Here is a 55,377-nt window from a genome sequence, read left to right as displayed (position 1 = left end):
CGCTCGCGGCCGCGACGCTGCTGGCCGCCGGCCGCAGCGCGCCCGTCGTGATCGGCGCGAGCATCCCCGTCACGCTCGTCGCGGCCTTCGCCGCATTCGTGCTGATTCGCCGCCCGCAAGCCGGCGACTGACGGTTCGCTTTTTTCGATGCGCGCCGTCAGAGCGCGCGATTCAACACGGTCTGGAGACGCAACGAAATGAAAACGAAGACAAGGAACGGCCTGCTGGCCGCGGGCGCGTGCTGCGCGCTCGCCGCGCCGGGCGCACACGCACAGTCGAGCGTGACGCTGTACGGGATCATCGATACGGGCGTCGAATTCGTGTCGCACGCGAACGCGGCCGGCGACCATGTGGTGCGGATGCCGGCCGTGACGGGCGAGTTGCCGTCGCGCTGGGGGCTGCGCGGCACCGAGGATCTCGGCGGCGGCTACCAGGCGGTGTTCACGCTCGAAAGCGGCTTCAACGTGCGCGGCGGCGATCTCGGGCAAGGCGGACGGCTGTTCGGGCGGCAGGCGTTCGTCGGTCTGAAGAGCGGCTTCGGCACGCTCGCGTTCGGCCGTCAGTACACGATGACCTATCTCGCGCTGCAGGGCGCGGACATCATCGGCCCCGACATCTACGGGCTCGGCTCGTTCGACGCGTACGTGCCGAACGGCCGCGCCGACAACGCGGTGACTTACCTCGGCACGTACCGCGGCGTGACGCTCGGCGCCGCGTATTCGTTCGGCCGCGACGGCGCGGGCACCGGCAACTCGCCGGGGCAAGGCACGTGCGCGGGGCAGGTGCCGGGCGACGCGGTGCAGTGCCGCAACTGGTCGGTGATGCTCAAGTACGACAGCGCGTATTTCGGCGCGGCGGCGTCGTACGAGGAGCAGCGCGGCGGCACCGGCGCGGCCGCGAATTTCTTCGACGGCGTCGCGCCCGTCCCCTTCACGAGCAGCGGCGGCAAGGACACGCGCACGCACGTGAGCGCGTATGCGCAGGCGGGCGGCGCGAAGATCGGCGCGGGCTGGATCGGCCGGCGCGTGTCGACCGGTTCGCCGGCCGCGGCCGGCGCGCATTCGGACCTGTTCTTCGTCGGTGCGTCGTATGCGGTGAAGCCCGCTTTCATCGTCGACGGCGAAGGCTACCGGATCGTCAACAGCGCACACGACACGCGCGCGACGATGGCGACGCTGCGTGCGACCTATCTGCTGAGCAAGCGCACGGCCGTCTACGCACAGTCGTCGTATCTGTGGAACAGCGCGCATGCCCGCTACTCGGTCAGCGGCGGTGGGCCGGGCACGACGCCCGGCGCCGGGATGGGGCAGCTCGGCGCGATGGTCGGCGTGCGGCACATGTTCTGATTCACCGGCGTGACGAACCGAACGGGAGTTATCTTGAACAGAAAATCTGCAATCCTCTGTATTGCGTCGCTGTCCGCCGCCGCCATGCTCGCCGGTTGCGGCGGCGACGATTCGATCGGTGCCGCGCCCACGCACCTGAGCGCCGCGACGCCGGCCGCGATGGCGCAGACCTGCGACGCGCTCGCCGCGAAGCTCGCGTATGCGAACACGTCGTTCACGTCGGTGACGACCGCGGCGGCCGGCGCGCTGACGGTGGCCGGCAAGCCGGTCGCCGAGCACTGCGTGATCGCAGGGAAGATGAACGAGCGCGTGAGCGCGGTGGACGGCAAGACCTATGCGATCGGCTTCGAGATGCGCTTGCCGAAAGCGTGGAACGGCCGCTTCTTCTACCAGGCGAACGGCGGGCTCGACGGTAACGTCGTGACCGCGACCGGCGAGATCGGCGGCGGCGGGCCGCTGACCAACGCGCTGGACCAGGGTTTCGCGGTGATCAGCTCGGATTCCGGGCACAGCGCCGCGCAGAATCCGCTGTTCGGCCTCGATCCGCAGGCGCGGATCGACTACGGCTACGGCGCCGTCGATGCGCTGACGCCGATGGCGAAGCAGGTGATCCGGCTCGCGTACGGCAAGGCGCCCGATCGCAGCTATTTCGGCGGCTGCTCGAACGGCGGCCGTCACGCGATGGTCACGGCGGTGCGCAACCCGGCCGACTACGACGGCATCATCGCGGGCGATCCGGGCTTCCATCTGCCGAAGGCGGCGATCGGCGAGATGTACGGCGCGCAGCAGTTCGCGAGGATCGCGTCGGCCACCGGATCGAACGGGTTGCCGGATATCCGCAGCGGTTTCAACGATGCGGAACGCCAGTTCGTCGGCGCGAGGATCCTCGACAAATGCGATGCGCTCGACGGCGCGGCCGACGGGATGGTGCAGGACGTCGCCGCGTGCCAGGCGCACTTCAGCATCGATACCGATATCCCGACCTGCGCGAACGGCACGCGCACCGGCGCCTGCCTGACGCCTGCGCAGAAAACCGCGCTGGAGAACGTGTTCGCCGGTGCGCGCAACGGCGCGGGCACGGCGCTGTACGCGAGCTTTCCGTACGATCCGGGCGTGGCTGCCGGCGGCTGGGCGTCGTGGAAGCAATCGGCGTCGATCACGCTCGATCCGGCCGCGATGGCGTTCACGTTCATGACGCCGCCGAAAACCGCCGCGGCGCTCGCGAACCTGCCCGGTTTCGCGCTCGGCTTCGACATGGACAACGACGCGCCGGCGATCTTCGCGACGAGCGGCGTGTACACGCAATCGGCGTGGTCGTTCATGACGCCGCCCGACGAGACGAACCTGTCCGCGCTGAAGACACGCGGCGCGAAGCTGCTCGTCTATCACGGCACGGGCGACCCGGTGTTTTCGTTCAACGACACGCGCGACTGGTACGCGCAGGTCGCGCAGGCGAACGGCGGCGACGCGTCGAGCTTTGCACGCTTCTATCCGGTGCCGGGGATGAACCACTGCTCGGGCGGGCCGGCCGCCGACCAGTTCGACATGCTGACGCCGCTCGTCGAGTGGGTCGAACAGGGGCAGGCGCCGACGGCGATCGTTGCTGCCGCGCGCGACACGACGAACGCGGTGCCGAACGCGGACGTGCCCGCATCGTGGGGCGCGGGGCGCACGCGGCCGCTGTGCCCGTATCCGCAGATCGCGCGCTACAACGGCTCGGGCGACCTGAATTCGGCGGCGAGCTTCAGTTGTCGCTGACGTAGCCGTCGATGGGAAGCGGCCGGCGCAGGCAGTCGTGCGCCGGCCGTTTCACCGCAGCGTTCACTCGCCGGCATCGACCGGCACGTCGAGGCCGACCTTCACGCGGCTCATGCTCACCAGCGTCTTGAACCGCTTCACGTTGTTGTTCGCGAAGAACAGCTCGCGCGTGAGCGCGTTGTACTGATCCATGTTGCGCACCGCGAGGATCAGCACGAAATCCCATTCCCCCGTCACGTAATAGCACTGCTGAATCTGCGGGCAGCGCTCGAACGCGCGCTTCATCGCGTCGAGCTGGTCGATCTGCTCGCTTTCGACCTCGACGTTCACGACGATCGTCAGCGGATGATCGACCTTGTCCGGCGCGACGACGGCCGTATAGCGCTCGATTACGCCGTCTTCCGCGAGGCGGCGCAGCCGCCGGTTCACGGCGGCGGTCGACAGATTGACGCGCGCGCCGAGCTCGGCCTGCGGCGTCTGCGCGTCGCGCTGGACTTCCATCAACAGCTTGCGATCGAACGCATCGAGAGGGGGCGTCATGATGGTGTGTCGAGCCTCGAAAGAATGAGAAATTTTTGCGTGTGAGACGTCGATTTGGCGATTTCATTCGCCAGTGTACGCAATATTATTTTTCCAACCGATGGCGAGCGCAGCCTGCGTCTGCCTGATCCGACTCACCCGACGGACCGTCAGCGGTCCCGCTCCGGAGCCCTTTGCCATGCTGATCGCCAACCCGCGCGCATCGCGCACACCCTATCCCAACGCGCTGCGCCGCGTGATGAACATCGCGTCGGCCGACGAAAGCGGCGCGTGGCTGTCGCACTGGCCGCTCGTCGGCCACACGCGCACGCCGCTGCGCGCGCTGCCCGATCTCGCCGCGCGGCTCGGCGTCGCGAGCGTCAGCGTGAAGGACGAGTCGTGCCGCTCGTCGCTCGGCAGCTTCAAGGCGCTTGGCGCGCCGATCGCGCTGGTGCGGCTCATGAAGCGGCTGCGGCGCACGCAAGAATTCGATCCGCGGGGGCTCGTCACCGGCCGCTATGCGTCGACGCTGGCCGATCTGACGGTGATCAGCGCGACCGACGGCAATCACGGCCGTGCGCTGGCCGCCGCCGCGCGCGCGATCGGCTGCGGGTGCGTGATCGTGCTGCACGCGAACGTCGACGCCGAGCGCGAACGCGCGATCGCGGCGTACGGCGCGCGGATCGTGCGCATCGCGGGGAACTACGACGAATCGGTCGTCTGCGCGGCGCAGCTCGCGCAGGCGAACGGTTGGTACGTCGTGTCGGATACGTCGTACGACGGCTACGAAGCGATTCCGCGCGACGTGATGCAGGGCTACGGCGTGATCGCCGCCGAAGCGGCCGCGCAGGCGGCCGCGGACGACGGGCGACCGTTCACGCACGTGTTCCTGCAGGGCGGCGTGGGCGGCCTCGCCGCGGGCGTCGCGAGCTACCTGTGGGAGCGCGACGGCGTGCAGCGGCCGCGCTTCGTCGTCGTCGAGCCGCGCCAGGCCGATTGTCTGTACCAGAGCGCGCTGGCCGGGCGCGCGACGAAGGCCACCGGCAGCGTCGATTCGGTGATGGCAGGGCTTGCGTGTGGCGAGGCGTCGCCGCTCGCGTGGGATTTCCTCGAGATGTGCATCGATCACTTCATGCTGATCGACGACGAAGACGCGGTGCAGGCGATGCGCAGCCTCGCGGCCGGCAGCGAACGCGACGTGCCGCTCGTCGCCGGCGAATCGGGCGCGGCCGGCGTGGCCGGGCTGGACGTGCTGATGCGCGACCCGGCGCTCGCGCGGCAGGTCGGACTCGATGCGCATGCGCGGGTGCTGGCGATCAACACGGAAGGGGCGACCGCGCCGTCCGTGTACCGGAAGTTCGTCGGCGAGACGGCCGACGCGGTGCTCGCGCGTCAGCGCGAGTGGCTCAGCCGCGCGGCGGTGGCAGCCTGAACGACATGACGACCGACGAGGCGAACGCGATGGACGAAACCGACGCAATCGAAGCAAGCACGCTGCAAGCGCAACTGAAGACCTGGCGCCGCCATCTGCACCGGTATCCGGAGACGGGTTTCGAAGAGGTGAACACATCGGACTACGTCGCGCGCATCCTGACCACGCTCGGGCTCGACGTGCATCGCGGCATCGGCGGCACCGGGCTCGTCGCGAATCTGACGGCCGGCACGGGCACGCGCGCGATCGGCATTCGCGCGGACATGGACGCGCTGAACATCGCCGAGCACGCGCCAGGCCGCGAACACGCGTCGCGCACGCCGGGCAAGATGCATGCGTGCGGGCACGACGGCCACATGTCGATGGTGCTCGGCGCCGCGCAGCTGCTGGCCGAACGCAAGGATTTCGACGGCACGGTGCGCTTCATTTTCCAGCCGGCGGAAGAGCACGGCCGCGGCGCGAAGGCGATGATGGCCGACGGGCTGTTCGAGCGCTTTCCGGTCGACGCGATCTTCGGCGCGCACAACATGCCGGGCATGCGCGCGGGCACGTTCTCGACGCGTGCGGGCGGCATCATGGCGAGCGAAGACAATTTCGTGATCCGGATCGACGGGCGCGGTACGCACGCGGCGCGGCCGCACATGGGCATCGATCCGATCGTGATCGGCGCGCAGATCGTGCTCGCGCTGCAGACGATCGTGTCGCGCAATCTCGACCCGGGCCGGCAGGCGGTGGTTTCGTGCACGGAATTCATCACCGACGGGCTGCGCAACGTGCTGCCATCGACCGTGACGATCAAGGGCGACACGCGCAGCTATTCGCGCGACGTGCAGACGTTGCTGGCCACGCGGATGCGCGAGATCAGCGAAGGGATCTGCCGCACGCACGGCGCGACCTGCACGTTCGAGTACACGCACGAGTTCGCGCCGACGGTGAATTCACCGGAATGGGTCGAGACGGCCGTGCAGGCCGCCGCGCAGGTCGCGGGTGCCGACGCGGTGAACGCCGACGTGCAGCCGATGATGATCTCGGAGGATTTCGGCGCGTTCCTGCAGGCGGTGCCGGGCAATTTCATGTTCATCGGCAACGGCGAAGCGGCCGGGCTGGGCGGCGTGCCGCTGCACAACGCGACGTACGATTTCAACGACGACATTCTGCCGGTCGGCGCGCGGTATTTCGCGGAAGTGGCGCGGCGCGCGTTGCGGGCCGCGTAGCGGGCGGGAGGGCCCGGTACGCGCTCGCGCGAGTACCGGGCCTTGCGTCAGCGCGTCACACCAGTTCGCCCAGACACGCATCGAACTGCGCGACGAGCCGGTCGACGTCGTCGTCGGTCGTTTGCGGGCACACGAGCATCATGTTGTGGAACGGCGTGATCAGCACGCCGCGATTCAGCAGGTACAGGTGCACGATGTGCTCGAGTTCGCTGTCGAGCTGCGCGCCGGCCAGCGTGCCGTTGCGCGGCGGCACGGGCGCGAACTGAAACTCGGTGCGCGCGCCGATGCGCGTCACGCACCACGGCAGCCCGTGTTTCGCGATCGCATGTTCGAGGCCCGTCGCGAGCCGCGCGGCGAGCGCGAACATGTGCGCATAGGCGGCGTCGGTCGCGACTTCGGCGAGCGTCGCGCGCATCGCATGCATCGCGAGCATGTTCGCGGTGAGCGTCGTGCCGATTCCCGAATGGCCGGGCGGCGCGTTCAGCTTCGCCTGCTTCGCGCGTTCCGCGAATTCGGCGCTGAACCCGTACACCGCGCACGGCACGCCGCCCGCGATCGGCTTGCCGACCACCAGCATGTCCGGTTCGAGACCGTGCGCGACCGCGTAGCCGCCGGGGCCGCTGCTGATCGTGTGCGTCTCGTCGATCACCAGCAGCGTGCCGTGGCGGCGCGTCAGGGCGCGTGCGGCCTCCCAGAAGCCCGGGTCGGGCAGCACCATGCCGATGTTCGTCATCGCGGGCTCGGCGAGCACGCATGCGACATCGCCGTCCTTCAGCGCCGCTTCGAGCGCGTCGAGATCGTTGAATTCGACGACGCGCGTGTGCGCGAGCAGGTCGTACGACTGTCCGAGCAGGCTGTCGCGCTGCACCGGGCGGCCGTCGACGAGATCGACGAACACGTCGTCGACCGTGCCGTGATAGCAGCCGTTGAACACGACGATCGTGTTGCGGCCGGTGGCCGCGCGCGCCCAGCGCAGCACGAAGCGGTTCGCGTCGCTCGCGCTCAAAGCGAATTGCCAGACCGGCAGATGGAAGCGGCGCGCGAGTTCGCGCGACACCCAGGCGGCGTCCTCGCTCGGCAGCATCGTCGTGTAGCCGCGCGTGGCCTGCTCGGCGAGCGCGCGGGCGACGGGTTCGGGCGCATGGCCGAACATCGCGCCCGTATCGCCGAGGCAGAAATCGACGTAGCGATGACCGTCGACGTCGGTGAAGGTCGCGCCGCGGGCCTCCTTCACGTAGAGCGAGAACGGGGTCGACCAGTCCTGCATCCAGTGCAACGGCACGCCGAACAGCAAGTGCTCGGACGCTTCCGCGGACAGCGCGCGGGAAACCGGCATGGCTTCGGCGAACGCGTGGCGCTCGCGATCGAACAGCGCGCGGGCGCGGATGAGGTCGACTCCGTGGCGGGTAGGCAAAGGCGGCTCCTCGACTGTGGGAATGGACAAACGATAGCGCGGGTGGCGCGGGGCTGACCAGAGGCGGAATTACCGAGGCGGGTCGGCGGCGCGCGGGCAGGAACCGTACCGTTGGAGAGTGGTGGCCGGAGAGGATTGAGTGGAAGTTTTTGCGCATAAACATACGACAACATATCTCTGGAGCCTCATCTGTCGATGTGAGTGTGCGCACACATTCGATATATAACCCCATAAATAACAGGGTAAACGACAAATACATACGTCGTCCCAATCGCGTCTAGACTCCATCACGTAGTACGACGACGTATAAATCGCGATCCGCCGACCGGCGCATCGATGCTCTCTACCCCGAAGGAGTGCCCATGGCCGCCCATCGCCGCCGTCCGTCTTCGTCCGCCCGATCGCCCGCATCGAAACGGGTATCGCGCCGCGCTTTCATCGGCTGGACCGGCGCGCTCGCCGGCGGCGCGATGCTCGGCGGTCCGTTCGCGGCCGGCCGGGTGCTGGCGAAGGGCGCGACGCCCGATGCGTCGGCGGTCGATCTCGTGTGGGGCGAGCACGGCGCGGCGGAGTGCATCGCCGCATCGCTCGCGCACGTGTCGCGGCTCGCGCGGCGCGGGCGCGACTTCGACGTGACGCAGTACGGCGCGCGACGGTGCGCGACGGTCGCGCAGACGTCGCCGTACCCGGCAGCGAAATCGCCGGTCAGCCCCGGCTCCGAGCTGACGGTCGCGCCCGGCGCATTCGATGCGCGCCCGGCGTTTCTCGCGGCGATCGACGCATGCCGGCGGGAAGGTGGCGGCCGGGTCGTCGTGCCGTCCGGCACCTGGTACTGCGCGGGGCCGATCGTGCTGCAGAGCAACGTCACGTTCCATCTGAGCGCGAACTGCACGATCTACTTCAGCCCGAACCCGGCCGATTACGCGAAGGACGGACCGGTCGATTGCGGCGCGAACGGCCGGCTGTACTACAGCCGCTGGCAGGCGAACGATTGCCTGAACTTCGGTGCGCCCGTCTACGCGCGCCACGCGACGAACATCGCGCTGACCGGAGAAGGCCCGACGTCGGTGCTCAACGGGCAGGCGATGACGCCGTTCTCCGGCAGCGGCGCGAACAGCGTGTGCTGGTGGACCTACAAGGGCTCGTCGGGCGCGTACGGCGCAGGCGCGACGGTGCCGGCCCAGAACTACGCGAACCCGAACAACGTCGACCTGCGGATCGTCGCGCCCGCGATTCCCGACGCGCTCTATGCGCTGCTGACGTCGCCCGTCACGCCGTGGCAGCAGGACCAGAACTACCTGCCCGCGCTGTCCGAGGCCGGCGTGCCGGTGGAGAAACGCATCTTCGGCCTCGGTCATTACCTGCGGCCATGCATGGTCGAATTCATCGGCTGCACGAACGTGCTGATGGCGAACTACCAGACCCAGAACACGCCGTTCTGGCAGCACCATCCGACCGCGAGCCGCAACGTCGTGATCCGCGGCGTGACGACCAACAGCATCGGCCCGAACAACGACGGCTTCGATCCGGACGCGTGCACCGACGTGCTGTGCGAGGACTGCACGTTCAACACCGGCGACGACTGCATCGCGATCAAGTCGGGCAAGGACCGCGACACCGAATACGGGCCCGCGAAGCGGCACCTGATCCGCAACTGCACGATGAACAGCGGGCACGGCGGGATCACGCTCGGCAGCGAGATGGGCGGCGGCGTCGAGCAGATCTATGCGACGAACCTGTCGATGCTGAACGCGAACTGGCAGACCAACCCGCTGAACATCGCGATTCGCGTGAAGACCAACATGAATCGCGGCGGTTACGTGAAGGATTTCCACGTGAAGGGCGTCACGCTGCCGAACGGCGTGACGCTGAAGGGCGGCGGCTACGGCAGTGCGCTGCTCGCGGGCAGCCCGGTCAACGCGAGCGTCCCGCTCGGCGTCGTCACGCCGTCGGCCGGCAATCCGTCCGCGGCGCAGGGCGGCATCGTCACGTTCGACTGCGACTATCAGCCGGCGAACGATGCGGTACGCACGCGCGCGCCGGTCGTGCAGAACGTGACGATCGCCGACGTGAAGGCGAACAACGTGACGCTGAACGGCGTGAGCGCGTCGTGCTTCCAGGCGATCGTCGCGCAGGGGCCGGTCGCGTTCGACTACAACGGCACGCCGCCCACGCCTGCGGTGCAGCCGATCTCCGGCGTGACGATCGCCAATTGCGACTTCGGCACGCCGGTGGCGTCGGGCACGCCGACGGTTACGTCGCCGGGGCCGATCTATGCGTTCAACGTGAGCGCGATGACGCTGACGAACGTGACGATCGCCGGGCAGATCGTCAACGCGACGATCACCGACACGCGGTGAGATGACGTCACGTCGCCGCGTTCGCGTGCAACCGGTCGGCACCTGCACGCGAACGCCGATGTGTCATGCCAGCGTCTTGATCATGTAGTGCTCGTCGTAGAAGCGGCCGTCGACGCACATCGAGCGCGGCTCCGTGCCGAACCGCACGAACCCCTGCGATGCATACAGCCGCTCCGCGGTGTGGTTGACCTCGTTTACGCACAGCATCAGTTGGCTGCATCCCCACGCGTTCGCCGCATGCGCGGTCGCGCTGTCGAGCAGCGCCTGCGCGATGCGTTGCCCGCGATATGCGGCGTCGACGTAGACACCCCAGATCGTCGCCTTGTGCGCGATCTTCGTGCGCGCATCGCGGCGCACGCCGGTGATGCCGACGAGTGTCTCGCCGTCGAACGCGCCGAACACGGCCTGTACCTGCGTCGGCGTGAGGCGCTTCGCGAATTCGTCGACCGGCACCTGCGATTCTTCGTCGAGCGTCGGCAGGAAGGATGTGGGCGCGGTGTCGACCGCACGCAGGCGGACGGCACGGAAACAGGCGGCGTCGGCCGCGTCGAGCAGGCGGATCGTGATCGTCATCGGGGGCGTTCCGGTTGAGGGGCGTGCTTGCCCGCGCGCGCCGCTGCGGCGGTCGCGGGATGCATCGTCCTTATCCTAATGGGAATCCCGATGTCGCGGGGCGATGCCCGCTGCGGGCACGAACGTGAACCGGGAAGACGGTGATGACGGCGGGTCGTGCCGCCGTCGACGAGGGACGCCGGGCGCGTGTGCCGTTGCGCCGAACCTGCACCCGGCGTCGAATGCTCGGCATGCGCGAGATCGGCTCACGCGCACGCCGCTGGCATCAATAGCGCGACAGCTGATTGCCGTTGATCTGCACGCGGTCGCCCGGACGCAGGTTGCCCGGCGACTGCACGTCGAACGAGCGCATCGAGCCGTCGCTGACCTGCACGTCGATCCGGTAGCTGCTCGGGCCTTGCGCGGCGCCCATCTGCTGGCCGATCTGGTTGCCCGCCACCGCACCGCCGAGCGCGCCGATCACCGTTGCCGCATCGCGGCCATGACCGCGGCCGAACTGGTTGCCCACCAGGCCGCCGACGAGCGCACCGACGACGGTGCCGGCGACACCCGACGGGCCGACCGAGCCGTTGACCGGCTGGATGTTCGCGACGGTGCCGTATTGCGTGCCGTACGGGTTCGCGTATTGCTGTTGCCGATTGCCATACGAGTCATACGGCTGCGAGCCGTATTGCGACGGGTTGCCGTATTGATCGTACGGTTGCGGCGCCTGGTTCGGATACGCCGGCTGCTGCTGCACGTAGCCTGGTTGCGAATACGCGGGCTGCGCATAGCCGGGCGTCGCGTATTGCTGTTGCGGATAGCCCGGCTGCGCGCCGTAGTAGCCCGGCGCGACGCACGCGGTGAGCGGAAGCGCCGCCACGGCGACGAGCGAGGCGAACAGAACGGTCTTCGTGGAAGGCATGCGCATCATGTGTTTCCTGCATCGGCAACGTGTCCGCCGATGGATTCCCGACACGGGTGGCGAACTCGGCGTGAGTATAAGGAATGGGCGAATGCGCGTCCGGTGCGGCCGGGTAACAACGTGTAAAGTCTGTTGCCGCGTAAATCGCCGATCGGGCGGGGCGTCGAAGCCCCGCCCGGCAACGCGGCGACGCGGCTTCCTCCCGGCGCTCGCGTGCGGATGATCCGGGTGATCCGGGTGATCCGGGTGATTCGGATGATTCGGGCGATTCGGGCGATTCGGGCGATTCGGGCGATTCGGGCGATTCGGGCGATGCGCGGCCGCCGACCGGGTCGGCCCTTTCCACGTCGATCGTGCCCGCCGTCGCGTCCGGTCCGGCGCGCCTGCGCGCCGCACATCGCGAAATCGAATGCGCGGCATCGCGACATTTAATTGGCCTCGGGCAGCGGCGTCCGATATCGTGGCCGGATTCCTGCCAAAGGTCGCGCCGCGCCGGCCGCGGTTCCTTCCCCTGTCCGCGCCGGCGTCGCGCCGCGACCCCCCATATTCCAGGCCATGACCGAACGATTCTTCATCAACGCCGTCGACGCCGGCGGCCAACCCGTCAACCTCGTCGTCCGCGACGGCCGCTTCGCCGCGATCGGCGCCGATTGCGCAGCCGCGCCCGGCGCGCAGACGATCGACCTCGACGGCCGCGTCGTGCTGCCCGGTTTCGTCGACGGCCATATCCATCTCGACAAGAGCTTCGTCGGCGATCGCTGGGTGTCGCACGAACCGGCCGGCTCGCTGCGCGAGCGGCTTGCGGCCGAGAAGCGCCAGCTCGCGGCCGCGCCGCCGATCGTCGAGCGTGCGAACGCGCTGATTGCGCAGGCCGCCGCGTTCGGCACGATCGCGATGCGCAGCCACGTCGACGTCGATGCGACGACGGGCCTGTCGAACCTGCACGCGGTGATGGCCGCGCGCGAACGATGGCGCGGGATCGTCGACATCGAACTGGTCGCGTTTCCGCAGGCCGGCGTGATCGCGTGCCCGGGCACCGCCGAGCTACTCGATGCCGCCGTGCGCGACGGCGCGGACGTGGTCGGCGGGATCGACCCGACGACGCTCGACGGCGATGCGGATGGTCAGCTCGACATCGTGTTCGGCATCGCCGAGAAGCGCGGCGCGAAAATCGACATCCACCTGCACGAGCCGGGGGAAACCGGCATTGCGCAACTGCTGCGGATCGCGGCGCGCACGCGCGCGGCCGGGCTCGGCGGGCGCGTGAACGTGAGCCATGCGTATGCGCTCGGCCAGGTGAGCGATGACGACGTGCGGCGTACGGCTGTGGTGTTGGCCGAAGCCGGCGTATCGATCCTGACGAATGCGCCGGGCGACTGCGCGTTCCCACCGGTGCAACGGCTGCGCGACGCGGGCGTGCACGTGTTCGCGGGCAACGACAACATCCGCGACGCGTGGTGGCCGTACGGCAACGGCGACATGTTGCAGCGCGCGATGATGGTCGGCTACCGGTCGGGCTTCTACACCGACGAGGCGCTCGGCGTCGCGCTCGACATGGCGACGCACGCCGGCGCGCGCGCCATCGGCAAGGACAACTACGGAATTGCGGTCGGCTGCGACGCGAGCTTCGTCGCGGTGCGCGCGCCGAATGCGGCGGCGGCCGTCGCGGGCGTGCCGGCCGAACGCTGGGTATTCCGCCGCGGCGAAAGCGATACGGGCGCCCCGTTCGCCCCGTCGTTGCGCTTTACGCGCTGACCCACCCGAGCGGCGGCACGGCGCGCGCCGTGCCCGGCTTGCACCGACCGACCCGACCGGACCCGACCCGACATGACGAACCTGCTGATCCGCAATGTCCGCACGAACGCCGACGCCGCGCTCGATATCCTGATCGAAGGCGATCGCATCGCGCGCGTCGGCCCGTCGCTCGATGCGTCCGCCGGCTGCGCGATCGAGGACGGCGCGGGCGCGTTGGCGCTGCCCGGCCTCGTCGAAGGCCATACGCACCTCGACAAGACCCACTGGGGGATGCCGTGGTATCGCAACCAGGTCGGGCCGCGCCTCGTCGACCGCATCGAGAACGAGCGCCACTATCGCGCGACGAGCGGCCATGACGCGGGCGCCGCATCGCTCGCGCTGGCGCGCGCATTCCTCGCGGCCGGCACGACGCGCATCCGTACCCACGTCGACGTCGATACCCAGGCCGGGCTGCGCCACCTGAACGGCGTGCTGGCCACGCGCGAGACGCTGCGCGGGCAGGTCGAGATCCAGATCGTCGCGTTTCCGCAATCGGGTGTCCTCAAGCGGCCGGGCACCGATGCGCTGTTGTCCGACGCGCTCGACGCCGGCGCCGACCTGCTCGGCGGGCTCGATCCGTGTGCGATCGAAGGCGATCCGGTCGAGGCGGTGGACATGCTGTTCGCGATCGCCGCGCGCCACGGCCGCGGGCTCGACATCCATCTGCACGAGCGCGGGTCGATGGGCGCGTACTCGCTCGACCTGATCCTGCAGCGCACGGCGGCTCACGGCATGCAGGGAAAGGTCACGATCAGCCATGGTTTCTGCCTGGGCGATATCGCCGAACGCGAGCGCGATGCGCTGCTCGCGCGGATGGCCGAGCTCGGCGTCGCGATCGTCACGACCGCGCCGGCCTCGGTGCCGGTGCCGCCGGTGGCCGCGTGCCGTGCGGCGGGCGTGACCGTGATCGGCGGCAACGACGGCGTGCGCGATACGTGGACGCCGTACGGCTCGCCCGACATGCTCGAGCGCGCGATGCTGATCGGCATGCGCAACGATTTCCGCCGCGACGATGCGCTCGAAGTCGCGCTCGACTGCGTGACGCACGGCGCGGCGCGCGGCTGCGGCTTCGCGGATTACGGGCTGCAGCCGGGCTGCCGCGCGGACGTCGTGCTCGTCGATGCGCTGACCTTCGCCGAGGCCGTCGTCGCGCGGCCGGTGCGGCGTCTCGTCGTGTCGTCCGGGAAGATCGTCGCGCGCAACGGCGCGCTGGTCTGAGAGCAGGTGGCGCGCTCGGGTGCGTCAACGCGTCCGGGCGTGCGTGGTCGGTGTCCTCGGTATGATCGGGCCTTCAACGATTCGACCGGGAGATCGAGATGCGACGCATGGCAGCAGTACGGGCGACACGATGGATCGCGGCGGCGATGTTCGCGGTGACGGCCGCGCATGCCGTGGCAGCCGGCGCGAGCGACGCGCAGCAGGAGGCCAATCGCCGCACGGTGCTGGCGTTCTACGAGAAAGGCTTGAACGAGAAGGATGCGGACGCCGCGCTCGCGTATGTCGGCGATCGCTACGTGCAGCACAACCCGAACGCGGCCGACGGGCGCGACGGTTTTCGCCAGTTCGTCGCGTTTCTGCGCGACAAATATCCGCAGTCGCACAGCGAGATCAAACGCGCGTTCGTCGACGGCGACTACGTGATCCTGCACGTGCACGCGGTGCGCGAACCCGGCACGCGCGGCAGCGCGATCATGGACATCTTCCGGCTCGAGCACGGCAAGATCGTCGAACACTGGGACGTCAACCAGCCGGTGCCCGAGCAGGCGGCGAACGGCAACACGATGTTCTGACGCGGGGCCGTGCGGCCGAATCGGGCGCATTTCGCTTACCGCCCTTCGAGTTCCAGCATCGCCGCGAGCGTCTTCGTCAGCGCGCCGACCATCGGGTCGGCCGTCGGCCGGTGCAGGATCGCGATGTCCATGTGCTCGATCGGCGCGAAGCCCTGCTTCGCGGTCAGCACCACATGCTCGTCCGTCACCACGCGCGCGGGCAGCACGCTGATGCCGAGGCCGTCCGCGACGGCCGCCTGGATCCCGCTCAGGCTCGACGTCGTGAAGCTGATCCGCCAGCGGCGGCCGCGCTCCTCGATCGCCTTGATCATGTCGTCGCGGTACAGCCCGCGCGGCGGGAACACGACGATCGGCACCGGATCGAGATCGATCGACGGATGCTTCGCGCTGTCGATCCAGCGCAGCTTCTCGGGCCAGCGCACGACCGCCTCGCGGCTGTCGCGCCGCTGCTTGATCAATACGAGATCGAGTTCGCCGCGATCGTACGCGGCGCTGATGTCGCGGCTCAGCCCGCACGTCACTTCGAGCTTCACCTGCGGATGCTCGCGCTTGAACGCCGCGAGCGCATGGGTCGTGCGGCCCGCCGCGAAATCGTCGGGTACGCCGAGCCGGATCGTCAGCGCGACCGTCGCGCCCGACAGCGCCTCCAGCATCTCGTCGTTCAGCGCGAGCATGCGCCGCGCATAGCTGAGCACCGTCACGCCCGCGTCGGTCGGCCGCACGTCGCGCGTGCCGCGGTCGAGCAGGCGGTGGCCGGCGATTTCCTCGAGCCGGCGCACCTTCTGGCTGACCGTCGACTGCGTCGAATGCAGGCGCGCGGAAGCCGTCGTGAAACTGCCGCAGTCGGCGACCATCACCAGCGCGCGCAGCAGGTCGATGTCGAACAGGGGTCTATTCATTTTTGTACTTCTGTGGATTCGAGCATTTCGTTTTCAAATGCGTGCGACGACTTTTAACATGGCCGCACATCGCAGGCAATCGCGGTTTCGCCGGACCCGGCGCGGGGCTTCGCGACGCCACGGGCGGCGCAGATCGGGTGGGGGCGGGGGGGTGAGTTGGTTACGACTGCCTCTGAGGTCGTTTTCGATGCGGTATAGGCTGCCTCGTCGATTCCGCTGAGGTCTCCTCGTTGAGGCTCCGCTCTGATCGCATGTCCAGACATCGGGTGCGCGGTGGATATTCGGACAAGCGCCCGCTATGGGGGACGTGCGACACACAGGGTAAACACCCACCAATCCCGTAAATCAGCCATAAATAAAGCGTCGCCCGGTCTTTCCGCGTCCGCTTGACCTCGGTCCATCCCGTCTCCGCTTCCTTCCGCTTGCGCTCGGAAATCTAGCGGTCTAGACTGCATCGCAGTTTCATCGAAGTCCCCGTCTTTCGCGCCTCGTACCGGCATGCCGTCGCGGCGCCTTCACCGGACGCCGGCTCCGCCCGCCGCGTCGAGACTTTCAAGGACACGCCATGAACCGTACCGCCAAGTTCCTCGTTACCGCGCTGGCGTTCGCGCCGCTCGCATCGTTCGCGCAGGGCACGTCGACGATCCGCTGGGGTATCGATCCCACGTATCCGCCGTTCGAGGCGAAGCAGCCCGACGGCTCGCTCGCCGGCTTCGACATCGACTTGCGCAATGCGATCTGCGAGCAACTGCATGCGAAGTGCGTGTGGGTCGAGCAGGGCTTCGACGGGATGATCCCGGCGCTGCGCGCGCGCAAGTTCGACGTGATCATGTCCGCGATGACGGCCACCGACGAGCGGCTCAAGCAGATCGACTTCTCGAACAAGCTGTATGCGTCGCCGGGCGCGCTCGTCGCGCCGGTCGGCTCGAAGCTGCTGCCGACCGCCGCGTCGCTCGCCGGCAAGCGCGTCGGGATCGACCAGGGCACGACGCAGGAGGCGTACGCGAAGGCCGAATGGGCGACCAAGGGCGTGACGATCGTCTCGTACCAGAATCAGGACCAGGTGTATCAGGATCTCGTCAACGGCCGCCTCGACGCGACCTTCCAGGACAAGACGCAGGCCGGCTACTCGTTCCTGAAGACGCCGCGCGGCAAGGGCTACGCGTTCGCGGGCCCGGACGTGACCGACGTGCGGATCACCGGCTACGGCGTCGCGATGGGCATACGCAAGGGCGACGCCGACATGAAGAAGCGGCTGAACGACGCGATCGCCGCGATTCGCGCGAACGGCACGTACCAGAAGATCGCCGCGAAATACTTCGACTTCGACATCTACGGCGCGAAGCAGCAACTGACTTCGGCGCCGTGACCCCCGTGACCCATTCGATCGACAGGTACACCATGACGAATATCCAGGAGCGCGTCGCGCAAGCCGTGACGCCCGAACTGATCGCCGCGTTCCGCGACGAAGGCGCGGTTTGCATCAAGGGCATTTTTTCGCCCGACGAAGTGGCCGCGTTGCGGGCCGGCATCGACGTGAACCTCGCGCAGCCGAGCGAACGCGCGAAAGTCGCGAGCCGGCCCGACGATCCGGGCTGGTTCTTCGAGGATTTCTGCAACTGGCAGCACAACGACGCGTATCGCGACTTCATCGTGCGCTCGCCGGCGCCGTCGGTCGCCGCCGCGCTGATGGGCACGGACAACGTGCGGCTGCATCACGACCATCTGCTCGTGAAGGAGCCCGGCACGCGGCAGCGCACGCCGTGGCACCAGGACCAGCCGTACTACAACATCGAAGGCGACGACAACGTCAGCATGTGGATTCCGGTCGATCCGGTGCCGCTCGAATCGACGCTGGAATTCGTCGCCGGCTCGCATCGCGGGCCGTGGCTGATGCCGCGCACGTTCATGGACAAGGAGGCGAAGTGGTTCCCGGAAGGCAGCCTCGCCGATCTGCCCGACATCGAAGCCGACCGTGCGGCCTTCCCGATCCGCCGCTGGGCGCTCGAACCCGGCGACATGGTGTGCTTCCGGATGCTGACGCTGCATGCGTCGGGCGGCACGCGGAACCGCCGGCGCGCGTTCTCGATCCGCTTCGTCGGCGACGATGTCCGTCACGCGCCGCGCCGCTGGAAAACGTCGCCCGATTTTCCCGGGCTCGCGGAACAGCTGGCCGACGGCGCGCCGCTCGATCACCCGCTGTTTCCGGTCGTGTGGTCGCGCGAGGCGGGGCAGGTTGGCGCGATCTGATCCGACGTCACGAATGAACACGGCGGCCGTTTCATCATGAAACGGCCGCCGTGCGTGTCGGGGGCGTGCGACGAAGGATCAGGTCGGGTGGCGCCCCGCGCCCGGCTTGAAGCGCGAGCCGAGCCGGTAGCGGTTGCCCGGATGCAGAAAGTGCACGAACGTGACGGGCAGCCCGTCCGTCCACGTGCGGCGCGTGAGCGTGAGGCACGGCTCGTCGGCGCGCATGTCGAGCAGCCGCGCCTGTTCGCCGGTGGGCAGCGACGCGTCGACGACGTGCTCGATTTCCAGTTCGTAGTGCGACACGTTGTTGTACAGGTACTCGGATGGCGGCTCGATCCGGAAATCCTGATCGATGAAGCCGGGCGCGGCAGCCGGGTTGACGTAGCGATCCTCGAGCTGGATCGGGCGGCCGTTTTCCTCGTGCACGCACACCACGTGAAAGACCGGCGTATTGACCGGCAGGCCGAACGCGGCCGCGACGTCGAACGACGCGGGCTCGCGCGCCTGGCTGAGCACGCGGCAACGGTATTCGTGCCCGCGCGCACGGATCTCGTCGCGGATATGCGCGATCATCAGCAGGTTCGACTGCGGCTTCGCCTCGGCGACGAACGTGCCAACCCCCGCGATGCGCTTCAGCACGCCTTCCTCGGTCAGCTCGCGCAGTGCGCGGTTGACCGTCATGCGCGCGACGCCGAACTGCGCGGCGAGATCGAGTTCGGACGGAATGCGGTCGCCGGGGCGCCAGTCGCCGGACTCGACGTTCTGGCGAACGAGCGTCTTGATCTGCTGGAACGGTGCGGTGGCCCTGGTGACCATCGGAAGATCCTTGCGCGAAGAAGTGACGAGGCTAGTCGTCGTGGCTGACGATGACCAGAATCTCCGCCTGCGCGGTGCCGAGGCTGCGCGTGCGGTGGGGAATGAGTGCGTTGAAATAGACTGAATCGCCGGTCCTGAGTTGCACCGTCTCGTTCGGGAATTCGATTTCGACCCGCCCCTTGTGCACGAACAGGAATTCCTCGCCTTCGTGCTCGCGGAACGTCGACGCGACGAATTCGTGCGGCGGATGCACGACGAACGGCAGCATCTTCTTCGGCGCGACGCCGGCCGCGATGCTCTCGAAACGGTGCGCGTGGCTGTCGGTCGCCCCGCCCATCGCGGTGCGCTCGCCGGCGCGCGTGACCGTGATCAGCTCGCGGTTGCCGCTTTCCGAGAATAGTTGCTCGACGTCGACGTTCAGCGCCTTCGACAGCTTCAGCGCGACCGCGATCGACGGCACGCTCAGGCCGCGCTCGACCTTCGACAGGTAGCTCTTGGTGAGGCCGGTCTCGTCGGCCAGCACGTCGAGCGTCCAGCCTTTCTGTTTTCTGAGCAGCTTCAGGCGAATCGTCATGGGGCGGCAGGTGTCCTTCGAAAAACCGATTGTAACACATGACACAAAGTGTCATTCGGTGTATTGTGTGTCATGCGCTCGGGGAAACGGCCGCGGACGGCGCGGCAGACCCGGTGCATTCAGGAGGCGAACATGGCGGAAACGCTGAATTTGACGAAGGAAGCGCTGGTCGCGCTGGCGGAGCGGCGTCTTGAAAACGAAGCGGGCGACAGCGGCTGGTCCGCGCGGCAAAAGCTCGCGCTGACGTGCCGGATCCTGTTCGACGCCGGCCACGACTCGGGCCTGGCCGGGCAGATCACCTGCCGCGCGGATGCGGCCGGCACCTACTACACGCAGCGGCTCGGGCTCGGCTTCGACGAGATCTCGGCCGCGAACCTGCTGCGCGTCAACGAGGATCTCGACGTCGTCGATGGCGAAGGCATTCCGAACCCGGCCAACCGGTTCCATACGTGGATCTATCGCGAGCGCCCGGACGTGAACTGCATCATCCACACGCATCCGGCGCATGTCGCGGCGCTGTCGATGCTCGAGCAGCCGCTCGTGGTGTCGCACATGGACACCTGCCCGCTGTACGACGATTGCGCGTTCCTGAAGGACTGGCCGGGCGTGCCGGTCGGCAACGAGGAAGGCGAGATCATCTCGAAGGCGCTCGGCAGCAAGCGCGCGATCCTGCTGTCGCATCACGGCCAGCTCGTGGTCGGCAAGACGATCGAGGAGGCGTGCATTCTCGCGCTGCTGATCGAGCGCGCCGCGAAGCTGCAACTGCTCGCGATGTCGGCCGGCGAGATCAAGCCGGTGCCGCCGGCGCTCGCGCGCGAAGCGCACGACTGGATCTCGAAGCCGAAACGCGATGCGGTGACGTTCGACTACTACGCGCGCCGCGCGTTGCGTACGCATCGGGACTGCGTCGCGTAAGCGGGCATACCGTTCCGATTCTGTCAGACAATCATTGAGGAATACCAATCGTGTCAATTCTGCTGAAGGGCATCATTGCCTACCCGGTTACGCCGTTCTCCGCCGATGGCGGCGTCGACCTGAGCGCGCTCGATGCGCTGATCGAGTGCCTGATCGCCGACGGCGTTCACGCGATTGCGCCGCTGGGTAGTACCGGCGAAAGCGCCTACCTGTCCGACGCCGAATGGGAGGCCGTCGCCGCCGCGTCGATCCGCGCGGTGCGCCGGCGCGTGCCGACTGTCGTCGGAATTTCCGATCTCACCACGGCTGGCGCGGTGCGCCGCGCCCGCTTCGCCGAGCAGGCCGGCGCCGATGCGGTGATGGTGCTGCCGGTGTCGTACTGGAAGCTCGGCAACGACGAGATCGTCGCGCACTACCGCGCGATCGGCGAAGCGATCGGCATCCCGATCATGCTGTACAACAACCCGGCGACGAGTGGCGTCGACATGTCGCCGGACCTGATCACGACGATCTGCCGCACCGTCGACAACGTGACGATGGTCAAGGAGAGCACCGGCGACATCGGCCGGATGCACCGGCTCGCGCAATTGAGCGACGGGACGATCCCGTTCTACAACGGCAGCAATCCGATGGCGCTCGCCGCGCTGGCCGCGGGCGCGGCCGGATGGTGCACGGCCGCGCCGAACCTGAATGCCGCGTTGCCGCTCGCGTTGTTCGACGCGATGCGCGCCGGCGATCTCGAGCGCGCCCGATCGGTTTTTCACGCGCAGTTGCCGTTGCTGCAGTTCATCGTCAACGGCGGGTTGCCGGTGACCGTGAAGGCCGGGTTGAGGCTGCGCGGCTTCGACGCCGGCGAACCGAGACGGCCGCTGCTGCCGCTCGGCGAAGCACGCACGCGCGAACTCGAACGACTGCTCGCGGCGCTGCCGGACGGTGTGGCCGCATGAGCGACGACGCCCGGCCGGCGATCGCGGCCGCCATCGGCGCGGTGCGGATCGGCGCGAGCCGTCCGCTCGCCGGCACGCCGCACGCAAGCGCGATCGACAAGCAGCCGGTGGATGCGCGCCTGTGGCTGGGCGCGCTCGGCTTCGCCGGCGACGCGCAGGCCGATGCGCGGCATCACGGCGGCCCCGACAAGGCCGTTCATCACTATGCGCACGATCACTATGCGTGGTGGGCCGGGCAGATCGGCGCGCGCGACGTGCTCGCCCGTCCGGGCGCGTTCGGCGAGAACCTGTCGACGCGCGGCATCACCGAGCACGACGTGTGTCTCGGCGACGTGTTCACGCTCGGCGGCGCGGTACTCCAGGTCTCGCAGTCGCGGCAGCCGTGCTGGAAGCTCAACGTGCGTTTCGACCATCCGCGGATGGCGGCGCTCGTGCAGCAAAGCGGCCGGACGGGCTGGTACTACCGCGTGTTGCAGGAGGGCTGGGTGGCGGCGGGCGATGTGCTCGCGCTGCACGAGCGCCGCTACCCGCAATGGCCGCTGTCGACGGTGCTCGACGTGCTGTATCGACGCACGCTCGACATGGCCGCGCTCGATGCGCTGTGCGATGTGCCGTTGCTGCCGCCCGGCTGGCGCAGCATGCTGGAAAAGCGCCGGACGGAGCGGCAGGTCGAAGACTGGACGAAGCGGCTCGAAGGATGACGCGCCGCGTCCGATGCTACTTCGTCGGCAGGTTGCGCACGTCGGCCGTCGGCTCGTTGCCGAATGCGTCGCTCAGCGTATAGCCGATCAGTTGTCGGGCGGTTGCCTCGGGCGTGGCGAGCGCGCCGCTCGACTTCAGCTCGTCGAATTTGTCGCGCATCGGGAAATTGTCTTTGCCGGTCGCGCGGATCGTGGCCTGCATGCCCGTGTCGACGACGCCCGGCGCGACGCTGCAGATGCGCAGCGCGCCGTTCGCGTCGAGCGCGACGGCGCGCGCATGGTGATCGAGCGCGGCCTTGGTCGCGCAGTAGACGCTCCAGCCCGCATACGCGTTGCGGGCCGCACCGCTCGACAGGTGCACGATCCGGCATTCGGTCGCGGCAGACGCGGCCTGTGCGAGCGCGGCCGACAGCATCAGCGGCGCGGCGACGTTCAGGCCGACCGCGCGGGCGACGATCGCCGGGTCCTGCGCGGCGAGCGGGCCGATCGGATCGACGATACCCGCGTTGTTGAACAGCAGCACGAGCGACGCGCCGTCGACGAAGCGGCGCAGGGTGTCGCCGGCCAGCCAGGTCGCGATGGTCTTCGAGTCCGACAGGTCGAGTTCGACCTCGGCGAAGCGCTCGCCGGCCTGCGACGCGAGCGACGGATGACGGTTGCGCGACACGCCGAGCACGGCGATGCCTTCCTGCAGCAGTTGTTCGGCGAGCGCCGCGCCGACGCCGCGCGTGTGTCCGGTGACGATGGCGCGCACGGGTGCGGAAGAAGATGCAGTCATGGTGGTGAACCGGTGAGGGAGTGAACGGGTTTGGCGAGCGGCGCGCGGCACGGCGGCAGCGCATTCAACGCGGGTAATGCGTGGTATCGACGCGTGAAGGCGATCGCGCGCGGCGCCGCCGATATCGGGATGAACATCTATCGTAGCGCCGGCATGCGCGTCGCGCAAACGCCCGGGCGTGCGCGAAGGATGAATCTGCGGTGCTGTGCACATGCATCGCCGCGTTGCGTCGCCCGCTATCGGGCGCGCCGCTACGTCCGACGAAAGCCCGCTGCGGCACGTGCGCGCGCCGGTGCGGCGAGTGGCGCCGGGCCGTGCGTCGCGAGCTATCATATGGCTCGCCCGTGCGCGATGCCGGACGGGCAGCGACTGTTTCCCTTCACCTGCTGCACGCTGCGACGCCACTCATGAACACCACGCCGGATACGCCCACGCCCCGCGCTCTTCGCGAACTCACGCCTCTCGAGGCCCGCATTCTCGGCGTGCTCGTCGAGAAACAGCACACCGTGCCGGATACCTATCCGCTGTCGCTGAACGCGCTGACCGCGGGCTGCAACCAGAAAACCGCGCGCTCGCCGGTGATGAACGTCAGCGAGGACGAAGTCACGACCGCGCTCGACGGGCTGAAGCACTTGAGCCTCGTGATGGAGGGCAGCAGCAGCCGCGTGCCGCGTTTCGAGCACAACATGAACCGCGTGCTCGGCATCCCGAGCCAGGCGATCGCGCTGTTGACGATCCTGTTGCTGCGCGGCCCGCAGACGGCCGCCGAGTTGCGCCTGAACAGCGCGCGCCTGCACGGCTTCGCGGATATCTCGTCGGTCGAGGCGTTCCTCGACGAGCTCGCGGCGCGCGCGCAACCCCTCGTCGTCCGGCTGCCGCGTGCACCGGGCGCACGCGAGAACCGCTGGATGCATCTGATGTGCGGCGCGGTGAACGTGGCCGATTTCGCGAGCGCGGATGCCGGCGGCGCGGATGCGGTGCCGCCTTCCGAATTCGAAGCGCTGAAGGCCGAACAGAAACGCCTCGCGGACGAAGTGGCGCGGCTGAATGCGCTGGTGCAGCGGATGGCTGGCGAACTGGGCATCGACGTCAGCGCGCAGGGCGACGCGGGCTGATCGCGTTCCGATGCAGTGATGGCGGGGCTCGCGCACCGCCGCGTTACTTCAGCTTGATGCCGTCGGCGGCCATCTCGGGCGCGGAGCCGAGGTCCGCGTTGACGCGCCGCCCCTGTTCCGTGCGAACTGCTCCGACAGGTCGTGGACGATGCCATGCGGCCCGTCTTCGGCCGGCGTGTCGGCTGCCGCCTCTCCCGGGTGCCATAATCGAGCCTGCCCATCATTCCAGATAGACGTCCCCGGAGAATCGCCATGCAGAACCTCGACAATCCTTCCCACGATCGCGAGGTAGGCAGCGCCGACGCGACGCAGGACACCACGCGCATCGACGACGTCCGCATCGGTGCCGTGCGTCCGCTGATTTCCCCGGCGCTGTTGCTCGACGAACTGCCGGTGCCGGCCGCCACGCAGACGCTCGTCGAGGATACGCGCCGCGCGATCGGCGATATCCTGCACGGTCGCGACGACCGGCTGCTGCTCGTCGTCGGCCCGTGCTCGATCCACGATCACGACCAGGCGCTTGATTACGCGCGCCGCCTGAAGGCTGCCGCCGACGCGCTGAAGGACGACCTGCTGATCACGATGCGTGTCTACTTCGAGAAGCCGCGCACGACGGTCGGCTGGAAGGGATACATCAACGATCCGCGTCTCGACGGCAGCTTCCGCATCAACGAAGGGCTGCGCGCCGCGCGGCAACTGCTGCTCGACATCAACGCGCTCGGCCTGCCTGCGTCGACCGAATTCCTCGATCTGCTGAGCCCGCAGTACATCGCCGACCTGATCGCGTGGGGCGCGATCGGCGCGCGCACGACCGAGAGCCAGAGCCATCGCCAGCTCGCGTCGGGGCTGAGCTGCCCGATCGGCTTCAAGAACGGCACCGACGGCGGCGTGCAGGTCGCGTCGGACGCGATCGTCGCCGCAGCCGCGAGCCATGCGTTCATGGGGATGACGAAGATGGGGATGGCCGCGATCTTCGAGACGCGCGGCAACGACGATGCGCACGTGATCCTGCGCGGCGGCAAGAACGGGCCGAACTACGATGCGGCGCACGTCGAAGCGAGCTGCGCGGTGCTGCGCAAGGCCGGCTTGCGCGAGCAGGTGATGGTCGACTGCTCGCATGCGAACTCGAACAAGTCGCACGAGCGGCAGATCGAGGTGGCGCAGGATCTCGCGCGGCAACTGTCGCAGGGCGAGCACCGGATCGTCGGCGTGATGGTGGAGAGCCATCTCGAGGCCGGCCGCCAGGATCTGAAGCCGGGCGTGCCGTTGCAGTACGGCGTGTCGATCACCGATGCGTGCCTGAGCTGGACGCAGACGGAACCGGTGCTCGACGTGCTGGCGGAGGCGGTGCGGCATCGCAGGGTGTATTCGCGCAATGCGTGACGCAGCGGGGCGGCGCGGCGGCGTGCCGGCCACCGCGTCGTTCGGCGCGCCGCGAAGATCGGGTGGCCATCTGCGAGGTTGTCCTGATCGACGGGCCGCGGCGTCATTTTTTCGCGCCGCGCGCCCATCCATTCTGCGTGGTCATTGATCCTGATCCGGGTCGCCCCACCTGCCGCATCGCACTCCGAACGCACGATCCGTCGATTGCCGCTACCATGAACGACGTGTTGCACGCTGCGGCCCGGCCATGCCGGTCCGCCACGCACACACGCCGTGGCGGCGAGGCCGGCCGCCACGCGACCGACGAAGCGCGGGGCGGCCATCCGCGGGGCGGCCATCCGCAGGGTGCTCACCGGTCAGCCGTTGCACCCGTGTCGCTTCGTTCCCGGAATCCACAACAACCGAACCGGAGTGCAACGCATATGAAGTTCTACAAGACCCTCCTCGCAGCAACCGTCCTCGCCTCGAGCGTCGGCGCGCACGCGCAGATCGCGGGCGCGCAGCCGATCAGCGTGACCGTCGAGCAATCGCAGGCGCTGCTCGAAGGCTGGAGCGTGAAGAAGAGCGTGCTCGGCAAGACCGTGTACAACGACGAGAACCAGAAGGTCGGCAAGGTCCGCGACCTGATCGTCGCGCCGGACGGCTCGGTGTCGGCCGCGATCGTGTCGGCCGGCGGCTTCCTCGGCGTGGCCGCGCACGACGTCGCGGTGCCGATCGCGTCGCTCGACGTGCGCAACGGCAACATCTATCTGCCCGGTGCGACCAAGGATGCGCTGAAGGCCACGCCGGCGTTCCAGTACGCGAAGGTGCCGTCGCCGCCGAAGCCGAAGAAGCTCGACGAAAAGCACTGATTGGCCATCTCGCGCGGCACGCGTCGTACGTCGCGTGCCGCGCGTCCTCGCGACGGTCAGGTTGCGTCGAGTCCGCCGTCGACCGTGATCACCTGCCCCGTCATCCATGCCGCCTGTGGCGACGCAAGCGACACGATCCAGTTTGCGACGTCCGCGGGCTCGCCGCGCCGGCCAAGCGGAATGCGCGTGCGCTCCTGCGCCTTGATCGCTTCGATCTCGGGTGCCGACAGCTTCATCCGTTCCGACAGGAAGTCCGTTTCCGTCGGGCCTGCCGCGACGGCGTTCACGCGTACACCCGCCGATGCGAGCTCGAGCGCCCAGCAGCGCGTCAGATGCTCGAGCGCGGCCTTGCTCGCTGCATAGTGCGACAACAGCGCCGCGGCCTTGTGTCCGAACGTGCTCGACACGTTGACGATGCTGCCGCGGGCTGCTTTCAGGTGCGGCAACGCGGCGGTCGCGAGCATCGACGGTCCGAGCGTATTGACCGAAAAAATCGCGCTGATCGTTTCGAAGGTAGCCTGCTCGAGCGGCAGGATTGCACCCGCGCCCGCATTGTTGACCAGCACATCGAGCCGCCCCGCCAGTGCGACCGCTTCGTCGATCGTGCGCGCGGCGTCGGCCGGATCACCGGCATCCGCGACCACGTAGTCGATGCCTGGCGCGCTGCGCGCGGCTGCGGACAGCGCATCTTCGCGGCGGCCCGTGATGACGACGCGCGCGCCTTCGCGTGCGAACGCGACGGCCGCTGCCAGCCCGATGCCGGCACCGCCGCCGGTAATGAGGACCACCTTGTTGTCGAATGACTGCATGACTTTCCCGTGAAGACGATGGGTTGAATGTGCGTGCCGTTTAGCGTTCGGGCGCATCGTCCGCTGGCGCGAGCGCCACGACGTGGCTGATTCCCTCGTGCGCCATCTTCGTGTACGGACAGAAACGCTCCGTATTGCGGACGAGTTCTTCTGCCACCGCGCGTTCGACGCCCGGCAACTGCACGCGAATGGTCGCGTTCAGCATGAACAGCCCGTCCATCGGATCGCGACAGAAGTCGATCGATGCGGATACCGATGCGCCGGCGATCGACACGCCCGCCCGTGCAGCCAGCAGGCTCAGCGCGCCGTGAAAGCACGCCGCATAGCTGGCGGCGAACAACTGCTCCGGGTTCGGGCCGTCGCCGGGCCCGCCCAGCGCGGACGGCAGGCGCAGCTCGATGTCCAGGCGTCCGTCGTCGGAACGGGCGACGCCCGATGCGCGGCCGTGCTCGGCCGCCCCGCCCGTGACGGTCACCGTCGTCGAGTACAGCGTCTGCGGTTCCCGTCCGCGATACCGGTCGAGCAGCGACAGCGGCGGCGGGCGCAGCGGCGTCATGGCGTGCGTGATCCGGCTGCGGCGTTCAGCGCACGAACGCGTTCTGCCGGAACCATGCGTCGAAGGTCGTCGCGCCGAGGCGTGCACCGGGCGCCGGCACGAGGGTGTCGTCCTGCAGCAGCGCGCCGAAGTAGTCGGCCTCCGCATCGCGCGTCACCGTCCGCGCATCGTGCGTGGCCGCCAGGAAACGCTCGACCAGATCCGCGATCCGCACGCGCTCGGGGCCGCCGATCTCGGCGATGCCGTTGCGCGGCGCGTCGAGCGCGAAGTCGGTCACGGCGGCCGCGACGTCGTCCGATGCGATCGGCTGGAAGTGCGCGGTGGTCAACCGAACCGTGTCGCCTTGCGTGCCAGCCTGCGCGATCGCCCCGACGAATTCGAAGAACTGCGTCGAGCGCACGATCGTGTACGGCACGCCTGCGTCGCGGATCAGGTTTTCCTGAATGATCTTGCCGCGGAAATACGCGCTCTGCTGCAGCCGGTCGGTGCCGACCACCGACAGCGCGACGTGATGGCGTACGCCGGCCGCGCGCTCCGCGGCGAACAGGTTGCGCCCCGACGCCTCGAAGAAGGCCTTCACGGCCGCTTCCTCGAACGACGGCGAATTCGCGAGATCGACGACGACTTCCGCGCCGGCGAGCGCGTCGTCCAGCCCCGTACCCGTGATCGTATCGACGCCGGTCGACGGCGCGGCCGCCACCGCGTCGTGGCCACGTGCGATGAGGTTCCTGACGACCTTGCTGCCGATGAGGCCGGTACCGCCAATCACGACGATTTTCACGATTGCTCTCCTTGAACGGGCGCGCGACATGCGCGCCGCTTGAACCTGCCGAAACCGGCGTCCGTCGCGCTCGCGCGATCGGGCCGGTGTCTTGCCGAACGGCGCAGCGCCGTACTCGCGTGCGTGTCGAACAGCCCGCATCGTAGGCATGCGCCGCGTGATCCGGTAGAGGCCTGCAAGCCCTCACCGTGTTGCTGCGAATGCATCAATCGACCGTCTCCAGCGGCACCATCGTCGTCATCGTGGTCGGGCACTGCAGGTCGCGCGCACGCGTCTGTTCGATCATGTAGTCGATGAATACGCGGATGCGCGTGGGCAGGTGCTTGCGGCTCAGGTAGCAGAGGTAGTGGCCGCCGTCGTCCGGCGCATGCTGGCCGAGACAGCTCACCAGCCGGCCGTCGGCGAGCAGGTCGCACACCTGGTACGCAGGCAGTTGCGCGATGCCGAGCCCGTCGAGCGCCGCGCGCACGACGAGATCGATGTCGTTGAACGTGTGATGCGCGGCGATCTGGCGCTGTTGCGTCAGTCCGTCGATCCTGAATTCCCATTCCGTCACGCGGCCCGACGCGGTGCACAGGTTGATGCAGCGATGCCGAGCGAGGTCGTCGACGTGGCGCGGCAAGCCGTGCCGGTGCGCATACGACGGCGACGCACAGACGATCATCTGCATCGGAATCAGCCGGCGCGCGACGATCGCGCTGTCCTCCATGCGGCCGTCGCGAAACGCGACGTCGATGCGGTCGGCCGAGAAATCGGCCGGCCGGTCGTTCAACAGCAGGTCGAGCGTGATGTCCGGATACCGCGCATGGAAATCGCGCAGCAGCGGCGCGACGACTTTGCGGCCGAAACCCGGCGTCGAGCCGATGCGCAGGTGCCCGCTCGGCGGCCCGCTGCGCAGCTCGCGCATGTCCTCGAGCGCCTGCGCCAGATGCTCGATGCCGGGCCGGCAGTTTTCGTAGAAGAGCTCGCCTTCGCGCGTCAGCGACACGCTGCGGGTCGTGCGCTGGAACAGGCGTGCGTCGAGCCGGTCCTCGAGCCGTTGCACGTGGCGGCTGACGGACGAGCGGCCGACGCCGAGGCGATCGGCGGCGCGCGCGAAGCTGCCTTCGGTGACGACGGCCAGAAAGGTGACCACGCCGGCATAGCAGGTCGAGAAACTGCGCGCGAACGGATCGTCGGCATCGGGGCGGCGAATGGAGGTGTCGGGCATGGAGGCGCTGGAATCGTGGTGTCCGTATGCGACTAGACGTTTCAGCGTTGCCGCCTGTGACACCGCCCGCCGCATTTTTTCGAAAAGGGTGCGGGCGACGTGCGAGCCGGCTATTTTTCCGGCACGAGCACGGGTGCGCCCTTGTCCTTCAACAGCAGCACGATGAACTTCGCGGGCCGGGTCCGGCTCGCGTTGCGTCCGACCGTGTGCAAGTCGTTCCGGCCCTCGTAGAAGGTCTCGCCCGGCTTCAGCGTGACGGGCTCGCCGCCCTTCACCTGCATCACGATCGAACCCTCGACCACATAGACGAACGCGTCGGCGTGGTGGCGGTGGACGGGATCGACCGCGCCGGGCGGGTACTCGACCGAGATCATCAGCGCTTCCTTGCCCGGGTACGCGTCGAGCGGCTTCGTCATCAGCGGCGTGACGATGGCCGAGGGCGCCGCGCGAACGGCGCCGGTCGCGGCGCCCGCGACGACGAGCGCGGACGCGATCACGTGTTTCATGCGAATCATGGTGGTGGCTTCCGGTGGGCCGCCGGCCGACGGCCGGCAGCGAAGGAGGGCGGCGGGAGGCCGTTAAGCGAGATTCGCCTTGTCGAGGCCGAACGCCTTGTCGGACGACCCCGGCACGGTCCGGAACGCGACGTTCGCGCGGTTCCAGCCGTTGATCGCCATCACTTCGAACGTCAGGTCCGACAATTCCTTTTCGGAGAGCTGGCCGCGCACACGATCGTAGAGATCGTCCGGCACGCCGTGCTCGGGCAGTTTCGTCAGCACTTCGGTCCATGCGAGCGCGGCCCGCTCGCGCGGCGAGAAGAGCGTCGATTCGCGCCACGTCGCCAGATGGTGCAGGCGCAGTTCGCGCTCGCCGTGGATGCGCGCTTCCTTCACGTGCATGTCGACGCAGAACGCGCAGCCGTTGATCTGGGATGCGCGGAGCGACACGAGATCCCGGATCGATTCCTCGATCGCGCTGTTGCGCAGCTGGTTGCTGAGTTCGAGGAATGTCCTGAACAGCTCGGGCGACTGTTGAATGTAGTTGATACGCTGCGTCATGATTTCTCCTGGCGACGAAGAGGCTGGCCCGCGCTGCGCGGGTGTCGTGGGCGGCAGGGCGCCGCGCGAAATCATCTTAGGAGTGTGCGCCGGTGCGCGGTAGCCACGCACGGGGACGCATCGTGTTGCGCGCGCTGCACCAATCCGCGCTCGACCGTGGCCGCGGCCGGCGCGCGATGCACGCGTCAGCCGGCGGCGGAGGCAGCCGCGATTCGGGCGAGCTTGTCGGGGTTGCGTTGCACGAGAATCCGGCCGATGCGCGTACCGTCGGTCTCGAACGACATCGCCGCTTCGAGTCGTCCGTCGATGAAGCGCAGCAGCGCCCACTGGCTGTTGAGCACGACCGGCCGCATCTCGACACCGCTGCCGCAGCGCAACCACGTCGCATAGAACAGTTGAGCGATCCGCCGGCCGCCGACCATCGGCTTCGGGAAGCTCTGGACGTGACCGCCGCCGTCGCCGATCAGCATCGCATCTTCGGCGAGCAGCGCCTGGATCGACGGGAAGTCGCCTTGCGCGAGCGCCTGCGTGAACGTCTGCAGCAGCCGGCGATGCGTTTCGTGCGGCACCGCATGCCGCGGCAGGGTATCGTCGCGCAGCCGCGCCCGGGCCCGGCTGACGAGCTGCCGGCACGCGGCTTCGGTCTTGCCGACCGCCTCGGCGATCCGGTCGTAGTCGAACTCGAAGATTTCATGCAGCAGGAACGCCGCGCGCGCTTCCGGCGTCAGCCGTTCGAGCAACAGCAGGTACGCCACCGACACGTCGTTCGCGCGCTCCGCCATTTCCTCGGGCGTCGCGGGCGATTCGCCGAGTTCCGGTTCGGGCAGCCAGATACCCGTGTAGTGCTCGCGCCGGAGCTTCGCCGCGCGCAGGCGATCGATCGACGTCCGCGTCGTGACCGCGACGAGCCATGCCTCGGCGTTCTCGATGCTGTCGCGCGCCGCGTCGTGCCAGCGCAGCCATACGTCCTGCACGATGTCCTCGGCGTCCGCGACGGAGCCGAGCATCCGGTACGCGATCTTCTGCAGGCGTGGGCGCAGCGCGTGGAAAGTTCGTGCGTCGTCGGGCGTCACAGCCACACTCCGTCGAACCCGAACGTCACGGGCCCGCTCAGGAACGCGCTGCCTGCGCCGTCCCATCGAACCGTGACGTCGCCGCCGTCGCACGTCACTCGCACGGTGTCGTCGAGCAGCCCGCGCCGGATCCCGTTGACCACCGCGCCGCACGAACACGAGCCGGAGCCGAGCGGCACGCCGCCGCCGCGTTCCCAGATGCGTAGACGGATATGCGTGCGGCTGACGATCTGCACGAAATGGACGTTGGTCTTCAGCGGAAACAGCGGATGGGCTTCGATCGGCGGGCCGAGCGCTTCGATGTCGAGCGCGGCGACGTCGTCGACGAAGAACGTGCAGTGCGGATTGCCCATGCTGCATGCGGCCGGCGCACCGGGCAGCGGCAGCGCGAGCGTGTCGACGGCTTCCGAGAGCGGCACGTCCTGCCAGCCGAGCCGGGGCGCGCCCATTTCGACCGCGATCAGCCCGTCCGCCTCCTGCGCACAGTGCAGGCGCCCGCGATTCGTGCGCAGCACGACCGATGCCGCGCCGGTTTCCCGCATCAGCTTCCATGCGACGCCGCGCGTCGCGCTGCCGCAGGTATCGAGCGCCGAGCCGTCGGGATTCCAGAATGCGACGCGCGCGGCTGCGTCGTCGCCGTCCGAGATCACCGCGAGCTGGTTGAAACCGATGCCGCGACGCCGATCGCCCATGCGCCGCACGAGGTCGCGATCAATGCGCTGCGCGGGATCGTGTTCCCGGCCGCGCAGGTCGACGATGACGAAGTCATCGCCATTCGCGTTCATCTTCTGAAATCCGATCGGCATGGCGGTTCCGGAATGGAGGCAGGTGAACACTGTACGGGGTGCGCGGGCCGCGATCAATGCCGTTCGGGCACGGCGCGGCGCCGGAAGATTCGATGCGCCCGACGTCCGGCGGGCTGCCCGATTGGCGGTCACGTCGTTGCATCGACGACCCGGTTTGACACGCGCTCGGTTCCGCGACGCGGGATACATTCGATTCGCGCTGGCGGCCGGCATATCCGATGCCCGCCGTTTTGCCTCATGCCGCGTGCGGAAGCCTTGGCGTGACGATGAATTGGCTACTTGTCGTCGCCTTCGAGAATATCGAGCCGATCTTCAGTCGCCAGCCAGCGGCAACGTTCGGGCTCGCCATCATCGCGACACTCCTCCTCCTTGTGGTCTACCCAGACCCGCTCCGAGAGGCGCAAACCGCGAGCCTGAGCCTCATCGCTGTTTTTTGCATAGCGGGAAAGAATGCGGCGGTAGGTATCGTTGAGCGCCCGATCGGCCCGTTGATAGAGCCAGTCGTGGGGACGTGCGGGATCGAATGACGGGAAATTGCCGAACGGGAAAGCTTCTTCCGGATTGTTGGAATACCAGCCGTTGGCTACGCCGACGATCATTTTGACCGACCGCTGCGAACGTGGAACCGCAAATTCGGAATTCCACGTCAAGACCATCCAGTTATGGTCGCCGTGTGTATCCAGAACGCGCACGTTGACCGTCTTGACAGGGTTCCCGTTTTCCCGGATGTGCACTGCGGCACACGGCCCCACCCGGTGCTGTTCGTCACCGTCGAACCGCGCAATGCAAGTACCCGGCGGGGGAAGCGACGTTCCGGTAACCTGACCGAAGTTGTCCTTGCTGGCGTCAGTATCCGTGACCTTCACAAGCAGCGACACGCGCGGTGAATTTTCGTCCACATGGGCTGCTTCGACATCAAGATGCAGCGTGCCCTCCGCCAGCGCGTTCGTAGAGAAAAGAGCACAGAAACCGGCGAGCGTCGTAACGGCAAGTCGAGTGAAGTGCATGACCGATGATCGAAGGTTGAAAAAAGTGCGGCACCAAGCGCCACGATCTTAAGTCGCGTGAGCGGGACTTTCAAAGTATCGTGCGCCCGGCACCGGTCCTTGCGCGTGCGCCGCCCTCGCGGGATTCGCCGAGACGGACTGATCGTTTCGACGAAAACATGAACGTTTGTGAACGTCGCTGGCAAGGCACGCGTCCATGCAAACCGACGCTTCCCGAATGCTTCGCGCGCATCTACGTAATTCTACGTAGATCCTCATACGTAGTTATCCGCTTGTAAGGGGCCCCCGTCGCGCGGAATACTACGGCCCATCGCCGCGGTCTCTGCGAGGCCGCGGCACGACGCATCGACGTCACGCGGGTTCGGCCCCTCGCCGCATCCACTCAAAAACACATTGGAGACCAGGAGACGCCATGAATCGGGCTTCCAGTACCCTGCTCTGGATCGCGGTCGCGCTGCTCGGCGCGTTCGCATTCGGCACGATCGCGCTTGCACACGGCGAGCGCGTCAGTGCCCTCTGGATCGTGATCGCCGCAGTCTGCGTGTATCTGATCGCGTATCGCTTCTACAGCCGTTTCATCGCCAGCAAGGTCATGCAGCTCGACGGGCTGCGGATGACGCCGGCGGTCAAGTACAACGACGGCCTCGACTACGTGCCGACCAACAAGTACGTGCTGTTCGGCCATCACTTCGCCGCGATCGCCGGCGCCGGGCCGCTGGTCGGCCCCGTGCTCGCCGCGCAGATGGGCTACACGCCCGGCATGCTGTGGATCCTGGCCGGCGTCGTGTTCGCCGGCGCGGTGCAGGACTTCATCGTGCTGTTCATCTCGACGCGCCGCGACGGCCGTTCGCTCGGCGACCTCGTCAAGATGGAGCTCGGCACGGTGCCCGGCGTGATCGCGCTGTTCGGCGCGTTCCTGATCATGGTGATCATCCTCGCGGTGCTCGCGCTGATCGTCGTGAAGGCGCTGACCAATTCGCCGTGGGGCACGTTCACCGTCGCCGCGACGATTCCAATCGCGCTGTTCATGGGCGTCTATACGCGCTACATCCGCCCGGGCCGCATCGGCGAAGTATCGATCATCGGCTTCGTGCTGCTGATGGCGTCGATCGCGTTCGGCCAGACCGTGCACGACTCGCCGGCGCTTGCCGCGTGGTTCACGTTCAGCGGCACGCAGCTCACGTGGATCCTGATCGGCTACGGCTTCGTCGCGTCGGTGCTGCCGGTGTGGCTGCTGCTCGCGCCGCGCGACTATCTGTCGACGTTCCTGAAGATCGGCACGATCCTCGGCCTCGCGATCGGCATCCTCGTCGTCGCACCGGAACTGAAGATGCCCGCGCTGACGAAGTTCGTCGACGGCACGGGCCCGGTGTGGTCGGGCAATCTGTTCCCGTTCCTGTTCATCACGATCGCGTGTGGCGCGGTATCGGGCTTCCACGCGCTGATCTCGTCGGGCACGACGCCGAAGCTGATCGACAACGAAACCAACGCGCGCTTCATCGGCTACGGCGCGATGCTGATGGAATCGTTCGTCGCGATCATGGCGCTGGTGGCCGCGTGCGTGATCGAGCCGGGCATCTACTTCGCGATGAACGCACCGGCCGCCGTGCTCGGCTCGACGCCGGAAGCCGTCGCGAACACCGTCACGCAATGGGGCTTCGTGCTGACGCCCGACATGCTCACGCAGACCGCGAAGGCCGTCGGCGAAACGACGATCATCGCGCGCGCGGGCGGCGCGCCGACGCTGGCCGTCGGCATGGCGCACATCCTGCACCAGGTGATCGGCGGCGAGGCGATGATGGCGTTCTGGTATCACTTCGCGATCCTGTTCGAGGCGCTGTTCATCCTGACGGCCGTCGATGCGGGCACGCGCGCGGGCCGCTTCATGCTGCAGGATCTGCTCGGCACGTTCCACCCGGCGCTCAAGCGCACCGAGTCGTTGCCCGCGAACCTCGTCGCCACCGCGCTGTGCGTGGCCGCGTGGGGCTACTTCCTGTACCAGGGCGTGGTCGATCCGCTCGGCGGCATCAACACGCTGTGGCCGCTGTTCGGCATCTCGAACCAGATGCTCGCCGCGATCGCGCTGGTGCTCGGCACCGTCGTGCTGTTCAAGATGAAGCGCGAGCGCTATGCGTGGGTGACGATCGTGCCGACCGTGTGGCTGCTGATCTGCACGCTGACGGCCGGCTGGCAGAAGATTTTCGACGCGAACCCGAAGGTCAGCTTCCTCGCGCACGCCGCGAAGCTGCAGGCCGCGGTGGACGAAGGCAAGGTGCTCGCGCCGGCGAAGTCGATCGCGCAGATGAAGCGCATCATCTTCAACGACTACATCGATGCGGCGCTGGCCGGGCTGTTCATCTTCGTCGTGCTCAGCATCGCGGTGTACGGGCTGATCGCCGTGCTGCGCGCGCGCCGCGAGTCGAAGCCGACCGTGCGCGAGACGCCGTACGAAGCGATGCCGGCCGCGCAGGCGCTCGGCAGCGGACGTTGATGGGAGGCCGCGATGTTCACCGATCTCGGCAGCGACCTGCGCAGTGCGGGGCGTTACCTCGGGCAGGCGTTGCGGCTGATGGTCGGCCTGCCCGACTACGATACCTACGTCGCGCACATGCGCGACACCCACCCGGACCGCGAGCCGATGACGTACGAGGAATTCTTCCGCGAGCGTCAGAATGCGCGGTACGGGTCGGGAGCAGGGAAGTGTTGCTGAACCGGGCCGTTGCAATGCACTGACGAATCGGTTCGGTATCGAAACGGAAAGCGCCGCGATGGCTATCGCGGCGCTTTTTCTTTGGCGGGCCGGCGGCGCGCATCGCACGGCGCCCGCGCGCCGTTTGCCCGGCCGCAGCGCGGCGGCATCCAGCCGCCAGTATCATGAGGGCTCCTTCTTTTCCCGATGGACCGCAGGAGAACACGTCGTGCATGTCGGTGAGCGTTTCAACAGCATTTCCCATCTCGTCGGCGCGGTGCTGTCGGTGGCAGGTCTCGTCGCGCTCGTGACGATGGGCGCGCTCGAAGGCGATCCGTACAAGGTGGTGAGTTTCAGCGTGTACGGCGCGATGCTGATCCTGCTCTACGCGATCTCGACGGCGTATCACAGCGTGCGCAACCCGCGCCTGAAGGCGATCTTGCAGAAATGCGATCATTCGGCGATCTACCTGCTGATCGCCGGCAGCTACACGCCGTTTACGCTGGTCACGCTGCGCGGCCCGTGGGGCTGGTCGCTGTTCGGCGTGAGCTGGGGGCTCGCCGTGTTCGGCATCGTGCAGGAACTCACGCTCGGGCGCCGCACGCGCCTGCTGTCGATGATCCTGTACGTGCTGATGGGCTGGCTCGCGCTCGTCGCCGTGCGGCCGCTGATCCATGCGCTGCCCCCGATCGGCACCGCATGGCTCGTGGCTGGCGGCGTGATCTACAGCGCGGGGATCTACTTCTTCATCAACGACGAACGCATTCGCCACGGGCACGGCATCTGGCATCTGTTCGTGCTGGCCGGCAGCCTGTGCCAGTTCGTCAGTGTCGCAATGTATGTCGCGTGAGCGGCGCGCCGTGCCGCATGGACGAGCGCTTCGGCGCGATGGCGGTCATGCGCGCTCGGCCGTCGATGCTGCGCCGCGCAGCACGTTGAACCCGACCCATCCCCAGTAGACGCGATGATGAGCGATCAGCCCGTCGCGCAGATCCATCACCTCGACGAGATCGACCTGATCGCCTTCCGGCGTTTCGCGCGGATATTCCCACGTCAGTTGCCGTCCGTTCGAAAAGAACACGCCGGTGCGGTACCAGCGTCCGAGCCGGTTTCCCAGATTACGCAGGCCGGCCGCGAAGAATTCGCCGATCGCCGGCTTGCCGTGCAGCATGCCGGAGCCGTGGCCGGGCAGCGCGACGACGATCAGCGGTGTTTCGAGTATCGCGTCGTCCGCGTAGAGCGACATCAACGCGTCGAGATCGTGTGCGACGACGGCGGCGTGCCAGTTCTGATGAATGCGGTGCGCATCGGTATGGTCTGCGAGGGTCATGGCGATGGCGGCAAGCGTGGATAACGGAACCACTGTATCGACGCCCTGCCGCCGGACGTTTCAGCGTGGGCCGAAACGTGGATGCTGCATGTGCCGGACACGATCGTGCGGCCTGCGAGCCCCTCGCTCCGCAGACCTCTCGGTCCGGAGGCCCTCAGCCGCCCAGCGCGCCGAGGTTCAGCTCATGCGACTTGCCGATCCACACCGCGCAATCGCGATGGTCGCGCAGATCGTCGCCGGTATTCGGATGCAGGAAGATGTCGAGCGCGCCGTGATTCAGCACGAGCCACGGCACGATGTCGTCGAATCGCGCGGCGCCGAACGCGATCTGGTACGACCAGGCCGGATGCGGGCCGACGAGGCGTTCGTGAAAGCGCCCGAGTTCGATGGTCGTGCCGAACCGCGCGTCGACGACCTGGCGAAATGCCCAAGCCGCGTCGCGGCTCGCCGCATCGAAATAGACGTGCGCGTGCCAGCTGTCGATGGCGGTAGTGTCGAAGGCGGCCATGGAGAGACTCGATTAAAAAGGGGAATGCCAGAGATGCCGTGCGAAACGGCCGATGCGTGATTATCGCGCGTCCTCGCCGATTGCGTCGTGTCTCAATCCGGCAAGCCGATGCAGATGATTTGTCCTATATCGAAGAATCGGCTGATCCGATGAGGTCGTCTCGGCAGTATCCGCATGCGCGATATCACGCCGACGCCTTGTGGGCGGGCACAGCGACCGGAATCGCACAGGCAACACGTCATTTCCGAAATCGAAAGAGCGGAATGAGCACCCGTCGAATCGCCGATAAAAATCCGATCAGATCGTTGAATGAAATAAAGAAATTCCATTTCGACGGGATTCGCGAGCGGCGCCGTTCGTACGCCGAATGCGTGGCTGAAAATAACAATTTCGGATTCGGCTATTCAAGCGACATGCGCCCCGACATACGATGATTTCAACGCATCGATGATGGATCGATGCGGGGACAACCATCTGGAGGCCACTATGCGATCCCTCGTTCCCGTTGCCGTTCTTTCCTGCGCACTCGCTGCGCTGCCGGCCGTCGGCTTCGCGCAGTCGATCGGTGCCGGCGACACGCCGCATGCCGCGCCGTTGACTTGGTCGGCGGCGCGTGCCGAAACCGATGTGCAACTGATGCAGATGACGCGTGCCGGCTATCGCGCGACGGCGGCCGGCAACCAGAACTACCCGCTCGCGATGCAGCGGGCGCTCGAGCGCGTGAACAACCCGATGCCCGACCGGTGGCGCGACGAAAAGGCCGCGATGGAAGCGCGGGCGGCCCGCGACGCGCAGAGCGGCCATCCGGTGAAGGCGTTCTTCGTGAAAACCGCGTACTACCTGAAGGGCGAGAACACGTTTTGACGCAGGAGACGAATATGGCATGCTCCGACCGATGGTGCGGCGTGTTGCGTGTGTCGGCGATACGCAGGCTGCCGCAAGCGTGCGCGACGCGACGGCGCGCCGATGTGCACGGCATGCGACATCGGGCGAACACCCTGCGCGACGCGGGCCGCAGCGCTGTCGTGTGCCGCAGTGTGTGGCCCGGGTCGGCGGAGGGCGGCGCATCCGCGAGCGAGGGCGAATCATGAAGGCTGCCCGGAAAGGCCGTCGCCATTCGCCGTTGACGCGCGAATGGCTGCTGCCGCTGCCGCCCGCGCATGCACGCGACATCTCGCTGAAATGCCATATGGCGCTGGTCGCGCTGCGCGGCGAGCACGGTAGCGAAGCGTTGCTGATGCGGCTGCGCACGAGCGTGTATCTGGTGTTCCTCGCGCTCGACGATGCGGTCTCGCCCGACGCGACCATCGACCTGTGCGTCGACGCGGAGCGCGTGCTGGACGCGAGCGTGGCGCGCGCTGCGCAAAGCGGTGCCTGGACGTTGCACGACGACGAATGCGCGGTGCTCGAACGTGTGCTCGCGGCGAACGACGCATGCGTCGCGACGCTCACGCGCCATCGGCTGGCGGAGCTGTGGCGTCATGTCTGCACTTTCGCTTCAGCCGAACAGCCGGGGCTGGTCGCGCAGGCCGCGGCGAAGATGCGGGCGCCGGCCGTTCTGCATTGAGTGGCGGCCCGCGGGCCGTGTTTCATACGCGTCTCATTTCATCGCGCGGCCGCGTGCCGTCTAATGACATGACTGGAACCCCGGCGAGCCGGGCGACGACGATTCATCCTCGCGTTGACGACGAACGTGCGTGTCGACGCGAACGTATTCGTTTCAGTCAGGGAGGAGCGATGGCGCTATACAGGAGCGGCGGCTACTTCACGTGCGGAAGTGGCCGCGCATTCAGCGAGAACCTGCCGCCGGGCAGCAAGGTGACGGTGGCGGGCATCTATCGATGCACCGTGTGCGGCGACGAAATCGGTATTGCGAAAGCGCAGACGTTGCCGTCCGAGGAAGCGCATCCGCACGATCTCGATCCGCCGTCCGACCCGCTGCTCGATCCGGGGCCGACCGCCTGGCAACTGATCGCCGCGGCGGAGTCGCGAAGCTAGGCAATCGACGGCGCGCTTCTGCGCGCAGGCGCGCAAGCGCAATGCGTGACTCGGCGCCCGCCAAAACAAAAAGCGCCACGGAGCGAACTCCGTGGCGCTTTTCGATGCGTGGCCGCTGCGAAGGCGCGAACCTTCGCACGGCGCAACGCGCTTAAGCGGCCGTCGCCGACTTCGCCGGCTTCTGCAGCTTGCCCTTGCCGGCGCGCTGGATTTCCTCGAGCTTGATCTCGACATGGCGCGAGAACACGTACTCGGCCGGACGCTGCTTCGCGATCGAGATGTCCGGTGCGAACGGGCCGTCGGTCTTGATGCCCTTGCGGCTCACGCGCAGCGCCTTCAGCGGGTTGGAGATCGTGTCCATCACGGCCGTGGCCTCGAAGCCGCAGTGGACCATGCAGTCCGCGCACTTCTCGTAGTTGCCGACGCCGTAGTTGTCCCACTCGGTCGTTTCCATCAGTTCCTTGAAGGTCTTCACGTAACCTTCGCCGACCAGATAGCACGGCTTCTGCCAGCCGAACACCGTACGCGCCGGGTTGCCCCACGGCGTGCACTTGTACGTCTGGTTGCCGGCCAGGAAGTCGAGGAACAGCGACGACTGGCTGAACGACCAGCGCTTGCCGCCTTCGCCGCGCTTCAGGATTTCGCGGAACAGGTTCTTCGTCTTGTCGCGGTTCAGGAAGTGCTGCTGATCCGGCGCGCGCTCGTATGCATAGCCCGGCGACACGGTGATGCCGTCGACGCCGATCGGGCCCAGCGTGTCGAAGAACTTCGCGACGCGCTCGGGGATCGCATCGTTGAACAGCGTGCAGTTGATGTTCACGCGGAAGCCGCGGCGCTTCGCTTCCTTGATCGCCGCGACCGCCTTGTCGTACACGCCTTCCTGCGACACGGAATGGTCGTGCATGTCCTTGTCGCCGTCGAGGTGGACCGACCAGACGAAATACGGGCTCGGCTGGTAGTCGTCCATCTTCTTTTCCATCAGGAGCGCGTTCGTGCACAGGTACACGAACTTCTTGCGCTTCATGATGCCCTTGACGATTTCCGGCATCTCCTTGTGGAGCAGCGGCTCGCCGCCGGCGATCGACACGACGGGCGCGCCGCACTCGTCGACGGCCTGCAGGCATTCCTCGACCGAAAGACGCTGGTTCAGGATCGGATCCGGATAGTCGATCTTGCCGCAGCCGTTGCACGCGAGGTTGCAGCGGAACAGCGGCTCGAGCATCAGCGCGAGCGGATAGCGTTTGTTGCCGGACAGGTGCTGGCGCACGATGTAGGCGCCGACACGGACTTGCTGGAGCAGCGGAATAGACAAGGGATGTCCTCCTTAAACTTCGCGGGCGACAGCTTGCGTGAGCTTCGCCGGCAACTTGAATTCGACTTTTTCTTCACGGCCCGCCATCGTCGCGACATCGACGGGCCCCAGCGCGCGCAGCGCGCCGATTACATCCTCGACCATTTCCTCGGGCGCCGACGCACCGGCGGTCAGGCCGACCGTCTGCACGCCCGCGAACCATTCGGGCTTCACTTCCGAGCCGTCGGCGACGAGATAGCTCGGCACGCCGCTTTCGGTGCCGATCTCGCGCAGGCGGTTCGAGTTCGAGCTGTTCGTCGCACCGACGACGAGCAGCACGTCGACCTGTTCGCTCAGCTCGCGCACGGCGGCCTGGCGATTCTGCGTGGCATAGCAGATGTCGCGCGTGTCCGGGCCGACGAGGTCGGTGAACCGGCGCTGCAGCGCTTCGATGATGCCGCGCGTGTCGTCGACCGACAGCGTGGTCTGCGTGATGTACGCGACCGGCGTATCGACGGGCAGCGTCAGCGTATCGACTTCGGCTTCGCTCTGCACGAGGATCACCTCGGCCGGAATCTGGCCGATCGTACCCTCGACTTCCGGGTGGCCCGCGTGGCCGATCAGGATCAGCCGGCGGCCCGCCGCGACGTACTGGCGGCCCTGCACGTGCACTTTCGTGACAAGCGGGCAGGTCGCGTCGAGCACGTCGAGCCCGCGCGCTTGCGCGTCGTGCTCGACCGTCTGGGCGACACCGTGCGCGCTGAAGATCGCGACGGCGCCGTGCGGCACCTCGTCGAGTTCCTCAACGAATCGTGCCCCTTTATTACGCAGATTTTCGACGACATGCCGGTTATGCACGATCTCGTGACGCACATAGACCGGCGCACCGTGCTGTTGCAGCGCGCGATCGACGATCTCGATCGCACGGACAACCCCCGCACAGAAGCCGCGGGGCTGGGCAAGGATGACTCGCATAAGTGAGCGAACTCCGACGACAGACGCCGGGGTTCGAGGCGCTGGCACACGCTTGCTCGCCCCGGCTTGATGTTATGAAGGCAGGAACGAACCGGCCGGCCAGGCCCCGGAACCCCGAATTAATCGCGCATTTTAACCCTATCGCGCCGTCCTTGCTTCGGTGCCGTGTCGAACCGTTGCAATTGCGGGAGAGCTGCGTCGGCGCTGGCGCGCGCGGAACCCGGTAAACTGCGCGGTTTCGCGGTCGGCCGCTCCGGCTGCCCGCCATCGCGCTCATTTCAAGGCCATTCGATGACCGTCGATTCTTACGCGTATTGCCCGTCCGCCCGTGCGGGTTTGGATGTTTCGTTTCCGACCCTTATTCGTGCCGTCGAAGCCGTCGCCCGGCGGGAGGCAGGCCGATGATGCTGGCGATCGCTTTCCTGGTGTCCGGCCTGTCGCTGGTGATCTGGATCGTGCTGCTCGTCGCGCGCGGCGGCTTCTGGCGCGCGCAGCCCGCGCGGCCGCTGCCGCCCGACGCCCGCGGCGCCGCGGCCGAAGCCGGCTGGCCGGCCGTCGTGGCGGTCGTGCCGGCGCGCAACGAAGCCGACGTGATCGCCCGTGCGGCGACTTCGCTGCTCGAGCAGGATTATCCGGGCGAGTTCCATCTGATCATCGTCGACGACCACAGCGACGACGGCACCGCCGATGCGGCCCGCGCGGCCGCGCTTGCGATCAACCGCGCCGACCGGCTGACGGTGCTGAGCGCGAAGCCGCTGCCGGCCGGCTGGTCGGGCAAGGTGTGGGCGCAGTCGCAGGGGATCACGGCGGTGCAGACGCTCGGCCTGCCGGCCGACTACCTGCTGCTGACGGATGCCGACATCGGCCATCCGCCCGACGCCGTCGCGCAGCTCGTCACGCGCGCACAGGCCGAGAATCGCGATCTCGTGTCGCTGATGGTGCGGCTGCGCTGCGACTCGTTCTGGGAAAAGGCGCTGATCCCGGCGTTCGTGTTCTTCTTCGCGAAGCTGTACCCGTTCTCGTGGATCAACGACCCGCGCAACCGGACGGCCGGCGCGGCCGGCGGCTGCATGCTCGTGAAGCGCACGGCGCTCGAGGAAGCGGGCGGCATCGAATCGATTCGCGGCGCGCTGATCGACGACTGCAGCCTCGCCGCGCAGATCAAGCATCGCGGCAGCGGCCGCCATCCGATCCGGCTCGATCTCGCCGATCGCAGCGTGTCTCTGCGCCCGTACGACAGCTGGCGCGACATCTGGAACATGATCGCGCGCACCGCGTTCACGCAACTTCACTATTCGCCGCTGCTGCTGGCAGGCACGCTGCTCGGGATGACGATCATCTACCTGGTGCCGCCCGTCGCCGCGCTCGCCTACGGCGCGCGCGCGTGGCCGGCGTGGCTCGCGTGGGCGTCGATGTGCGCCGCGTATGCGCCGATGCTGCGCTACTACCGTCGCTCGCCGCTGTGGGCGCCCGCGCTGCCGCTCGTCGCGCTGTTCTACGTCGGCGCGACGTTCGCGTCCGCGTGGCGTTACTGGCGCGGCAAGGGCGGCCAGTGGAAGGCGCGCGTGCAGGCGCCGGTGGAGCGCTGACCATCAACGGCGGATACCGGCCGTCCCGATAAACCGGAACGCTGAAAACACACAGCCCGGATCGACGCAAGCCGATTCGGGCTGTTTGCTTTCCGGCCGGTTTCAGGCCGACGCGCGCGCTTACCGCTGCGTCAGCATCATGTACATCTGGATCACGACGTCCGGCGAGAACGTGAACGGCACCCAGCCGTAGCCCGTATGGCGGGCGACCAGCAGGCGGTCGCCGTTCGACTGCTTCTGCACGGCCATCATCGGGTTCTTCGTCGTCACGAAACGCCAGCCGGCCGGAATGCCGGGCGGCGGCTCCGGCTGCATCGACGCGCGCGCGTGCGCGAGTTCCTCGATCAACTGGCCCAGTTGCTCCGGATGCAGCGTGATCGATTCGCCGTTGATGGTCAGCGTGAGTTCATTCTGGGACGGGCGCGCGACGTGCAGCGTCGCCTTGTCGGCCGGCGCGGCAGCGGTGCCGGCTTCAACCGCGATTTCGGCTTGTGCTGCCGGGACCGGTGCGGTCTCGGTATCGGCCGGGGCGGCGGCTGCTTCGACCGCTTCGACCGTTTCGGCCGCTTCGGTCACCGCTGGCGCGGCCTCGTTTACGGGCGCTTGCGCCGCCGCTGCCGGCTCGACGACGTCGGCTGTCGCGGCCGAGGCGGTAACCGCACTCGTCGCGGCTTCCTTGACGACGGCCTCGACCAGCGCTTCGGCGTCGGCGACAGCCTTCGCGTGGTGCTGCGCGGCCGCTTCGGCCTGGGCGATCGCTTCGGTATGACGCCGCGTAATGGCTTCGGCTTCGGCGGTGGCTTCGGCGTGGCGTTGCGCGGCGGCTTCGGCCTGGGCGATCGCTTCGGCGTGACGCCGCGTGATGGCTTCGGCCTCGGCGGTGGCTTCGGCGTGACGCTGGGCGGCCGCCTGCGTGTCGGCGAGCGCCTGCGTGTGACGCTGAGCGAGCGCCTCGGCCTCGGCGATCGCGGCCGCGTGGCGTTGTGCGGCGGCTTCGGCTTCGGCGGTCGCCGCGGCATGGCGTTGCGCGGCCGCTTCGGCTTCGGTCGCGGCGGCGTGATGACGCTGCGCGGCGGCCTCGGCTTCGGCGATCGCGGCCGCGTGGCGCTGCGACGCGGCTTCGGCATCCGCGTGACGTTGCGCGAGCGCCTCGGTCAGCGCGGTGGCTTCCGCATGGCGCTGGGAAGCGGCTTCGGCTTGCGCGGCTGCATCCGTATGACGTTGGGCGGCCGCTTCGGCGGCGGCGGTGGCGTCGGCGTGGCGCCGCTGCGCGGCTTCGGCATCGGCGGCAGCGGCCGTGTGGCGCTGCGCGGCGGCCTGCGCTTCGGCTTCCGCCGCCGCGTGACGCTCGGCCGCGGCCCGGGCTTCCGCCGCCGCGGCGCGCGCGAAGGCTTCCGCGCTGCGGGCCGCCTGCTGGGCGGCGTGGTGATCGTGGAGGAGCTGATCGACGCCCGTGGCGAGCGAAGCGATCTGATCGTTCAGGTTCATGCGTGTCTTCTCTGCGTAAGACCCGCGATTTTAACCGCTGCGCCGATACCGGTCCGCGCGCGACGTGTAACAAAGTGCGCGAAGCGGCGCGAGATGCGCCGCTTTGTGTTACTTCAGGTAGCCCGCCGAGCCGAACCAGTCCAGCGCATCGCGCAGCCCCTCGCGGTACGGGCGCGCACGGTAGCCGAGCTCGCGCTCGGCCTTCGCGGACGTGAAATACATCTTGTTCTTCGACATCCGCAGCCCGTCCACGGTGACGAACGGCTCCTTCTTCGTGAACTTCGCGACCGCTTCGGCGCCGACCGCGAGCGGGTACAGCGGCCAGCGCGGCAGCGCGATCGTCGGCGCCTTGCGGCCCGTCATCTGCGCGATGTCCGCGAGCATCTGCTGCAGCGGCAGGTTCTCGCCGCCGAGGATGTAGCGCTCGCCGATCCGGCCGCGCTCGAGCGCGAGGAAATGGCCGTGCGCGACGTCGTCGACGTGCACGAGGTTCAGCCCCGTGTCGACGAACGCGGGAATCTTGCCGAGCGCGGCCTCGACGATGATGCGGCCGGTCGGCGTCGGCTTGATGTCGCGCGGGCCGATCGGCGTCGACGGATTGACGATCACGGCGGGCAGCCCTTCGTCGGCGATCATCCGCTCGACCGCGCGCTCCGCGAGCACCTTGCTGCGCTTGTAGACGCCGATCGCTTGCTCGGCCGTGAGCGGCCGGTTCTCGTCGGACGGGTCGCCGGCGCTCGTCACCTTCAGCGTCGCGACGCTGCTCGTGTAGACGATCCGCTCGACGCCTTCCGCGCGGGCGGCGCGCATCGTCGCGACCGCGCCTTCGAGGTTCGCGCGCTCGATCTCGTCGGGGTCGGGCGCCCACAGCCGGTAGTCGGCCGCCACGTGCAGCAGGTAGCGCACGCCGCGCAGCGCGGCGCGCATCGACGCCTCGTCGCGCATGTCGCCGGTGACGATCTCGGCATCGAGATCCGCGACGTTCGTGCGCGGGCTGGTCGGGCGCACGAGCACGCGCACCGCATAGCCTTTCTGCTGCGCGATGCGCGCGACGGCCGAGCCGACGAAACCGGACGCGCCGGTGACGAGAACGAGATCGCGGGAAGTATCAGTCATGCGTTTCCTTCAGGGCCGCGCGCGCGGCGCGGCGGTTGGGCATCGGCGAGATTGTACGTGGTCGGCGTGCGCGGCGACGCCCGGCCGGCGCGTGTGCGAAGCGGCCGACGCGACTACAATGCCGGGCTTGAATGCAACGGGAGGGCGACGCGATGAGCCGCAATGAACTGGACGAACGGATCGAGACCTACTACGTGCGGGTGCGCGGCGTCGTGCAGGGCGTCGGCTTTCGTCATGCGACGGTGCGCGAGGCGCATGCGCTGAAGCTGCGCGGCTGGGTCGCGAATCTCGAGGACGGCACCGTCGAGGCGATGATCCAGGGGCCCGGCGCGCAGATCGACCGGATGCTCGCATGGCTGCGTCACGGGCCGCCCGCCGCGCGCGTGACCGAGGTGACGTTCGAGGAACGCCCGACCGAGCGGCGCTTCGAGCGCTTTCAGCAGCAGTAAGCGGCACGGCACGATCGTGACGGGGTATCCGGAAGCCGGGCGCGGCCTCACGCTGTCGGTGATGGCGTCGACGCTGTTCGCGTTGATGTCGGTTTACGCGAAACTGCTCGCGCCGCTCACGGGGCTCGACATCTTCGCGTGGCGCGTGGTGTGGACCGCGCCGGGCGCGCTCGCGCTGCTCGCGCTGCGCGGCCGCTGGCCGGCGCTCGTCGAGCTTGCGCGGCGCGGTGCGCGCGACTGGCGCTTGCTGATCGCGCTGCCGGCGAGCGCGGCGCTGCTCGGCGTGCAGCTGTGGCTGTTCCTGTGGGCGCCGCTGCACGGCCGCATGCTCGAAGTGTCGCTCGGCTATTTCCTGCTGCCGCTGACGATGGTGCTCGTCGGCCGCTTCTACTATCACGAACGGCTCGACCCGCTGCAATGGGCGGCGGTCGCGTGCGCGGCGCTCGGCGTCGCGCACGAGGTGTGGGCGACGCGCGCGTTCGCGTGGCCGACGCTGGTCGTCGCGCTCGGCTATCCGCCGTATTTCGTGCTGCGCCGGCGCATCAACGCCGATTCGCTGGCCGCCTTCGCGATCGAGATCGTGTTGCTGTGCCCGATCGCGCTGGCGATGGTCGCGACGAGCGCGACGCGCGTCGACGGCCATCCGCTGCTGTGGGCCGCGTTGCTGCCGGGGCTCGGCATCCTCAGCACGCTCGCGCTCGCGAGCTATCTGAAGGCGAGCCGGATGCTGCCGATGGCGCTGTTCGGCATTCTCGGCTACGTCGAGCCCGTGCTGCTCGTCGTGGTGTCGCTGCTGCTGCTCGGCGAGACGCTCAGCGTCGCGCAGCTCGCGACGTACGGGCCGATCTGGGTCGCCGTCGCGCTGACCGCGTGGCACAGCGCGATGCTGATGCGGCGCCTGCCCGCGTGCGGCTAACCGCATCGTCGCGATGTGCCGGCCGTGCGGAACGTGCCGGGCATCGCGTGCATCGTCGACCATCGAAAAGCGCTCGTTTCCCTGCCGAATCCGTCGATACTGACCGTCAACTGGCGCCTCGCTGACGCGAATCTGGCGATGCTGCCTGCTTCGCCGCGCAACGCGCGCGCTTGTAATCGAAGAGAAGATTCGGTTGCATTTTGTTACTTAGGGTCTCCCCCGATCGGTCATTAAACTGATCTGACCGACTTCCCTTCGTATGCAGCTTTTCAATGAACGGTCACCTCCGTGCCGGGCCGGCCGGGTTGGCGCGATGCGAGCATACGCGTATCGCCGCCGATCGCGCTCGCCTGCTTTTTCCCGATCCCTTCTCCGGTGCGCGGCGCACCGCCGCCGCACAGGTGCGCTCATGTCGTTGAGCCCGCTGCACTCCGCCACGGTGCAGTCGTCGCGCAGCGGCCGCCTGATCGAAGTCGATTTCTTCCGCGGGCTCGTGCTGTTGATGATCGTCGTCGATCACATCGGCGCGAGCGTGCTGTCGCGCGTGACGCTGCATGCGTTCGCACTGTGCGATGCGGCCGAGGTGTTCGTGTTCCTCGGCGGCTTCGCGACCGCGAGCGCGTACGGCGCGATCGCCGAGCGGCACGGCGCGCGCGCCGCGCAACGGCGTTTCGTGCGGCGCGCGATGCAGATCTACCGGGCGTTTCTCGCGACGTCGACGCTGATGCTCGTCGTGTCGGCCGTGCTCGACCACTACGGCATCGATGCGCCGAACCTCGCGCTCGACGACGTCAGCGTGATGCTCGCGTCGCCGCTCACGGGCGCAGCCGAGCTGCTGACGTTCCAGCGCCAGCCGTATCTCGCGTCGGTGCTGCCGATGTACGTGCTGTTCGCGCTCGCGTCGCCGGTGCTGGTGCCGTTCGCGCGGCGCCAGCCGTGGCTGCTCGTCGCGATCAGCGCCGCGTCGTGGCTCGCGGCGGGCTGGCTCGGCCCGGAGCTGCTCGATACCGACGGCTTCCGCTGGAGCTTCAACCCGTTTGCATGGCAACTGATGTTCGTCGCCGGCGTGCTCGCGCGCTGCCAGCCGTTCTACCGGCACATCGCGCTCGGCCGCTGGGGCGCCGCGGCGACCGGGCTCGCGTGCGCGATCGTGCTCGGCTGCGCGAGCTACAAGCTGTTCTCGGGGCTGCCGGTGCCCGAAGGCGTGCTCAAGCGCGATCTCGCGCTGCCGCGCGTCGTGAGCTTCGCGGCCGTCGCGTGGCTGATGGCCGATTGCGTGCGCTTCGGCTGGATCGCGCGGATCGCGCAGGGCGTGCGGCCCGTCGTCGCGGTCGGCCAGCGCGGGCTGATCTGCTTCGTCGCGGGCGCGGCGATCTCGCTCGTGATCGATTCGATGCTGCATCCGGTTGTGCGCAGCGCCGATCTGCGGCATGTCGGCGTGGGCCTCGTGGCCGACGCGTGCGCGCTTGGGCTGATGATGGCGGTGGCCGGTTCGGGAACGTGGATCGCGCGATGGCGTGGCGCGGTGGCGTAGGCGCGAGCGAGGGGCATGCGGCGCGGCAGGCGCCGCGCGGCGTCAGTGAGGTGAGCCGATACGGGAGCGGGGCGGGGCGGTTGCGTCGTCGGCTTCGGCGTCGTCGCGTTGGTCCTGCGCCGGGTCGTCGCGCTCCGCGAGGACCGCGTCGGCTTCGGCCGCGGCCCGGGCGGCGCGCATCGCGGTGCAGCGCTGCGCGTGCCGGATGTCCGACAGGATCCGCAAAAGCCGCGTCGTCTTGCTTTTCATCGTGCTCTCCCACCAGTGCGCATCTCGCGAAGCGGATGCATTGCCTGCAACCAGTGTAGGACGCGTTCGCGCACTTGGCGGGAGAATGTGGCGTGCAAGCCGCACGCCGAGGGATAGTACTTACTGCGCGGCGGCGACCTGCGCCTGCAGCGCTTCCTCGCGGCGCTCTTCCGCGCAGCGCTGATGCTGGCGCGACAGGCGGTTCATCAGCGGCAGCAGCAGCAGCGCGAGCAGCATGCCGATCGCGGCGAGCCAGCCGAGCTTCTCGAACAGCGACAGGTAGAGCGGCAGCGATTCGGTGGCCGGCAGTTCGTGCGACGGCATCTGCGCGAAGTTCGCGACGACGCTGCCCAGATACTGCGACACGCCCGTCGCGACGAAATACGCACCCATCATGAAGCCGCTCATGCGCGCCGGCACGTAGCGGGCGATCATCGCGAGGCCGAGGCCGCTCACCAGCAGCTCGCCGAGCGAGTACAGGCCGTAGCCCCACACCATGAACCACGACGACACGCGGCCGTCGACCGCATAGCGGCCGCTGATCGTGAACACCAGGTAGCCCGCGGCGACCGCGCCGAAACCGAGCGCGTACTTCGCGGCGACCGGCAGGTCGCGGCCGCCCTTCGCGACGGCGTTGTAGACCCACACGAGCACCGGGCTCAGCAGCATGATCCAGATCGGGTTCAGCGCCTGGAACTGCGCGGCGCTCCACGTGAACAGCGTCGTGCCGAACAGCATGAAGCGCGGGTCGACGTTGCGCAGCGCGAACAGCGTCAGCGACGTCGACATCTGCACGTAGAAGATGAAGAACAGGATCACCTGGCCGATCAGTACGAGCGCCGCGATCAGGCCCGCGCGCTCCGAGCGCTCCGACTTCGCGATCATGTACGCGAAGATCGCGAGGATCGCGAACGCGGCCGTCCACACGCTCGCGACCGCGAGCTGCTTGTGCTGCAGCACGTACAGCGTGATCAGCGCGAGCGCGACGCCGCCGGCCGCGACCGCGCCGAGGCGCTTCCAGCGGATCGGTTCGTCGTCCGGCTGCGAGCCGATGTGCGCGAGCGTACGGTGCATCAGCATGAAGTTGAGGATCGCGAGCAGCATGCCGCCGCAGCAGACCGCGAACGCGGTGTGCCAGCCCCAGTGATCCTTGATCCACGGCGTCGCGAGCATCGACACCGTCGAGCCGATGTTGACCGCCATGTAATAGATCGTGAACGCGCTGTCGATGCGCGCGTCGTCGCCTTCGTAGATGCGGCGCACGAGGTTTGCCGCGTTGGCCTTGAACAGGCCGTTGCCGACGACGATCACGCCGAGCGATGCGTACATGTACGCCAGGTGATCGTTCGGCACCGCGAGCATCAGATAGCCGGCGCACAGCACGGACGCGCCGATGATCATCGTGCGGCGCGCGCCGAGCACCTTGTCGCCGATCCAGCCGCCGATCGACGGCGCGGCGTAGACGAGTGCGGTGAACGCCCCCCAGGTCAGGTTCGCGTGGCTGTCGGTGAAGCCGAGGCGGTCGACCATGAAGAGGACCAGAAGCGCGGCCATGCCGTAGTAGCCGAAGCGCTCCCACATTTCGATGAGGAAGACCGTCGTGAACGATCGGGTCTGTGAAACAGGTGCGTGCATCATCAATCTCGTTTGAAACGGACGGCGCGGATCGCGCGTCGCCATGGGGGTCGAACTGGCGCCGGAGCACTGTGGCCGGGTAGGCTTGCGTCGGCGATGGAGCAGTCGGGCGGTTGGCCCGGGCCGGGGTCGGACTCCGCCCGACAAGGCGGAGCGCGGCCCCGACCGGCGCGCGAATGGTAACGTTTGCCGGTCCGGTGCGTCAGGTCCGCGCCACTTAGGGAAACTCCCGATGTGGCAGCAGCTTTCAGGAACATTTGTCTCATCATCTACTTGTAAGCTTGACGCCCGTTCTCCGCAGATTCCCGGAGAGCCGCTTGCAGCTTGCCTGTGAAGCCGGCGAGTCTGGCAAGATAGCGCGTCGTTTCGCTCGCTTCGGGCCCTGTTTAGTGCACCGGGCTCAACGCCGAAGGCGTGTGCGAACCCGAAGATTAAGCTATCTCGTATTAACTTAGTTACTTTCCATCAAACATTTTTTGACGACCACTTTTCGGCCTGCTATGGTTCCCCCCACTGAAAACTCGCGATCGGCAGACGCTGTCGCACTCGGCAGCAAGATTCGCGCGTTGCGCCAACGTCTGAAGCGCACGCTCGACGACACGGCTACCGCCGCGGGGATTTCGAAGCCGTTTCTGTCTCAAGTCGAGCGCGGGCTCGCGTCGCCGTCGCTGACGTCGCTGGCCGGTATCGCGCACGCGCTCGGTGTGACGGTGCAGTACTTCGTGGATACGCCGAGCGAGGAACGCTCGGTTTGCCGAGGCGATCAGTTGCGCTTCTTCGGGTTTGCCGATTCGGCGAACCTGTTCGCGAGACTGACCAACGTGTCCGAAGGGCGCCAGCTGGAGGCGATCCTCGTGAGGATGCCGCCGGGGCAGAAACGGTCGGAGGTGACGACACATGCAGGAGAGGAGTTCCTGTACGTGATTGAAGGGGAAGTGTCGCTGACGCTGGAAGGCAAGACGTTCGTCCTGCAGGCCGGCGACAGTTCGCACTATCAGTCGACGGTCCCGCACAGCTGGGTCAACACCGCGAAGATCGAGTCGGTGGTGGTCTGGGTCGGTACGCCGCGACTGTTCTAACGCACGGGTATTCCTTCGTTTCTTCGACGGAATGCCCGTCGAAAGAAATGTAAGGAATACTAACATGCAATACGAGAACCACGGGCCTCCTCGATCGCTGCACCCGTCAGCGTCTCACGCGTAATCCGCGGCATCCGCCGCGCGACGCTCACCGAACAACCTTCTCAAGACTGCCACGATGAAATCCTTGCATGCCATGTCGGCCGTGCTGGCCGCGCTCGCCCTGACGCCCGTCGCCCACGCCGTAACCGTTCCGTCGAACGTCGCGCTCGCTCCCCAACAGGACCTGACGCGCCAGGTGCCGGCCGAAGTCGAGTCGCTCGACCCGGCGCACATCGAATCGTGGACCGGCAACACGATCGGCCTGGACCTGTTCGAAGGGCTCGCACGCATCGATGCGGCCGGCCAGGTCGTGCCGGGCGTCGCGCTGTCGTGGGAACGCAAGACGCCGCAGACGTGGATCTTCAAGCTTCGCCACGACGCGAAGTGGAGCAACGGGCAGCCGGTGACGGCCGCCGATTTCGTCTATTCGTGGCAGCGCCTCGTCGATCCGAAGACGGGCTCGAAATACACGATCCTCGTCGAGTTCATCAAGAACTCGAAGGACATCATCGCCGGCAAGGCCGCGCCGTCGACGCTCGGCGTGCGCGCCGTCGATCCGTACACGCTCGAGGTGACGACCGACGTGCCGGTCGCGTTCTTCCCCGAACTGACCGCGATGGCGCCGCTCGCGCCGGTGAACAAGGACGTGGTCGCGAAATTCGGCGACGCATGGACGCGCCCGGGCAATATCGTCAGCAACGGCGCGTACCAGCTCGTCGACTGGCAGCCGAACAACCGCATCGTGGCGACGAAGGACGCGAAGTACTGGAACGCGTCGAAGGTCGTGATCAACAAGGTCACGTACCTGCCGATCGAAAGCGACGAAACCGCGATGCGCATGTACCAGGCCGGCCAGATCGACTACAGCTACTCGATTCCGTCGGGCATCTTCCAGCAGGTGAGCAAGCAGTTCGGCGGCGAACTGCGTCCGGGCCTGCAGCTCGCGACCTACTACTACTACCTGAACAACAGCGACGCGGCGCTGAAGGACAAGCGCGTGCGCCAGGCGCTGTCGATGGTGATCGATCGCGACGTGCTGACGTCGAAGCTCACGCAGGCCGGCGAGAAGCCGATGTACGGGCTGATGCCGAACGGCACGAAGGGCGTGCAGCCGTTTACGCCGGAATGGGCGTCGTGGCCGATGGCCAAGCGCATCGCGACCGCGAAGGACCTGCTGAAGCAGGCCGGCTATTCGGACGCGAAGCCGCTGTCGTTCACGCTCACGTACAACACCAACGACCTGCACAAGAAGGTCGCGCTGTTCACCGCATCGGAATGGCGCACGAAGCTCGGCATCACCACGAAGCTCGAGAACGTCGAGTTCAAGGTGCTGATGAAGCAGCGGCACGACGGCAAGGTGCAGATCGCGCGCGACGGCTGGTTCGCCGACTACAACGACGCGATGACCTTCTTCGACCTGATCCGCTGCGGCAGCTCGCAGAACACCGTCGGCTATTGCAACAAGCAGATGGACGCGCTCGTCGACGAAGGCAACCAGAAGCTCGACGACAAGGCGCGCGTCGCGCTGCTCACGCAGGCGCACGACATGGCGATGAACGACACGCCGATGGTGCCGCTGTTCCAGTATTCGGCCGACCGTCTCGTGAAGCCCTACGTGGGCGGCTATTCGCTGAAGAACGTGATCGACATGCGTGCTTCGCAGGACATGTACCTGATCAAGCACTGAGCGGAGCGATCATGCTGGCCTACGCATTGAGGCGCACGTTGTGGGCGGTGCCGACGATCCTCGCGGTTATCACCGTCTGCTACCTGCTGCTGCATTTCACGCCCGGCGGCCCGTTCGATACGGAGAAGCAGCTGTCCGCCGCGACGCTCGCGAACCTGAACGCGAAGTATCACCTCGACGAGCCGCTGTGGAAGCAGTACCTGCTGTATCTCGGCTCGCTGCTGCACGGCGATCTCGGCCCGTCGTTCCGCTACGTCGACTGGTCGGTGAACGATCTCGTGAAGAAGGCGCTGCCCGTGAGCCTCGGCGTGGGCGGCGTGTCGATCCCGATCTCGATCGTGGTCGGCGTGCTGCTCGGCACCGTCGCGGCCGTGCGCCGCGACAGCGTGATTGATCGCTTCGTGATGCTGATCGGCAACTTCGGCAACGTCGTGCCGCCGTTCGTGCTCGGCCCGGTGCTGGTGTGGATCTTCGCGATCCTGCTGAAGACGTCGGCCGGCAACGGCTGGCTGCCGGCGGGCGGCTGGGGCGACGGCGGCTGGCAGTACCGGCTGCTGCCGATCGTGCTGCTCACCTTCATCAACGTGTCGCTGCTCGCGCGCGTGATGCGCGGCTCGATGATCGAGACGCTGTCGAGCAACTACATCCGCACCGCGCGCGCGAAGGGCCTGCCGGGCTCGACGATCGTGCTGCGCCACGCGCTCAAGCCCGCGCTGATGCCGGTCGTGTCGCTGTTCGGCACGGTCTGCATCACGTCGATCACGGCGGCCGTCGTCACCGAATCGGTGTTCGCACTGCCCGGCCTCGGGCAACTTGTCGTGAACGGCGCCATCAACCGCGACTACACGCTGGTGCTCGGCCTCGTCGTGCTGACGACCGTTTTCGCGGTGCTGTTCAACCTGCTGGTCGACCTCGCGTACGCGTGGCTCGATCCGCGCATCCGTTATTGAGCGAGGCACAGCGATGACTCCGACCACTCCCGTCGTCGGCCTGCCCGTGCAGACCGATTCGCCGCCGCGTTCGCGCTCGCCGCTCGAGCTCGCGTTCGCGCGCTTCCTTCACAACCGCGCGGCCGTGTTCAGCCTCGTGCTGCTCGCGTTGATCGCGCT

The 55,377-nt window shown here is 67.7% G+C and carries 57 protein-coding genes (2 of these 57 cut by a window edge); 32 read left to right on the top strand and 25 right to left on the bottom strand.

The features are described 5' to 3' along the window. From mhpT to WT97_RS15600, 3 genes are all read left to right on the top strand, one after another. On the top strand, positions 1-131 hold the 3' portion of the coding sequence (gene mhpT / locus WT97_RS15610) for a 3-(3-hydroxy-phenyl)propionate transporter MhpT (protein ID WP_059499565.1). The gene continues 1,075 nt to the left of window position 1, outside the view; only the last 131 of its 1,206 coding nucleotides appear in the window; the start codon falls outside the window, past its left edge; the stop codon is at positions 129-131. A gap of 66 nt (positions 132-197) precedes the next feature. After that, positions 198-1,346, top strand: coding sequence for a porin (locus tag WT97_RS15605; protein ID WP_060032817.1), 1,149 nt, complete (start codon positions 198-200; stop codon positions 1,344-1,346). 33 nt (positions 1,347-1,379) lie between these two features. Continuing rightward, positions 1,380-3,104 (top strand): tannase/feruloyl esterase family alpha/beta hydrolase, encoded by a 1,725-nt coding sequence (locus tag WT97_RS15600; RefSeq protein WP_060353739.1) that lies wholly within the window; start codon positions 1,380-1,382, stop codon positions 3,102-3,104. A gap of 63 nt (positions 3,105-3,167) precedes the next feature. Here WT97_RS15600 and WT97_RS15595 read toward each other — a convergent pair whose 3' ends face one another. Then, entirely contained in the window at positions 3,168-3,644 is a 477-nt protein-coding gene (locus WT97_RS15595) for an Lrp/AsnC family transcriptional regulator (RefSeq protein ID WP_034203136.1), read from the bottom strand. Between the two features lie 178 nt (positions 3,645-3,822). Here WT97_RS15595 and WT97_RS15590 point away from each other — a divergent pair, with 178 nt between their 5' ends. Both WT97_RS15590 and WT97_RS15585 read left to right on the top strand, forming a co-directional pair. Further along, the gene (locus WT97_RS15590) at positions 3,823-5,055 is read left to right on the top strand and encodes a diaminopropionate ammonia-lyase (RefSeq protein WP_060353738.1); all 1,233 of its coding nucleotides are present in this window, start codon (positions 3,823-3,825) and stop codon (positions 5,053-5,055) included. Between the two features lie 29 nt (positions 5,056-5,084). Next, entirely contained in the window at positions 5,085-6,269 is a 1,185-nt protein-coding gene (locus WT97_RS15585) for a M20 aminoacylase family protein (RefSeq protein ID WP_060353774.1), read from the top strand. Between the two features lie 55 nt (positions 6,270-6,324). Here the strand turns inward: WT97_RS15585 and WT97_RS15580 are convergent, their stop codons facing one another. Next, the gene (locus tag WT97_RS15580; RefSeq protein ID WP_060353737.1) at positions 6,325-7,683 is read right to left on the bottom strand and encodes an aspartate aminotransferase family protein; all 1,359 of its coding nucleotides are present in this window, start codon (positions 7,681-7,683) and stop codon (positions 6,325-6,327) included. Between the two features lie 362 nt (positions 7,684-8,045). Between WT97_RS15580 and WT97_RS15575 the strand changes: the two genes are divergently transcribed. Next, on the top strand, positions 8,046-10,043 hold the full coding sequence (locus WT97_RS15575; RefSeq protein WP_060353736.1) for a glycoside hydrolase family 28 protein: 1,998 nt from the start codon (positions 8,046-8,048) through the stop codon (positions 10,041-10,043). 63 nt (positions 10,044-10,106) lie between these two features. On the opposite strand, the gene WT97_RS15570 is transcribed toward WT97_RS15575, so the two are convergent. Continuing rightward, a complete protein-coding gene (locus WT97_RS15570; protein WP_059499559.1) occupies positions 10,107-10,616 on the bottom strand; it encodes a GNAT family N-acetyltransferase in 510 nt (169 codons plus the stop codon). Positions 10,617-10,881: 265 nt separating this feature from the next. After that, on the bottom strand, positions 10,882-11,529 hold the full coding sequence (locus WT97_RS15565) for a glycine zipper 2TM domain-containing protein (protein WP_059792713.1): 648 nt from the start codon (positions 11,527-11,529) through the stop codon (positions 10,882-10,884). Positions 11,530-12,075: 546 nt separating this feature from the next. Between WT97_RS15565 and WT97_RS15560 the strand changes: the two genes are divergently transcribed. The 3 genes from WT97_RS15560 (at position 12,076) to WT97_RS15550 (ending at position 15,104) form a co-directional block, all read left to right on the top strand. Then, positions 12,076-13,275, top strand: coding sequence for an amidohydrolase family protein (locus tag WT97_RS15560; protein ID WP_060032829.1), 1,200 nt, complete (start codon positions 12,076-12,078; stop codon positions 13,273-13,275). Between the two features lie 72 nt (positions 13,276-13,347). Next, the gene (locus WT97_RS15555; protein WP_059499556.1) at positions 13,348-14,532 is read left to right on the top strand and encodes an amidohydrolase family protein; all 1,185 of its coding nucleotides are present in this window, start codon (positions 13,348-13,350) and stop codon (positions 14,530-14,532) included. Positions 14,533-14,630: 98 nt separating this feature from the next. Further along, positions 14,631-15,104, top strand: coding sequence for a nuclear transport factor 2 family protein (locus WT97_RS15550; protein WP_060353735.1), 474 nt, complete (start codon positions 14,631-14,633; stop codon positions 15,102-15,104). Between the two features lie 35 nt (positions 15,105-15,139). Here the strand turns inward: WT97_RS15550 and WT97_RS15545 are convergent, their stop codons facing one another. After that, positions 15,140-16,003 (bottom strand): LysR family transcriptional regulator, encoded by an 864-nt coding sequence (locus tag WT97_RS15545; protein ID WP_034205875.1) that lies wholly within the window; start codon positions 16,001-16,003, stop codon positions 15,140-15,142. A 565-nt stretch (positions 16,004-16,568) separates the two neighbouring features. On the opposite strand from WT97_RS15545, the gene WT97_RS15540 reads away from it, so the two are divergent. Both WT97_RS15540 and WT97_RS15535 read left to right on the top strand, forming a co-directional pair. Next, positions 16,569-17,372 (top strand): ABC transporter substrate-binding protein, encoded by an 804-nt coding sequence (locus tag WT97_RS15540; protein ID WP_060353734.1) that lies wholly within the window; start codon positions 16,569-16,571, stop codon positions 17,370-17,372. 32 nt (positions 17,373-17,404) lie between these two features. Continuing rightward, on the top strand, positions 17,405-18,253 hold the full coding sequence (locus WT97_RS15535) for a phytanoyl-CoA dioxygenase family protein (RefSeq protein ID WP_060353733.1): 849 nt from the start codon (positions 17,405-17,407) through the stop codon (positions 18,251-18,253). Between the two features lie 78 nt (positions 18,254-18,331). Here the strand turns inward: WT97_RS15535 and hutC are convergent, their stop codons facing one another. Together hutC and WT97_RS15525 are read right to left on the bottom strand one after the other, a co-directional pair. Beyond that, positions 18,332-19,069, bottom strand: coding sequence for a histidine utilization repressor (gene hutC / locus WT97_RS15530; RefSeq protein WP_060353732.1), 738 nt, complete (start codon positions 19,067-19,069; stop codon positions 18,332-18,334). A 31-nt stretch (positions 19,070-19,100) separates the two neighbouring features. Continuing rightward, the gene (locus tag WT97_RS15525; RefSeq protein WP_059499551.1) at positions 19,101-19,643 is read right to left on the bottom strand and encodes a helix-turn-helix domain-containing protein; all 543 of its coding nucleotides are present in this window, start codon (positions 19,641-19,643) and stop codon (positions 19,101-19,103) included. 132 nt (positions 19,644-19,775) lie between these two features. On the opposite strand from WT97_RS15525, the gene WT97_RS15520 reads away from it, so the two are divergent. The 3 genes from WT97_RS15520 to WT97_RS15510 are packed head-to-tail and all read left to right on the top strand — an operon-like array spanning position 19,776 to position 22,206. After that, complete coding sequence (locus tag WT97_RS15520; RefSeq protein WP_059499550.1) at positions 19,776-20,558, top strand: aldolase; 783 nt, start codon at positions 19,776-19,778, stop codon at positions 20,556-20,558. Between the two features lie 50 nt (positions 20,559-20,608). Continuing rightward, positions 20,609-21,505, top strand: a complete 897-nt coding sequence (locus WT97_RS15515; RefSeq protein WP_060032841.1) for a dihydrodipicolinate synthase family protein — start codon at positions 20,609-20,611, stop codon at positions 21,503-21,505. Further along, positions 21,502-22,206 (top strand): MOSC domain-containing protein, encoded by a 705-nt coding sequence (locus tag WT97_RS15510; RefSeq protein WP_060032845.1) that lies wholly within the window; start codon positions 21,502-21,504, stop codon positions 22,204-22,206. The genes WT97_RS15515 and WT97_RS15510 overlap by 4 nt, the downstream gene beginning before the upstream one ends. Before the next feature lie 16 nt (positions 22,207-22,222). Here the strand turns inward: WT97_RS15510 and WT97_RS15505 are convergent, their stop codons facing one another. Beyond that, positions 22,223-22,984 (bottom strand): SDR family oxidoreductase, encoded by a 762-nt coding sequence (locus WT97_RS15505; RefSeq protein WP_060032847.1) that lies wholly within the window; start codon positions 22,982-22,984, stop codon positions 22,223-22,225. Between the two features lie 407 nt (positions 22,985-23,391). Here WT97_RS15505 and WT97_RS15500 point away from each other — a divergent pair, with 407 nt between their 5' ends. From WT97_RS15500 to WT97_RS15490, 3 genes are all read left to right on the top strand, one after another. Beyond that, positions 23,392-24,099 (top strand): YceH family protein, encoded by a 708-nt coding sequence (locus tag WT97_RS15500; RefSeq protein ID WP_060353731.1) that lies wholly within the window; start codon positions 23,392-23,394, stop codon positions 24,097-24,099. A gap of 252 nt (positions 24,100-24,351) precedes the next feature. Continuing rightward, positions 24,352-25,482 carry a 3-deoxy-7-phosphoheptulonate synthase gene (locus WT97_RS15495; RefSeq protein ID WP_059792733.1) on the top strand — a complete coding sequence of 377 codons (1,131 nt, stop codon included), beginning with the start codon at positions 24,352-24,354 and terminating at the stop codon, positions 25,480-25,482. 422 nt (positions 25,483-25,904) lie between these two features. Next, on the top strand, positions 25,905-26,333 hold the full coding sequence (locus WT97_RS15490) for a PRC-barrel domain-containing protein (RefSeq protein ID WP_059499544.1): 429 nt from the start codon (positions 25,905-25,907) through the stop codon (positions 26,331-26,333). 56 nt (positions 26,334-26,389) lie between these two features. Here WT97_RS15490 and WT97_RS15485 read toward each other — a convergent pair whose 3' ends face one another. From WT97_RS15485 to WT97_RS34085, 9 genes are all read right to left on the bottom strand, one after another. After that, the gene (locus WT97_RS15485) at positions 26,390-27,142 is read right to left on the bottom strand and encodes an SDR family NAD(P)-dependent oxidoreductase (protein ID WP_060032854.1); all 753 of its coding nucleotides are present in this window, start codon (positions 27,140-27,142) and stop codon (positions 26,390-26,392) included. 40 nt (positions 27,143-27,182) lie between these two features. Beyond that, positions 27,183-27,698, bottom strand: coding sequence for an Ohr family peroxiredoxin (locus WT97_RS15480; protein ID WP_060032857.1), 516 nt, complete (start codon positions 27,696-27,698; stop codon positions 27,183-27,185). A 25-nt stretch (positions 27,699-27,723) separates the two neighbouring features. Continuing rightward, on the bottom strand, positions 27,724-28,479 hold the full coding sequence (locus WT97_RS15475) for an SDR family oxidoreductase (RefSeq protein WP_060353730.1): 756 nt from the start codon (positions 28,477-28,479) through the stop codon (positions 27,724-27,726). Positions 28,480-28,684: 205 nt separating this feature from the next. Then, entirely contained in the window at positions 28,685-29,689 is a 1,005-nt protein-coding gene (locus WT97_RS15470; protein WP_060032863.1) for a LysR family transcriptional regulator, read from the bottom strand. A gap of 110 nt (positions 29,690-29,799) precedes the next feature. Further along, a complete protein-coding gene (locus tag WT97_RS15465) occupies positions 29,800-30,204 on the bottom strand; it encodes a cupin domain-containing protein (protein WP_059499539.1) in 405 nt (134 codons plus the stop codon). A 63-nt stretch (positions 30,205-30,267) separates the two neighbouring features. Then, positions 30,268-30,747: a carboxymuconolactone decarboxylase family protein gene (locus WT97_RS15460; protein ID WP_059499538.1), complete on the bottom strand. Its 480-nt coding sequence runs from the start codon at positions 30,745-30,747 to the stop codon at positions 30,268-30,270. Between the two features lie 185 nt (positions 30,748-30,932). Beyond that, the gene (locus tag WT97_RS15455; RefSeq protein ID WP_060032865.1) at positions 30,933-31,820 is read right to left on the bottom strand and encodes an RNA polymerase sigma-70 factor; all 888 of its coding nucleotides are present in this window, start codon (positions 31,818-31,820) and stop codon (positions 30,933-30,935) included. After that, complete coding sequence (gene dapF, locus WT97_RS15450) at positions 31,817-32,626, bottom strand: diaminopimelate epimerase (RefSeq protein WP_060032869.1); 810 nt, start codon at positions 32,624-32,626, stop codon at positions 31,817-31,819. Before dapF ends, WT97_RS15455 begins: the two co-directional genes overlap by 4 nt. A 275-nt stretch (positions 32,627-32,901) precedes the next feature. Continuing rightward, on the bottom strand, positions 32,902-33,633 hold the full coding sequence (locus tag WT97_RS34085) for a lysozyme inhibitor LprI family protein (protein WP_156440257.1): 732 nt from the start codon (positions 33,631-33,633) through the stop codon (positions 32,902-32,904). A 412-nt stretch (positions 33,634-34,045) separates the two neighbouring features. On the opposite strand from WT97_RS34085, the gene WT97_RS15440 reads away from it, so the two are divergent. The 3 genes from WT97_RS15440 to WT97_RS15430 all read left to right on the top strand — a co-directional run bounded on the left by WT97_RS15440 (position 34,046) and on the right by WT97_RS15430 (position 37,172). Next, complete coding sequence (locus WT97_RS15440; RefSeq protein WP_060032875.1) at positions 34,046-36,124, top strand: carbon starvation CstA family protein; 2,079 nt, start codon at positions 34,046-34,048, stop codon at positions 36,122-36,124. 12 nt (positions 36,125-36,136) lie between these two features. Continuing rightward, positions 36,137-36,343, top strand: a complete 207-nt coding sequence (locus WT97_RS15435; protein WP_011881067.1) for a YbdD/YjiX family protein — start codon at positions 36,137-36,139, stop codon at positions 36,341-36,343. 208 nt (positions 36,344-36,551) lie between these two features. Then, positions 36,552-37,172 carry a hemolysin III family protein gene (locus tag WT97_RS15430; protein WP_059499534.1) on the top strand — a complete coding sequence of 207 codons (621 nt, stop codon included), beginning with the start codon at positions 36,552-36,554 and terminating at the stop codon, positions 37,170-37,172. A gap of 45 nt (positions 37,173-37,217) precedes the next feature. Here the strand turns inward: WT97_RS15430 and WT97_RS15425 are convergent, their stop codons facing one another. Beyond that, a complete protein-coding gene (locus tag WT97_RS15425; protein ID WP_060032879.1) occupies positions 37,218-37,652 on the bottom strand; it encodes a nuclear transport factor 2 family protein in 435 nt (144 codons plus the stop codon). 154 nt (positions 37,653-37,806) lie between these two features. After that, a complete protein-coding gene (locus tag WT97_RS15420; RefSeq protein ID WP_060032882.1) occupies positions 37,807-38,160 on the bottom strand; it encodes a DOPA 4,5-dioxygenase family protein in 354 nt (117 codons plus the stop codon). A gap of 119 nt (positions 38,161-38,279) precedes the next feature. Between WT97_RS15420 and WT97_RS34080 the strand changes: the two genes are divergently transcribed. The 4 genes from WT97_RS34080 to WT97_RS15405 all read left to right on the top strand — a co-directional run bounded on the left by WT97_RS34080 (position 38,280) and on the right by WT97_RS15405 (position 40,158). Then, positions 38,280-38,594: a hypothetical protein gene (locus WT97_RS34080; RefSeq protein ID WP_156440256.1), complete on the top strand. Its 315-nt coding sequence runs from the start codon at positions 38,280-38,282 to the stop codon at positions 38,592-38,594. A 52-nt stretch (positions 38,595-38,646) separates the two neighbouring features. After that, a complete protein-coding gene (locus WT97_RS15415; RefSeq protein WP_059499531.1) occupies positions 38,647-39,024 on the top strand; it encodes a hypothetical protein in 378 nt (125 codons plus the stop codon). 223 nt (positions 39,025-39,247) lie between these two features. Further along, complete coding sequence (locus WT97_RS15410) at positions 39,248-39,727, top strand: hypothetical protein (protein ID WP_060032885.1); 480 nt, start codon at positions 39,248-39,250, stop codon at positions 39,725-39,727. Positions 39,728-39,897: 170 nt separating this feature from the next. Next, positions 39,898-40,158 (top strand): hypothetical protein, encoded by a 261-nt coding sequence (locus WT97_RS15405; RefSeq protein ID WP_006485063.1) that lies wholly within the window; start codon positions 39,898-39,900, stop codon positions 40,156-40,158. 151 nt (positions 40,159-40,309) lie between these two features. Here WT97_RS15405 and hpnH read toward each other — a convergent pair whose 3' ends face one another. Both hpnH and ispH read right to left on the bottom strand, forming a co-directional pair. Then, a complete protein-coding gene (hpnH, locus tag WT97_RS15400; RefSeq protein WP_006480287.1) occupies positions 40,310-41,470 on the bottom strand; it encodes an adenosyl-hopene transferase HpnH in 1,161 nt (386 codons plus the stop codon). A gap of 12 nt (positions 41,471-41,482) precedes the next feature. Further along, on the bottom strand, positions 41,483-42,424 hold the full coding sequence (gene ispH, locus WT97_RS15395) for a 4-hydroxy-3-methylbut-2-enyl diphosphate reductase (RefSeq protein ID WP_034205903.1): 942 nt from the start codon (positions 42,422-42,424) through the stop codon (positions 41,483-41,485). A 401-nt stretch (positions 42,425-42,825) separates the two neighbouring features. On the opposite strand from ispH, the gene WT97_RS15390 reads away from it, so the two are divergent. Next, on the top strand, positions 42,826-44,013 hold the full coding sequence (locus WT97_RS15390; RefSeq protein ID WP_060032888.1) for a glycosyltransferase: 1,188 nt from the start codon (positions 42,826-42,828) through the stop codon (positions 44,011-44,013). 120 nt (positions 44,014-44,133) lie between these two features. On the opposite strand, the gene WT97_RS15385 is transcribed toward WT97_RS15390, so the two are convergent. Both WT97_RS15385 and hpnA read right to left on the bottom strand, forming a co-directional pair. After that, positions 44,134-45,501 carry a hypothetical protein gene (locus tag WT97_RS15385; RefSeq protein ID WP_060032891.1) on the bottom strand — a complete coding sequence of 456 codons (1,368 nt, stop codon included), beginning with the start codon at positions 45,499-45,501 and terminating at the stop codon, positions 44,134-44,136. A gap of 108 nt (positions 45,502-45,609) precedes the next feature. Further along, positions 45,610-46,617: a hopanoid-associated sugar epimerase gene (gene hpnA / locus WT97_RS15380; protein WP_060032893.1), complete on the bottom strand. Its 1,008-nt coding sequence runs from the start codon at positions 46,615-46,617 to the stop codon at positions 45,610-45,612. A gap of 152 nt (positions 46,618-46,769) precedes the next feature. Here hpnA and WT97_RS15375 point away from each other — a divergent pair, with 152 nt between their 5' ends. The 3 genes from WT97_RS15375 to WT97_RS15365 all read left to right on the top strand — a co-directional run bounded on the left by WT97_RS15375 (position 46,770) and on the right by WT97_RS15365 (position 49,516). Next, entirely contained in the window at positions 46,770-47,066 is a 297-nt protein-coding gene (locus WT97_RS15375; RefSeq protein WP_059499629.1) for an acylphosphatase, read from the top strand. Between the two features lie 16 nt (positions 47,067-47,082). Then, positions 47,083-47,982 (top strand): EamA family transporter RarD, encoded by a 900-nt coding sequence (gene rarD, locus WT97_RS15370; RefSeq protein ID WP_060032896.1) that lies wholly within the window; start codon positions 47,083-47,085, stop codon positions 47,980-47,982. A 409-nt stretch (positions 47,983-48,391) separates the two neighbouring features. Next, the gene (locus WT97_RS15365) at positions 48,392-49,516 is read left to right on the top strand and encodes an OpgC domain-containing protein (protein WP_060032899.1); all 1,125 of its coding nucleotides are present in this window, start codon (positions 48,392-48,394) and stop codon (positions 49,514-49,516) included. 42 nt (positions 49,517-49,558) lie between these two features. On the opposite strand, the gene WT97_RS15360 is transcribed toward WT97_RS15365, so the two are convergent. Both WT97_RS15360 and WT97_RS15355 read right to left on the bottom strand, forming a co-directional pair. Continuing rightward, positions 49,559-49,765, bottom strand: coding sequence for a hypothetical protein (locus WT97_RS15360; protein WP_059499525.1), 207 nt, complete (start codon positions 49,763-49,765; stop codon positions 49,559-49,561). A 120-nt stretch (positions 49,766-49,885) separates the two neighbouring features. Continuing rightward, positions 49,886-51,403 (bottom strand): peptide MFS transporter, encoded by a 1,518-nt coding sequence (locus WT97_RS15355; protein WP_059793025.1) that lies wholly within the window; start codon positions 51,401-51,403, stop codon positions 49,886-49,888. A gap of 497 nt (positions 51,404-51,900) precedes the next feature. On the opposite strand from WT97_RS15355, the gene WT97_RS15350 reads away from it, so the two are divergent. The 4 genes from WT97_RS15350 to WT97_RS15335 all read left to right on the top strand — a co-directional run. Continuing rightward, positions 51,901-52,479: a cupin domain-containing protein gene (locus WT97_RS15350; RefSeq protein WP_011548888.1), complete on the top strand. Its 579-nt coding sequence runs from the start codon at positions 51,901-51,903 to the stop codon at positions 52,477-52,479. A gap of 178 nt (positions 52,480-52,657) precedes the next feature. Beyond that, positions 52,658-54,268 carry a peptide ABC transporter substrate-binding protein gene (locus WT97_RS15345; RefSeq protein ID WP_060353729.1) on the top strand — a complete coding sequence of 537 codons (1,611 nt, stop codon included), beginning with the start codon at positions 52,658-52,660 and terminating at the stop codon, positions 54,266-54,268. A gap of 11 nt (positions 54,269-54,279) precedes the next feature. Continuing rightward, the gene (locus WT97_RS15340) at positions 54,280-55,218 is read left to right on the top strand and encodes an ABC transporter permease subunit (protein ID WP_027781695.1); all 939 of its coding nucleotides are present in this window, start codon (positions 54,280-54,282) and stop codon (positions 55,216-55,218) included. A 13-nt stretch (positions 55,219-55,231) separates the two neighbouring features. Further along, positions 55,232-55,377, top strand: partial view of an ABC transporter permease gene (locus WT97_RS15335; RefSeq protein WP_059499523.1) — the 5' end (the start) only. 757 nt of this gene lie beyond the right edge of the window; only the first 146 of its 903 coding nucleotides appear in the window; it begins with the start codon at positions 55,232-55,234; its stop codon lies off the right edge, out of view.

The organism is Burkholderia sp. MSMB1459WGS, assembly GCF_001534535.1.
Taxonomy (GTDB): Bacteria; Pseudomonadota; Gammaproteobacteria; order Burkholderiales; family Burkholderiaceae; genus Burkholderia.
The sequence above is the reverse complement of the archived record's forward strand: the minus strand, read 5'-3'. Positions and strand labels throughout refer to the sequence as shown.

What these genes read in the sequence shown, in the direction of transcription:
- WT97_RS15490 (WP_059499544.1), top strand. Translation starts at nt 25,905, where the DNA reads ATGAAGTTCTACAAGACCCTCCTCGCAGCAACCGTCCTCGCCTCGAGC.
- WT97_RS15565 (WP_059792713.1), bottom strand. Translation starts at nt 11,529, where the DNA reads ATGATGCGCATGCCTTCCACGAAGACCGTTCTGTTCGCCTCGCTCGTC.
- WT97_RS15375 (WP_059499629.1), top strand. Translation starts at nt 46,770, where the DNA reads ATGAGCCGCAATGAACTGGACGAACGGATCGAGACCTACTACGTGCGG.
- WT97_RS15365 (WP_060032899.1), top strand. Translation starts at nt 48,392, where the DNA reads ATGTCGTTGAGCCCGCTGCACTCCGCCACGGTGCAGTCGTCGCGCAGC.
- hutC (WP_060353732.1), bottom strand. Translation starts at nt 19,069, where the DNA reads ATGGTCACCAGGGCCACCGCACCGTTCCAGCAGATCAAGACGCTCGTT.
- ispH (WP_034205903.1), bottom strand. Translation starts at nt 42,424, where the DNA reads ATGCGAGTCATCCTTGCCCAGCCCCGCGGCTTCTGTGCGGGGGTTGTC.
- WT97_RS15385 (WP_060032891.1), bottom strand. Translation starts at nt 45,501, where the DNA reads ATGAACCTGAACGATCAGATCGCTTCGCTCGCCACGGGCGTCGATCAG.
- WT97_RS15590 (WP_060353738.1), top strand. Translation starts at nt 3,823, where the DNA reads ATGCTGATCGCCAACCCGCGCGCATCGCGCACACCCTATCCCAACGCG.
- WT97_RS15560 (WP_060032829.1), top strand. Translation starts at nt 12,076, where the DNA reads ATGACCGAACGATTCTTCATCAACGCCGTCGACGCCGGCGGCCAACCC.
- WT97_RS15465 (WP_059499539.1), bottom strand. Translation starts at nt 30,204, where the DNA reads ATGATTCGCATGAAACACGTGATCGCGTCCGCGCTCGTCGTCGCGGGC.
- WT97_RS15405 (WP_006485063.1), top strand. Translation starts at nt 39,898, where the DNA reads ATGGCGCTATACAGGAGCGGCGGCTACTTCACGTGCGGAAGTGGCCGC.
- WT97_RS15550 (WP_060353735.1), top strand. Translation starts at nt 14,631, where the DNA reads ATGCGACGCATGGCAGCAGTACGGGCGACACGATGGATCGCGGCGGCG.
- WT97_RS15425 (WP_060032879.1), bottom strand. Translation starts at nt 37,652, where the DNA reads ATGACCCTCGCAGACCATACCGATGCGCACCGCATTCATCAGAACTGG.
- WT97_RS15345 (WP_060353729.1), top strand. Translation starts at nt 52,658, where the DNA reads ATGAAATCCTTGCATGCCATGTCGGCCGTGCTGGCCGCGCTCGCCCTG.
- WT97_RS15540 (WP_060353734.1), top strand. Translation starts at nt 16,569, where the DNA reads ATGAACCGTACCGCCAAGTTCCTCGTTACCGCGCTGGCGTTCGCGCCG.
- WT97_RS15410 (WP_060032885.1), top strand. Translation starts at nt 39,248, where the DNA reads ATGAAGGCTGCCCGGAAAGGCCGTCGCCATTCGCCGTTGACGCGCGAA.
- WT97_RS15480 (WP_060032857.1), bottom strand. Translation starts at nt 27,698, where the DNA reads ATGACGCCGCTGCGCCCGCCGCCGCTGTCGCTGCTCGACCGGTATCGC.
- WT97_RS15340 (WP_027781695.1), top strand. Translation starts at nt 54,280, where the DNA reads ATGCTGGCCTACGCATTGAGGCGCACGTTGTGGGCGGTGCCGACGATC.
- WT97_RS15595 (WP_034203136.1), bottom strand. Translation starts at nt 3,644, where the DNA reads ATGACGCCCCCTCTCGATGCGTTCGATCGCAAGCTGTTGATGGAAGTC.
- dapF (WP_060032869.1), bottom strand. Translation starts at nt 32,626, where the DNA reads ATGCCGATCGGATTTCAGAAGATGAACGCGAATGGCGATGACTTCGTC.
- WT97_RS15485 (WP_060032854.1), bottom strand. Translation starts at nt 27,142, where the DNA reads ATGCAGTCATTCGACAACAAGGTGGTCCTCATTACCGGCGGCGGTGCC.
- WT97_RS15355 (WP_059793025.1), bottom strand. Translation starts at nt 51,403, where the DNA reads ATGATGCACGCACCTGTTTCACAGACCCGATCGTTCACGACGGTCTTC.
- WT97_RS15605 (WP_060032817.1), top strand. Translation starts at nt 198, where the DNA reads ATGAAAACGAAGACAAGGAACGGCCTGCTGGCCGCGGGCGCGTGCTGC.
- WT97_RS15460 (WP_059499538.1), bottom strand. Translation starts at nt 30,747, where the DNA reads ATGACGCAGCGTATCAACTACATTCAACAGTCGCCCGAGCTGTTCAGG.
- WT97_RS15575 (WP_060353736.1), top strand. Translation starts at nt 8,046, where the DNA reads ATGGCCGCCCATCGCCGCCGTCCGTCTTCGTCCGCCCGATCGCCCGCA.
- WT97_RS15585 (WP_060353774.1), top strand. Translation starts at nt 5,085, where the DNA reads ATGGACGAAACCGACGCAATCGAAGCAAGCACGCTGCAAGCGCAACTG.
- WT97_RS15525 (WP_059499551.1), bottom strand. Translation starts at nt 19,643, where the DNA reads ATGACGATTCGCCTGAAGCTGCTCAGAAAACAGAAAGGCTGGACGCTC.
- WT97_RS15360 (WP_059499525.1), bottom strand. Translation starts at nt 49,765, where the DNA reads ATGAAAAGCAAGACGACGCGGCTTTTGCGGATCCTGTCGGACATCCGG.
- WT97_RS15555 (WP_059499556.1), top strand. Translation starts at nt 13,348, where the DNA reads ATGACGAACCTGCTGATCCGCAATGTCCGCACGAACGCCGACGCCGCG.
- WT97_RS15510 (WP_060032845.1), top strand. Translation starts at nt 21,502, where the DNA reads ATGAGCGACGACGCCCGGCCGGCGATCGCGGCCGCCATCGGCGCGGTG.
- WT97_RS15435 (WP_011881067.1), top strand. Translation starts at nt 36,137, where the DNA reads ATGTTCACCGATCTCGGCAGCGACCTGCGCAGTGCGGGGCGTTACCTC.
- WT97_RS15570 (WP_059499559.1), bottom strand. Translation starts at nt 10,616, where the DNA reads ATGACGATCACGATCCGCCTGCTCGACGCGGCCGACGCCGCCTGTTTC.
- WT97_RS15545 (WP_034205875.1), bottom strand. Translation starts at nt 16,003, where the DNA reads ATGAATAGACCCCTGTTCGACATCGACCTGCTGCGCGCGCTGGTGATG.
- hpnA (WP_060032893.1), bottom strand. Translation starts at nt 46,617, where the DNA reads ATGACTGATACTTCCCGCGATCTCGTTCTCGTCACCGGCGCGTCCGGT.
- WT97_RS15420 (WP_060032882.1), bottom strand. Translation starts at nt 38,160, where the DNA reads ATGGCCGCCTTCGACACTACCGCCATCGACAGCTGGCACGCGCACGTC.
- WT97_RS15350 (WP_011548888.1), top strand. Translation starts at nt 51,901, where the DNA reads ATGGTTCCCCCCACTGAAAACTCGCGATCGGCAGACGCTGTCGCACTC.
- WT97_RS15495 (WP_059792733.1), top strand. Translation starts at nt 24,352, where the DNA reads ATGCAGAACCTCGACAATCCTTCCCACGATCGCGAGGTAGGCAGCGCC.
- WT97_RS15500 (WP_060353731.1), top strand. Translation starts at nt 23,392, where the DNA reads ATGAACACCACGCCGGATACGCCCACGCCCCGCGCTCTTCGCGAACTC.
- WT97_RS34085 (WP_156440257.1), bottom strand. Translation starts at nt 33,633, where the DNA reads ATGCACTTCACTCGACTTGCCGTTACGACGCTCGCCGGTTTCTGTGCT.
- WT97_RS15390 (WP_060032888.1), top strand. Translation starts at nt 42,826, where the DNA reads ATGATGCTGGCGATCGCTTTCCTGGTGTCCGGCCTGTCGCTGGTGATC.
- WT97_RS15470 (WP_060032863.1), bottom strand. Translation starts at nt 29,689, where the DNA reads ATGCCCGACACCTCCATTCGCCGCCCCGATGCCGACGATCCGTTCGCG.
- WT97_RS15505 (WP_060032847.1), bottom strand. Translation starts at nt 22,984, where the DNA reads ATGACTGCATCTTCTTCCGCACCCGTGCGCGCCATCGTCACCGGACAC.
- WT97_RS15520 (WP_059499550.1), top strand. Translation starts at nt 19,776, where the DNA reads ATGGCGGAAACGCTGAATTTGACGAAGGAAGCGCTGGTCGCGCTGGCG.
- WT97_RS15535 (WP_060353733.1), top strand. Translation starts at nt 17,405, where the DNA reads ATGACGAATATCCAGGAGCGCGTCGCGCAAGCCGTGACGCCCGAACTG.
- WT97_RS15440 (WP_060032875.1), top strand. Translation starts at nt 34,046, where the DNA reads ATGAATCGGGCTTCCAGTACCCTGCTCTGGATCGCGGTCGCGCTGCTC.
- WT97_RS15415 (WP_059499531.1), top strand. Translation starts at nt 38,647, where the DNA reads ATGCGATCCCTCGTTCCCGTTGCCGTTCTTTCCTGCGCACTCGCTGCG.